This window comes from Nocardia neocaledoniensis (assembly GCF_003182135.1).
GTDB lineage: Bacteria > Actinomycetota > Actinomycetes > Mycobacteriales > Mycobacteriaceae > Nocardia > Nocardia neocaledoniensis.
Genome location: NZ_QGTL01000015.1, coordinates 1 through 56033, shown reverse-complemented (window position 1 = coordinate 56033; position 56033 = coordinate 1). Strand labels below are relative to the sequence as shown.

Annotated in this window: 56 protein-coding genes and 1 rRNA gene (1 of these 57 running past the window's edge); 23 read left to right on the top strand and 34 right to left on the bottom strand. The window is 71.0% G+C overall.

Annotated features, from left to right (window positions below; genetic code table 11):
* A protein-coding gene (locus tag DFR69_RS29540; RefSeq protein ID WP_110040950.1) for a nuclear transport factor 2 family protein crosses the window boundary here: on the top strand, positions 1-45 show its 3' end. 351 nt of this gene lie to the left of the window's left edge; 45 of the gene's 396 nt are visible here — the last part of the coding sequence; its start codon lies beyond the left edge, outside the window; the stop codon is at positions 43-45.
* Between the two features lie 10 nt (positions 46-55).
* Here the strand turns inward: DFR69_RS29540 and DFR69_RS29535 are convergent, their stop codons facing one another.
* A complete protein-coding gene (locus tag DFR69_RS29535) occupies positions 56-517 on the bottom strand; it encodes a VOC family protein (RefSeq protein WP_110040949.1) in 462 nt (153 codons plus the stop codon).
* Positions 514-1347: an alpha/beta fold hydrolase gene (locus tag DFR69_RS29530; RefSeq protein ID WP_110040948.1), complete on the bottom strand. Its 834-nt coding sequence runs from the start codon at positions 1345-1347 to the stop codon at positions 514-516. Before DFR69_RS29530 ends, DFR69_RS29535 begins: the two co-directional genes overlap by 4 nt.
* Positions 1348-1514: 167 nt before the next feature.
* On the opposite strand from DFR69_RS29530, the gene DFR69_RS29525 reads away from it, so the two are divergent.
* The 4 genes from DFR69_RS29525 (at position 1515) to DFR69_RS29510 (ending at position 5485) form a co-directional block, all read left to right on the top strand.
* Positions 1515-1925 (top strand): hypothetical protein, encoded by a 411-nt coding sequence (locus tag DFR69_RS29525; protein WP_110040947.1) that lies wholly within the window; start codon positions 1515-1517, stop codon positions 1923-1925.
* A 350-nt stretch (positions 1926-2275) separates the two neighbouring features.
* A complete protein-coding gene (locus DFR69_RS29520; RefSeq protein ID WP_110040946.1) occupies positions 2276-3760 on the top strand; it encodes an ATP-binding protein in 1485 nt (494 codons plus the stop codon).
* Positions 3757-4179, top strand: a complete 423-nt coding sequence (locus tag DFR69_RS29515) for a roadblock/LC7 domain-containing protein (RefSeq protein ID WP_110040945.1) — start codon at positions 3757-3759, stop codon at positions 4177-4179. Before DFR69_RS29520 ends, DFR69_RS29515 begins: the two co-directional genes overlap by 4 nt.
* 88 nt (positions 4180-4267) lie before the next feature.
* Positions 4268-5485: a cytochrome P450 gene (locus DFR69_RS29510; protein WP_110041058.1), complete on the top strand. Its 1218-nt coding sequence runs from the start codon at positions 4268-4270 to the stop codon at positions 5483-5485.
* Between the two features lie 46 nt (positions 5486-5531).
* Here the strand turns inward: DFR69_RS29510 and DFR69_RS29505 are convergent, their stop codons facing one another.
* Positions 5532-6767, bottom strand: a complete 1236-nt coding sequence (locus DFR69_RS29505) for a cytochrome P450 family protein (protein WP_110040944.1) — start codon at positions 6765-6767, stop codon at positions 5532-5534.
* 182 nt (positions 6768-6949) lie between these two features.
* Complete coding sequence (locus tag DFR69_RS29500) at positions 6950-7381, bottom strand: DUF779 domain-containing protein (RefSeq protein ID WP_110040943.1); 432 nt, start codon at positions 7379-7381, stop codon at positions 6950-6952.
* A 123-nt stretch (positions 7382-7504) separates the two neighbouring features.
* Between DFR69_RS29500 and DFR69_RS29495 the strand changes: the two genes are divergently transcribed.
* The 6 genes from DFR69_RS29495 to DFR69_RS29470 all read left to right on the top strand — a co-directional run bounded on the left by DFR69_RS29495 (position 7505) and on the right by DFR69_RS29470 (position 14816).
* Complete coding sequence (locus DFR69_RS29495) at positions 7505-8509, top strand: LLM class flavin-dependent oxidoreductase (RefSeq protein ID WP_110040942.1); 1005 nt, start codon at positions 7505-7507, stop codon at positions 8507-8509.
* Between the two features lie 393 nt (positions 8510-8902).
* The gene (locus DFR69_RS29490; protein WP_110040941.1) at positions 8903-9952 is read left to right on the top strand and encodes a 3-oxoacyl-ACP synthase III family protein; all 1050 of its coding nucleotides are present in this window, start codon (positions 8903-8905) and stop codon (positions 9950-9952) included.
* 9 nt (positions 9953-9961) lie between these two features.
* Complete coding sequence (locus DFR69_RS29485) at positions 9962-10867, top strand: beta-ketoacyl-[acyl-carrier-protein] synthase family protein (protein WP_110040940.1); 906 nt, start codon at positions 9962-9964, stop codon at positions 10865-10867.
* On the top strand, positions 10864-12525 hold the full coding sequence (locus DFR69_RS29480; protein ID WP_110040939.1) for a fatty acid CoA ligase family protein: 1662 nt from the start codon (positions 10864-10866) through the stop codon (positions 12523-12525). Before DFR69_RS29485 ends, DFR69_RS29480 begins: the two co-directional genes overlap by 4 nt.
* The gene (locus DFR69_RS29475; protein WP_110040938.1) at positions 12522-13565 is read left to right on the top strand and encodes an NAD-dependent epimerase/dehydratase family protein; all 1044 of its coding nucleotides are present in this window, start codon (positions 12522-12524) and stop codon (positions 13563-13565) included. The genes DFR69_RS29480 and DFR69_RS29475 overlap by 4 nt, the downstream gene beginning before the upstream one ends.
* A 27-nt stretch (positions 13566-13592) precedes the next feature.
* Entirely contained in the window at positions 13593-14816 is a 1224-nt protein-coding gene (locus tag DFR69_RS29470) for a peptide synthetase (protein ID WP_110040937.1), read from the top strand.
* On the opposite strand, the gene DFR69_RS29465 is transcribed toward DFR69_RS29470, so the two are convergent.
* Positions 14763-15503 carry an HAD family hydrolase gene (locus DFR69_RS29465; protein WP_110041057.1) on the bottom strand — a complete coding sequence of 247 codons (741 nt, stop codon included), beginning with the start codon at positions 15501-15503 and terminating at the stop codon, positions 14763-14765. The genes DFR69_RS29470 and DFR69_RS29465 overlap by 54 nt on opposite strands.
* 117 nt (positions 15504-15620) lie before the next feature.
* Between DFR69_RS29465 and DFR69_RS29460 the strand changes: the two genes are divergently transcribed.
* Positions 15621-16439, top strand: a complete 819-nt coding sequence (locus DFR69_RS29460; protein WP_110040936.1) for a metalloregulator ArsR/SmtB family transcription factor — start codon at positions 15621-15623, stop codon at positions 16437-16439.
* Positions 16436-17026, top strand: coding sequence for a dihydrofolate reductase family protein (locus DFR69_RS29455; protein ID WP_110040935.1), 591 nt, complete (start codon positions 16436-16438; stop codon positions 17024-17026). The genes DFR69_RS29460 and DFR69_RS29455 overlap by 4 nt, the downstream gene beginning before the upstream one ends.
* Here the strand turns inward: DFR69_RS29455 and DFR69_RS29450 are convergent.
* A complete protein-coding gene (locus DFR69_RS29450; protein ID WP_110040934.1) occupies positions 17008-17991 on the bottom strand; it encodes an alpha/beta fold hydrolase in 984 nt (327 codons plus the stop codon). The genes DFR69_RS29455 and DFR69_RS29450 overlap by 19 nt on opposite strands.
* A 55-nt stretch (positions 17992-18046) precedes the next feature.
* Here DFR69_RS29450 and DFR69_RS29445 point away from each other — a divergent pair, with 55 nt between their 5' ends.
* A complete protein-coding gene (locus DFR69_RS29445) occupies positions 18047-18895 on the top strand; it encodes an SDR family NAD(P)-dependent oxidoreductase (RefSeq protein ID WP_110040933.1) in 849 nt (282 codons plus the stop codon).
* A 111-nt stretch (positions 18896-19006) separates the two neighbouring features.
* Positions 19007-19987 carry an AurF N-oxygenase family protein gene (locus tag DFR69_RS29440; protein WP_110040932.1) on the top strand — a complete coding sequence of 327 codons (981 nt, stop codon included), beginning with the start codon at positions 19007-19009 and terminating at the stop codon, positions 19985-19987.
* A 6-nt stretch (positions 19988-19993) separates the two neighbouring features.
* Here DFR69_RS29440 and DFR69_RS29435 read toward each other — a convergent pair whose 3' ends face one another.
* Genes DFR69_RS29435 through DFR69_RS29425 form a run of 3 tightly spaced genes read right to left on the bottom strand, consistent with a single transcriptional unit; the run spans position 19994 to position 22955 of the window.
* Positions 19994-20737 carry an SDR family NAD(P)-dependent oxidoreductase gene (locus tag DFR69_RS29435; protein ID WP_110040931.1) on the bottom strand — a complete coding sequence of 248 codons (744 nt, stop codon included), beginning with the start codon at positions 20735-20737 and terminating at the stop codon, positions 19994-19996.
* Positions 20734-21735, bottom strand: a complete 1002-nt coding sequence (locus DFR69_RS29430; RefSeq protein WP_186817460.1) for a phosphotransferase family protein — start codon at positions 21733-21735, stop codon at positions 20734-20736. Before DFR69_RS29430 ends, DFR69_RS29435 begins: the two co-directional genes overlap by 4 nt.
* Positions 21736-21746: 11 nt before the next feature.
* Positions 21747-22955 (bottom strand): acyl-CoA dehydrogenase family protein, encoded by a 1209-nt coding sequence (locus DFR69_RS29425; protein ID WP_110040929.1) that lies wholly within the window; start codon positions 22953-22955, stop codon positions 21747-21749.
* A gap of 124 nt (positions 22956-23079) precedes the next feature.
* Here DFR69_RS29425 and DFR69_RS29420 point away from each other — a divergent pair, with 124 nt between their 5' ends.
* A complete protein-coding gene (locus tag DFR69_RS29420) occupies positions 23080-23931 on the top strand; it encodes a TetR-type transcription factor C-terminal domain-containing protein (protein ID WP_244198523.1) in 852 nt (283 codons plus the stop codon).
* A gap of 101 nt (positions 23932-24032) precedes the next feature.
* Entirely contained in the window at positions 24033-25298 is a 1266-nt protein-coding gene (locus DFR69_RS29415) for an oxidoreductase (protein ID WP_208644069.1), read from the top strand.
* 224 nt (positions 25299-25522) lie between these two features.
* Here the strand turns inward: DFR69_RS29415 and DFR69_RS29410 are convergent, their stop codons facing one another.
* Entirely contained in the window at positions 25523-26260 is a 738-nt protein-coding gene (locus DFR69_RS29410; RefSeq protein ID WP_244198522.1) for a PaaX domain-containing protein, C- domain protein, read from the bottom strand.
* Positions 26261-26364: 104 nt separating this feature from the next.
* Here DFR69_RS29410 and DFR69_RS29405 point away from each other — a divergent pair, with 104 nt between their 5' ends.
* Positions 26365-27204 (top strand): SDR family oxidoreductase, encoded by an 840-nt coding sequence (locus DFR69_RS29405; RefSeq protein WP_110040928.1) that lies wholly within the window; start codon positions 26365-26367, stop codon positions 27202-27204.
* A 59-nt stretch (positions 27205-27263) separates the two neighbouring features.
* On the opposite strand, the gene DFR69_RS29400 is transcribed toward DFR69_RS29405, so the two are convergent.
* Complete coding sequence (locus DFR69_RS29400) at positions 27264-27554, bottom strand: hypothetical protein (RefSeq protein ID WP_110040927.1); 291 nt, start codon at positions 27552-27554, stop codon at positions 27264-27266.
* A gap of 638 nt (positions 27555-28192) precedes the next feature.
* Between DFR69_RS29400 and DFR69_RS29395 the strand changes: the two genes are divergently transcribed.
* Positions 28193-28903, top strand: coding sequence for a GNAT family N-acetyltransferase (locus DFR69_RS29395; protein WP_110040926.1), 711 nt, complete (start codon positions 28193-28195; stop codon positions 28901-28903).
* Here the strand turns inward: DFR69_RS29395 and DFR69_RS29390 are convergent.
* Both DFR69_RS29390 and DFR69_RS29385 read right to left on the bottom strand, forming a co-directional pair.
* The gene (locus DFR69_RS29390) at positions 28896-29750 is read right to left on the bottom strand and encodes an alpha/beta fold hydrolase (protein ID WP_110040925.1); all 855 of its coding nucleotides are present in this window, start codon (positions 29748-29750) and stop codon (positions 28896-28898) included. The two genes, DFR69_RS29395 and DFR69_RS29390, sit on opposite strands and share 8 nt — an antisense overlap.
* A 55-nt stretch (positions 29751-29805) precedes the next feature.
* The gene (locus tag DFR69_RS29385) at positions 29806-31062 is read right to left on the bottom strand and encodes an aspartate kinase (protein ID WP_110040924.1); all 1257 of its coding nucleotides are present in this window, start codon (positions 31060-31062) and stop codon (positions 29806-29808) included.
* Between the two features lie 202 nt (positions 31063-31264).
* On the opposite strand from DFR69_RS29385, the gene DFR69_RS29380 reads away from it, so the two are divergent.
* Complete coding sequence (locus DFR69_RS29380) at positions 31265-32401, top strand: ACT domain-containing protein (protein ID WP_110040923.1); 1137 nt, start codon at positions 31265-31267, stop codon at positions 32399-32401.
* 186 nt (positions 32402-32587) lie between these two features.
* Entirely contained in the window at positions 32588-33079 is a 492-nt protein-coding gene (locus tag DFR69_RS29375) for a nuclear transport factor 2 family protein (RefSeq protein ID WP_110040922.1), read from the top strand.
* A gap of 56 nt (positions 33080-33135) precedes the next feature.
* On the opposite strand, the gene DFR69_RS29370 is transcribed toward DFR69_RS29375, so the two are convergent.
* Positions 33136-34098, bottom strand: coding sequence for an alpha/beta fold hydrolase (locus DFR69_RS29370; RefSeq protein WP_110040921.1), 963 nt, complete (start codon positions 34096-34098; stop codon positions 33136-33138).
* Positions 34099-34119: 21 nt separating this feature from the next.
* Here DFR69_RS29370 and DFR69_RS29365 point away from each other — a divergent pair, with 21 nt between their 5' ends.
* Positions 34120-34716, top strand: a complete 597-nt coding sequence (locus tag DFR69_RS29365; protein WP_110040920.1) for a TetR/AcrR family transcriptional regulator — start codon at positions 34120-34122, stop codon at positions 34714-34716.
* Positions 34717-34722: 6 nt separating this feature from the next.
* Here DFR69_RS29365 and DFR69_RS29360 read toward each other — a convergent pair whose 3' ends face one another.
* From DFR69_RS29360 to DFR69_RS29300, 13 genes are all read right to left on the bottom strand, one after another.
* A complete protein-coding gene (locus tag DFR69_RS29360; RefSeq protein ID WP_110041053.1) occupies positions 34723-34998 on the bottom strand; it encodes a YggT family protein in 276 nt (91 codons plus the stop codon).
* A gap of 207 nt (positions 34999-35205) precedes the next feature.
* Positions 35206-36624, bottom strand: coding sequence for a ribosome biogenesis GTPase Der (gene der, locus DFR69_RS29355; protein WP_110040919.1), 1419 nt, complete (start codon positions 36622-36624; stop codon positions 35206-35208).
* Entirely contained in the window at positions 36621-37325 is a 705-nt protein-coding gene (cmk, locus tag DFR69_RS29350) for a (d)CMP kinase (protein WP_110041052.1), read from the bottom strand. Before cmk ends, der begins: the two co-directional genes overlap by 4 nt.
* A 38-nt stretch (positions 37326-37363) precedes the next feature.
* Positions 37364-38680 carry a pseudouridine synthase gene (locus tag DFR69_RS29345; RefSeq protein WP_110040918.1) on the bottom strand — a complete coding sequence of 439 codons (1317 nt, stop codon included), beginning with the start codon at positions 38678-38680 and terminating at the stop codon, positions 37364-37366.
* A gap of 8 nt (positions 38681-38688) precedes the next feature.
* Entirely contained in the window at positions 38689-39345 is a 657-nt protein-coding gene (gene scpB, locus DFR69_RS29340; RefSeq protein WP_110040917.1) for an SMC-Scp complex subunit ScpB, read from the bottom strand.
* Positions 39342-40226, bottom strand: coding sequence for a segregation and condensation protein A (locus DFR69_RS29335; RefSeq protein WP_373867131.1), 885 nt, complete (start codon positions 40224-40226; stop codon positions 39342-39344). Before DFR69_RS29335 ends, scpB begins: the two co-directional genes overlap by 4 nt.
* Positions 40223-41056, bottom strand: coding sequence for a ParA family protein (locus DFR69_RS29330; RefSeq protein ID WP_110041051.1), 834 nt, complete (start codon positions 41054-41056; stop codon positions 40223-40225). The genes DFR69_RS29335 and DFR69_RS29330 overlap by 4 nt, the downstream gene beginning before the upstream one ends.
* Before the next feature lie 249 nt (positions 41057-41305).
* Complete coding sequence (gene xerD / locus DFR69_RS29325; protein ID WP_110040915.1) at positions 41306-42238, bottom strand: site-specific tyrosine recombinase XerD; 933 nt, start codon at positions 42236-42238, stop codon at positions 41306-41308.
* 35 nt (positions 42239-42273) lie between these two features.
* A complete protein-coding gene (locus DFR69_RS29320) occupies positions 42274-42930 on the bottom strand; it encodes an NUDIX domain-containing protein (RefSeq protein ID WP_110040914.1) in 657 nt (218 codons plus the stop codon).
* 17 nt (positions 42931-42947) lie between these two features.
* The gene (locus tag DFR69_RS29315; RefSeq protein ID WP_110040913.1) at positions 42948-44669 is read right to left on the bottom strand and encodes a CTP synthase; all 1722 of its coding nucleotides are present in this window, start codon (positions 44667-44669) and stop codon (positions 42948-42950) included.
* 78 nt (positions 44670-44747) lie between these two features.
* Positions 44748-45689 carry a copper transporter gene (locus tag DFR69_RS29310; protein WP_146229464.1) on the bottom strand — a complete coding sequence of 314 codons (942 nt, stop codon included), beginning with the start codon at positions 45687-45689 and terminating at the stop codon, positions 44748-44750.
* Positions 45686-46885 carry a putative cytokinetic ring protein SteA gene (gene steA / locus DFR69_RS29305; RefSeq protein ID WP_110040911.1) on the bottom strand — a complete coding sequence of 400 codons (1200 nt, stop codon included), beginning with the start codon at positions 46883-46885 and terminating at the stop codon, positions 45686-45688. Before steA ends, DFR69_RS29310 begins: the two co-directional genes overlap by 4 nt.
* Positions 46886-47035: 150 nt before the next feature.
* The gene (locus DFR69_RS29300) at positions 47036-47512 is read right to left on the bottom strand and encodes a hypothetical protein (RefSeq protein WP_146229463.1); all 477 of its coding nucleotides are present in this window, start codon (positions 47510-47512) and stop codon (positions 47036-47038) included.
* 198 nt (positions 47513-47710) lie between these two features.
* On the opposite strand from DFR69_RS29300, the gene DFR69_RS29295 reads away from it, so the two are divergent.
* On the top strand, positions 47711-48130 hold the full coding sequence (locus tag DFR69_RS29295) for an SRPBCC family protein (RefSeq protein ID WP_110040909.1): 420 nt from the start codon (positions 47711-47713) through the stop codon (positions 48128-48130).
* A 27-nt stretch (positions 48131-48157) separates the two neighbouring features.
* On the opposite strand, the gene recN is transcribed toward DFR69_RS29295, so the two are convergent.
* The 7 genes from recN to rrf all read right to left on the bottom strand — a co-directional run.
* Positions 48158-49927, bottom strand: coding sequence for a DNA repair protein RecN (recN, locus tag DFR69_RS29290; RefSeq protein ID WP_110041050.1), 1770 nt, complete (start codon positions 49925-49927; stop codon positions 48158-48160).
* Positions 49917-50861 (bottom strand): NAD kinase, encoded by a 945-nt coding sequence (locus tag DFR69_RS29285; RefSeq protein WP_110040908.1) that lies wholly within the window; start codon positions 50859-50861, stop codon positions 49917-49919. The genes recN and DFR69_RS29285 overlap by 11 nt, the downstream gene beginning before the upstream one ends.
* A complete protein-coding gene (locus DFR69_RS29280) occupies positions 50858-51679 on the bottom strand; it encodes a TlyA family RNA methyltransferase (protein ID WP_110040907.1) in 822 nt (273 codons plus the stop codon). Before DFR69_RS29280 ends, DFR69_RS29285 begins: the two co-directional genes overlap by 4 nt.
* A gap of 1 nt (position 51680) precedes the next feature.
* Positions 51681-51965 (bottom strand): hypothetical protein, encoded by a 285-nt coding sequence (locus DFR69_RS29275; RefSeq protein WP_110040906.1) that lies wholly within the window; start codon positions 51963-51965, stop codon positions 51681-51683.
* Positions 51966-51978: 13 nt separating this feature from the next.
* Positions 51979-52872 carry an HAD-IIA family hydrolase gene (locus DFR69_RS29270; protein ID WP_167456453.1) on the bottom strand — a complete coding sequence of 298 codons (894 nt, stop codon included), beginning with the start codon at positions 52870-52872 and terminating at the stop codon, positions 51979-51981.
* 290 nt (positions 52873-53162) lie between these two features.
* Positions 53163-54296, bottom strand: a complete 1134-nt coding sequence (locus DFR69_RS29265; RefSeq protein WP_373867115.1) for a hypothetical protein — start codon at positions 54294-54296, stop codon at positions 53163-53165.
* Between the two features lie 1641 nt (positions 54297-55937).
* Positions 55938-56033 (bottom strand): 5S ribosomal RNA (gene rrf / locus DFR69_RS29260); the annotation flags it as partial.

Below are 56033 nucleotides of genomic sequence, written 5' to 3'. Positions count from 1 at the left end.
GTCGCGATGCAGGCCGCGCTGGCCGTGCCCGCCGAAACCGCCTGAGCCGCACCGGCTAATCCAGGCAGAACTCGTTGCCCTCGGGGTCGGCCATGACGATGTGGCCGAACCCGAGCGGCGGCTCCGGCTCGAATCGCGCGAGCCGGGTGGCGCCGAGGGCGAGCAGCCGCGCGGACTCGGCTTCCAGCGCCGCCATCCGCTCCTCGCCCTGGAGTCCCGGCGCGACGCGCACGTCGAGGTGGACACGATTCTTGGCGGTCTTGCCCTCGGGCACCTGCTGGAAGAACACCCGTGGGCCCTCGCCCGCGGGATCCTCGATGGCCGAGCGGGTGTTGCGCTGCTCCTCGGGCACGCCGGCGCGGGCGAGGAACTCGTCCCAGGCCGCCAGCGGATCGGCGCCGGCGGGCAACTCGACCCCGGGCGGGGCCGGGTGCTCGTATCCCAGCACGTCGCGCCAGAAGGTCGACAGGGCGCGGGGGTCGGCGGCGTCGACGGTGATCTGCACAGTGCGGCTCATCGGATTCCTCCGTTCGCGTAGTCGATCGCGGAAACTATGGCGGCGGTGACCGTTTCGGGCGCCTCGACCATCACGAGGTGTCCCGCGTCGGCGACCTCGACGTCACGCACCGGGCGCAGGGTCGCGTTCAGCGCGGCGCCCGCCCGCGCGGAGAGCACCTTGTTGCGCAGTCCCCAGATGGTGGTGACGGGCGGGAAATCGGCGGGTGGGGTGAAGGAATCGAGCTCGGCGAGGCGGGGGATCTCCCGGGAGGTCGCGGCGGTGACCATCAGGCGCCGCGGCTCGGTCCACCGCTCGCGCAGGTGCGCGACGGTCTCCCGCGTGTGCGCGCCGCCCACGCCGAGTTGCTCGGCCACGATCAGGCCGGCCAGCGGGCCGGGTACGCGCACCTTGGCGAGGAGCCGGTCCAGCTGGACGTGCCGACCGAGCACCGCCGCCCAGCCCGTGTGGGTCGGGCTCAGCGTCGCCGGGGTGAGCGGGCTGCTGAGCACCAGTGACCGCACCAGTTCCGGATGACGACGGGCGAACAGCAGGGCCAGCGCGCTGCCGAAACAGTGCCCGACCAGGGTGAAGTCGCGCAGGCCCTTCGCCGCGACGAAGGCGTCGAGGACCGCGAGGTGCTTCGTCAGGGTGTAGCCGGTGTCGGGGGTATCGGACTCGCCGTAGCCGAGCAGGTCGATCGAGATCACCTGGTGCGCGTACCGCAGATCGTCGATCTGCGCCCGCCAGATGGTGCGATCGCCGCCGAGATTGTGCAGGAAGACGATCGGTGGTCCGAAGCCCTCCTCGTCATAGGCGATGGAGGTGCCGTCCACGTCGAGAAATGGCATCGCCGATGCCCCCTTCCAGGGCACGCACGCCGTCGTGCGCGTCTGCCTCGACGCTAGCCGAACAGGGCCCGGCTTTCCGGCCGATTCGCCTGATCATCGCTGTTTCGACACGGGCGGGCCGGGCATCCGAACGATGCAGACCCGCGCACCACGATCAGGGAGGTCGCATGACCAACCACGCAGCGGGCGATCCGTTCCGACGCCATCGCCTCGCTCTCGCCCTCGCCGCCGTCGCCCTCGGGCTCACCGCGTGCGGCACCAGTACCGAACCGGTGGACCCCGCCGCACCGACGCCCAGCGACAAGCCCGAGGTCAGCCCGGCGGCCGCGACGGATCTGTGCGACATGCTGCGCGCGGAGATCGGCAACTGGCAGCAACAGGGACCGACCGTCGCCCGGGTGTCCTACAACGGCACCGTGCACAACTGGGCACTGCGCCACGGCGCGGTCAACGTCGCGCTCACCCGCAACCGGGCCGTGCTCGACACCGTGACCGGCGAGCAGTGCCCCGACGTGCGCGATCAGGTGATCGCCGCACTCGACACCCCCGATCTCGCCACCGGCCTGCTCGGCTACTGAGGCGCGGATCGGGCGGAGGTGGTGCGGCGAACAAGTCTGCGGGGCCCATCCGCCGCACCACCGCCACGAACACTACCAATAATGTTGCCCCGCACCATAATTCGCGTGTAGTGCGAATATCGCCAGCTCCCGACACATTTCGAGACGGTAACGAAGCACTGGTACGGTGTCCGGGATCGCCGACAAGCGCAGGTAGGTGAGCACGGACAGGACCGGGCTCGCACACGTTCGCGTCGAATGGTGCAGCGGTACAACCACTTCGGCCGGACAACAGCGGCGAGACGGCTCGCCGGAAGGACCGGCGGGGTACCGGCCACCTGGATCTTCGGTCGGTGACGGCAAAGGAACCGATGACTCCGACACTCGCGGTCCTCCTGTTCGGTATCGCCACTCTGGTTCTGCTCGGCGCGGTGAGCGTCGCGGTGCTGGCGCTACGCAACGAACGCCGGGTCCGCGCCCGGCTCGACGTGGCCGAACGCGAACTCTTCGCCCACGAGGAGGCGATGACCCGGCTCGTCGAGCTCACCCTGCCGCGTATCTCCGACGCGGTGAGCCGCGACGTGGAACCGGTGGTGACCGCGGAAGTGCCCGCCCCGCTGCAGGGTTCGCCGTTCGCGCAGAAGCTCGCCAGGATCGCCGCCGCGCACGCCGAGGACCTGTACCGGTTGCGCCACGACACCGCCGCCGAGGTCGAGCGGGTCGCCGAGGAGCGCGCCGTGGCGCGGATCGAGGACGCCGAGAACGCGGCGCGCGCCCAGGTCGCCGCCGACGCCCGCGCGGCCACCAGCAGCGCGGTGCGCGCGTTCGGCACCACCGTCGTCAGCCTCGGCGCCGATGTCGGCCAGGTGGTCAGCAACGCGCTGCGGGAGAACCGCAACGACGAGGTCTACGCGGTGCTGAGCCGCATCGATCACACGGTGCAGCAGATGATCCGGCAGGCCCAGTCCTACGTGATCGTCTCCGGTGGCCTGCCGGGCAGGCGCTGGCCGCAGCAGACCGTCACCGAGGTGATCGGCGGCGCGACCAGCCGCGTACGCGACTACCTGCGCGTGCGGACGGGCAGCTGTGACCAGGTCATCGTCAGCCGGGCCGTGGAGCCCCTCGTGCACACCGTGGCCACCCTGCTCGACAACGCGCTGCGGTATTCGCCGCCCTCGTCGTTCGTCGACATCAGCTTCCAGGAGGGCCATCACGGCGTCACGTTGATCATCGACGACGCGGGCGTGCGGATGAGTCAGGAGCAGATGGAGGAAGCGCGCCAGGTGCTTTCGGGTGAGCGGGTCGTCGACATCAACTCCCTCGGCCCCTCGCCCCGCGTCGGCTTCCCCGGCGTCGCCGCGCTGGCCCGCCGCTACGGCTTCGCCGCCTACGTCGACGGCCCCAACATCTACGGCGGCACCCGCGCGATGGTCTTCATCCCGGCGGCGCTGCTGGTGAGTGCGGCCGAACTGCGCCGCCCCGAACTCGAGCAGCCCGAACCGGGCGCACCGGAACCCGCGGCGCCCGAGCCCGTGACGCCGGAGCCCGTGACGCCGGAGCCCGCCGCACCGGAACCCGCGCCGGAACCCGTCGCGGTGGCGCTGCCCGAACCGGAGACCACCGGACGGCACCGGCCACCGGCCGAGGCGCCCGTCACCGAGACCTCGATCGGCGACTACGCCAGGACCACCGGCGGGCTGCCCAAGCGGCGGCGCCGCGGCGTCACCCCGCTCGACGAACGCACCGATACCGCGGAGAACCCCGGCAGGCCGGAACTGGCCGCCGCCTGGCACAGCGGTTCCCGGCTCGGCCGCGCCGCGGCCGAGCAATCGACGGAAGGACAGGACATCCGATGAGCACCCCGATCGCCGACAGCACCAACCGCCTCGCCTGGCTACTCGACGGTCTCGAGCTCGACGGCGTCCGCTTCTCGGTCCTGCTCTCCGACGACGGGTTACGCATGGCCCACTCCCCCGGCATCACCCGCGACGAGGCCGAGCGTTTCGCCGCCGCGGCCTCCGGCCTGCGATCGCTGGGCAAGGCGCTCGGCGAGTTCTGTGGTCCGGCGGGAAACCCGGTGCGCCAGAACATGACCGAGTACGACAACGGCATGATCCTGATCACCTCGGCCGGCGCGGGCGCGCAGCTCGGCGTCGCCACCATCAGCGAGGTCGACCTCGCGCTGGTCGCACACCGGATGAACGAACTGGCCACCCGGGTCGGGCGGGAACTGGGCGTGGCGCCGCGGCACGAAGGCGCGCGCCATGACTCCTGATCACGCAGCCCCCGCCCTGGTTCCCTCGAGAGGAGAACACGCCGTGCCGCTGGAAGCCGCGCCGCACCCCGATCCCACCCGCTTCCCGATCACCCCGGATTCGCGCGACGGCCAGGACCGGGTCCCGCTGTACTCCGAGGAGTTCGCCGCCGATCCGCAGGGCGCCTACCGGGCGATGCGCGACCGCTGGGGTTCGCTGGTACCCGTCGACCTGGTGCCCGGTGTCCCCGCCACCCTGGTGATCGGGTACCGGACCGCGGTGCAGATCCTCAACGATCCCGACCACTTCCCCGCCGACCCGAGGATGTGGCAGCGCAGCATCCCGGTGGACTGCCCCGTCTATCCGATGATGCGCTACCGCCCCAACGCGATCCGGACCAGCGGCGCCGAGCACGTACGCTACCGCCAGGCCACGGTCGCCGGGCTGGCCGGCGTCGACCTGTACCGGCTGCACCGCACGGTGGAACAGATCGCCATGCCCGTGATCAACGGGTTCTGCACCGACGGTTCGGCGGACCTGTTGAGCCAGTACGCCTATCCGGTGATCTTCGCGACGATCAACGCGATGCTCGGTGTGCCCGACGATCTCGGCGGCGACATCGCCACCGGCATGGCGCAGATGTTCGAGGGCGGCGAGACCGCGGTGCGCGGCGCGCAGATGATGGAGAACGCGCTCTACGACGTGATCCGGCTCAAACAACGCGAGCCGGGCGACGACATCGCCACCCGCCTGGTGCAGCACCCCCAGCAGCTCAACGACGAGGAGCTGATGAACCAGCTGCTCACCATGTACGGCGCCGGGATCGAGCCGATGCTCAACCTGATCCTCAACACGATCCGGCTGATGCTCACCGACCATCGCTTCGCGGGCAGCCTGCTCGGCGGCAGCCTGTCCACCCGTGACGCGCTCGACGAGGTGCTCTACACCGACCCGCCGATGGCCAACTTCTGCACCACCTACCCGCGTCAGCCGATCCTGGTCGACGACGTGTGGCTGCCCGCCCACCAACCGGTGGTGATCAGTATGGCCGCGTGCAACAACGATCCCTCGATCGGCACCGGCGACTTCCTGGACAACCGCGCCCATCTGGCCTGGAGCACCGGCCCGCACGGCTGCCCGGCGAAGTCGCCCGCCTATCTGATCGCCCAGGAGGCGATCGACCAGCTGCTCGACGCGCTGCCCGAACTGGAACTGGCGGTGCCCGAGGGCGAATTGGTCTGGCGCCCAGGGCCGTTCCACCGCGCGCTGGCCGGGTTGCCGGTGCGGTTCCCGAAGACGCCGCCGCTGGCGACACCCGCGGGCTGACCGCGGTCCCCGCTCGGCCAACCCGGCCGAGCGGGGACCGTTCGCGCTATTCGCCGTGCAGGTGCACCGGCAGGCGGGCGTGCCCGTTGGAGATGAAGCTGGGCACGGTGCCCAGTTCGGTGACCGGCGCCGCGAAGCGCATGTCCGGGAACCGCTCGAACAGCGCGGGCAGCGAGACCAGCGCCTCGAGCCGGGCCAGCGGCGCGCCGAGGCAGTGGTGGGCGCCGTAGCCGAACGCCTGGTGCGACTTGTCGGCCCGCGTCGGATCGAACTCGTCGGCGGTCGCGCCGTGCCGGGCGGGATCGCGCCCGGTCCCGGCGTAGCTGGCCAGGATGGCCTCGCCCTGCGCGATGCGCACACCGTCGATCTCGATGTCGGACACCGCGAAACGCAGCGGCAGGTGCGCCACCGGGGACTCGTACCGGAGGGTCTCCTCCACCAGATCCGCCCAGGTGATCTCGCCGCCGCGCACCTTCGCCAGCACCTCGGGCCGGGTCAGCAGGGCGGTGATGGCCTGGTCGAGCAGGTTGACCGTGGTCTCGTGGCCCGCCGAGATGACCAGCAGCAGGGTGCCGATCAGCTCCTCCTCGGTGAGCTTGCCGTCCTCGTCCTCGTCGCGCTGGGAGACGAGCAGACTGGTCATGTCGTCACCGGGCTGCTCGCGGCGCAGCGCCACGAGTTCGCCGAGGATCCGGTACATCTCCATGTAGTTGGCCTGCGACTGCTCCGGGGTGAGCGTGGTGTCGAAGATGCCGTCGACACAGGTGCGCAGGCCGGGGCCGAGCGATTCCGGCACTCCCATCAGTTCCGAGATCACCTGGATCGGCAGCGGGTACGCGAAACCCTCACGCAGATCGACGGTTTCGCCCGCGGGCGTGGCCGCCAGCGCGTCCAGCAGCTCGGTGGTGATCCGCTCGACCTGGGCGCGCATGGCCTCGGTGCGGCGCGCGGTGAACGCGGGCGCGACCAGCCGGCGCAGGCGGCGGTGCTCGGAACCGTAGGCGGTGAACATGTTCGACACCGCGACCCACAGGTACAGCGGCCAGTCCGGCGGGATCTCCCCCGCGACGAACGCGGGCCAGTGCTGGGAGGCGTCCTTGGACACGCGCGAGTCGATGAGCAGCTTCTCCAGCAACGCGGCGTCGGTGATCGACCACGCCTCCACCCCACCGGGCAACTCCACCCTGGTGGCGGGGCCCTGCGCGCGGATGCGCCTGAGCTCACCCTGGATGTCTTCCCCCGTCGGATCGATTACCAACCGATTCGCTACCGATTCCACCATGAAACCTCTCGATCACCGGTGTTCCCACCGATCCCAGTGCAGGCGATCGCATCGAAACATCTTGCAATACCGAATCTTCCGATTCGGTTAGCGATGCTACCGGTCACCCTGCGCCGTCGCAGCGAGTCGGGCCGAACGCCGAGACCGACCAGTCCGGACCTCGGCGGATCACCTCGGCAGATCTAGGAGGCCTCCTCGACGAGGGCGTTCGCGTCCTCGGCGGATTGGATCCGCAGCGCGAACCGGAAGCCGCACGCGGTGTCGAGCGAGGCGGTGCTCCGGTCGGCGGCGGGGACTGTACGCACATCGATGCTGACGTCGAGGTCGTCGAGGCCGGCGTGGAAGCTCTCCGCCATCCAGAACTCGGCGTGCGCCGCGGTGCGCCCGGCCAGCACGTCATCGGATTCGGGCTCGAAGTCGCTGTGGCGCACGCAGATCGGGGTGTGGCCGTCGGAGTCTGGCGGCAGGTAGAGCACGACGGGGCCGTGCATCTCGGTCAGCAGCCGCAGCAGCCTGCCCGCGTCGTCGGTGGTGGCCACCGCTCGATGGCGGTGGGCCGGGTTGCGGATGTGCGGCGGGCGTTCGCGGTGTGCGGACCCGGCGTGGTTCGGCATGGTGCGCTCCTTGCAGATCGTCGACTGGTCGTGTTCGCCAGACACTATGGGTGGACAAGGTTGGTCCAAGGTTGGTCCAGGGTTGGTGCGGAATCCTGCGGCGTCCGCGGTGTTGGTACGGATATGACCCCGACACCGGCTTCGGTCCGCTTCTCGATCCTGGATCGCTCGCGCGTACGGCGTGGGCAGTCCGCTGCCGACGCGCTGCGCGAGACCGTCGATTTCGCGATTCTCGCGCAGCGGTGGGGATTTCACCGATTCTGGGTCGCCGAGCACCATAGCGTGCCCGGGGTCGCCGGGACGAGTCCCACTGTCCTGGCGGCCGCGGTGGCCGCGGCGACCACCCGGATCAGGGTGGGCACCGGCGGGGTGATGCTGCCCAATCACCGGCCGCTGGTCGTCGCCGAGCAGTTCGGCGTGCTCGGCGCGCTCTTCCCCGGCCGCATCGATATGGGCCTCGGCCGCTCGGTGGGTTTCACCGACGGTGTGCGGCGAGCGCTGGCGCACGGGCTCGCCGACGCCGAGGACTTCGACGCGAACCTCGCCGAGCTGCTCGACTATTTCGACGGCGGCCGCGCCGGCGTGCACGCCGAGTCCGCCGAGGGCGCGAAGATCCCGGCCTTTCTCCTGGCGACCGGCGCGGGCGCCGAGCGGGCGGCGCGATTCGGGCTGCCGCTGGTGATCGCGCCCGTCGGCGGCTTGGACACGATGACGCGGGCGATCGAGCGCTACCGGGCCGAGTTCCGGCCGTCCGCGCGGGCCGAGGCGCCCTATGTCGTGGTGTCGGCCTCGATCATGATCGCCGATTCGGCCGAACAGGCCCACCGGCTGCTGCTGCCCGAGGCCTGGGCGAGCGTCCACTCGCGCACGCGCGGCGAATTCCCGGCGCTGATCCCGCCCGGGGACGTCGAGGCGATGCGGATGACGGCGCGCGAACGCGAGCTGTTCACCGAGGCGCTCGGCGGCCAGATCCACGGCACCGAGGACGACGTGGCCGAAGCGGTGGAGGAGGTGATCACCCGGACCGGCGCCGACGAGATCCTGGTCCACACGAGCACTTTCGACCGCACGGCCCGCCGGGAATCGCACGAGCGGCTGGCGCGGCTGGCCGGCCTCACGCCCGGCTGATCATTCACCGCGACGAAATTCTCCTGGATCGTTTGTCTCGCAAAACAACCCGTGCCGAATTCGACAGAAATTCGCGCGATCCCGGTCCCGTGACGTCCCTCACGCCGAAGCCGCCATCCCGGGTACCCCGCGCGGGCGGCCGACTGCGATCCACCTGGTAGCTATGAGATTGCCGCATCGTCACACCACTCAGCAAACCGCCCGTCCACGCCGACATCCCGCGATTAGCTCTGCCGTCCGAATCATGGCACATCGTTGTGAAGACGCACAGAAGTCGCGGTGCGCGAGCGACTTTCACCACAACCGGCGCACTCCTACTCTCCGGTAACGTCCACCGGCATCACCGGTCGCCAGTGACGTCGCCGCGTCCGTCCGACGTTTTCAGGAGTTCACGTGTTGCATTCGCGTTTCGAGTCCCTCGGCGCATATCTTCCGTCGAATATCGTCTCCACCGCGGAATTGATTTCGCGATTGAAAGTTCCGCCCTCGTTCGATCTGGAGAAGATCACCGGGATCAAGGAGCGCCGGTTCCGCGACACCCGCCCCGGCAGCGTCGAGGATTCCTTCGCACTGGCCATGGCCGCGGCGCGGGACTGCCTGTCGCGGTCGCGGTACGGCGCCGCCGAACTGGACGTGATCATCTCCTGTTCGATCACCCGCAGCAATCAGGGCACCCGCATGTACCTGGAGCCCTCCTTCGCCTCGACGATCGCGGGCGCCCTCGGCGCCGAGCACGCGATCACCTTCGACGTGTCCAACGCCTGCGCGGGCATGCTCACCGGCACCTACCTCCTCGACCGGATGATCCGGGACGGTGTGGTCCGCAACGGCATGGTGGTCAGCGGTGAGGCGATCACGCCGATCGCCGAGACCGCCGTCGAGGAGATCTCGGAGAAGTACGACCTGCAGTTCGCGTCGCTGTCGGTGGGCGACTCGGGCTGCGCGGTCGTCCTGGATCAGGCCACCGACGACGCCGACAAGATCCACTACGTCGAATTGTTCACCGCCGCCGAGCATTCGCACCTGTGCCTCGGCATGCCGAGCGACAAATCCGCCGGCATCGCCCTGTACACCGACAACCGCAAGATGCACAACGAGGACCGGTTCCTGCTGTGGCCGGACGCCCAGCGCGACTTCCTCGAAGAGCGCGGGGCCGGCTTCGCCGAGGAGAACTTCGACTACATCATCCACCACCAGTTCGGCGCCGCGGCCGTGCCGTACATCAACGGCGTCGCCGCCCGCGAGTTCGGCACGCCGATGCCGCCGGACCTGAACGTGATCGAGAAGTACGGAAACACCTCGACCACGTCGCATTTCATCGTGCTGCACGATCAGCTCGCCGAGGACAACATCGCGGCGGGTTCGAAACTGCTGATGGTTCCCGCCGCCTCGGGCGTCGTCGCGGGATTCCTGTCCACCACCATCTCTTCGCTGAAGGTCTGAGGTTTCGTCATGGGCGTGTGTATCCGAGCAACCGGCACCGGCGCGGGCGCCGAGAGCAACAGCATCGTCGAGCTCAGCGGTCGTGCCGCGCGAGAAGCCGTGCGGCGGGCCGGTATTCGGCCCGACCAGGTGGGCGTGCTGATCAACACCGGCATCTTCCGCGACGCGAACACCATGGAGCCCGCGGTCGCGGCGCTGATCCAGAAGGCGGCGGGCATCGGGCTCGACTACACCCGGAACGATCGGCGCACCTTCTCCTTCGATCTCATGAACGGCGCGGTGGGTGTGCTCAACGCCGTCCAGGTCGCCGCCTCGGTGCTGCGCGCCGGTGGCACCGAGCACGTGCTGATCGTCGCGGGCGACACCCATCCCTCGCTCACCCGTTCGGCGGCGGATGCCGAATTCCCTTACGCCACGGCGGGTGCCGCGCTGCTGCTCGACCAGGTCGACGGGCAGGAAGGCTTCGGTCCGGTGCACATCACCCGCTCGTCGGGCAGCCCCGCGGAACTGGCCTACGTGGACGTCGCGACCATGGGCACGGTCGGCCGCGGCCTGATGACCGTCGAGCGTGACGACGATTTCGAGGACCGGATCCTGAGCGTCGCCACCGAGGTCGCCCGCACGGCGCTCGACGAAACTCCCGTCGCGGTGGCCGATCTGGCGTTGATCGCGTCGACACCGACACCGCATTTCCCGAAGCGGCTCGCCGACGCGCTCGGCATCGACCAGCACGCGGTGCGCGTCCCCGACCTGACCGACGGTGATCCGCACACCGCCGCGCTGCCGCTGGCCTACGATCGTGCGCTCGCCGAGGGCTCGCTCGCCGGACGCACCCATGTGCTGTTCGTCGCGGCGGGCGCCGGACCGTCGGCGGCCGCCGCGCTCTACCGCCTCCCCGCGGAGCCGCGCGCGTGAGTACCGCGACGTACTGGCAGCCCATCGACGCCTTCCGCCGCTTCGCCGCCGCCGAACCGGACCGCGCCGCGGTGATCTACCCCGACGGCACGACCGCCGCCGGGACGCCGGACTACCGGCGGATCACCTACCGCGAGCTGGATCGCTGGTCGGACACCATCGCCGAGCGGCTCACCGCGGCCGGCGTCGGCAGCGGGACCCGCACGATCGTGCTGGTGCTGCCGAGCCCGGAGCTGTACGCGATCCTGTTCGGGCTGTTGAAGATCGGCGCGGTGCCGGTGGTGATCGACCCGGGCATGGGCGTGCGTCGGATGGTGCACTGCCTGCGCGCCGTCGAGGCCGAGGCGTTCATCGGCATCCCGCAGGCCCACGCCGTGCGGGTGCTGTTCGCGCGCAGCTTCCGTCGGGTGCGCACCACTCTGACCGTCGGGCGGCGCTGGTTCTGGCGCGGCCCGACCCTGGGGGACTGGGGCCGCACGCCCGCGGGCCCGCTGCCGGAGCGGGTGCCCGCCGCCCCCGAGGACCTGCTGATCATTGGCTTCACCACCGGCAGCACCGGCCCGGCCAAGGCGGTCGAGCTGACCCACAGCAACCTCGCCGCGATGGTGGAGCAGGTGCACGCGGCCCGGGGGAACACACCGCCGGACACCTCACTGATCACCCTGCCGCTGGTGGGCGTGCTCGATCTGCTGCTCGGGTCGCGCTGTGTGCTCCCGCCGCTGATCCCGAGCAAGGTCGGGTCCACCGATCCCGCGCAGGTGGTCGACGCGATCCGGACGTTCGGGGTGCGGACCCTGTTCGCCTCGCCCGCCGTCCTCATTCCGCTGCTGGCGCACCTGCGGGCTCACCCGGTCGAGCTGAGTACGGTCGCCAGCGTCTTCTCCGGCGGCGCGCCGGTCCCCGACTGGTGCGTGGCGGGGCTGCGGGAGGTGCTCGGGCCCGAGGCCGAGATCTACGCGGGTTACGGCTCCACCGAAGCGCTGCCCATGTCGACCATCGAATCCCGCGAACTGCTCGACGGTCTGGTCGAGCGGGCCAGGCGGGGCGAGGGAACCTGCATCGGCCGCCCGGCCGACCGGGTGGAGGTGCGGCTGCTCGCCGTCACCGACGACCCGGTCCCCAGCTGGGACGGCGTCGAGAGCCCCCGCGGTCCCGGCGCCGTCGGTGAGATCGTGGTCGCCGGACCGAATGTCAGCACCCGCTACTACTGGCCCGCGTCGGCGAACGCGGCGGGCAAGATCGCCGACGGCGACCGGATCTGGCACCGCACCGGCGATCTCGGCTGGATCGACGAGCAGGGCCGGATCTGGTTCTGCGGGCGCAAGAGTCAGCGCGTGCGCACCGCGCGGGGGCCGATGTTCACCGTGCAGGTCGAGCAGGTGTTCAACGCGGTGGACGGGGTCGCGCGCAGCGCGCTGGTCGGCGTCGGATCGCCCGGCGCGCAGCGACCCGTGCTGTGTGTCGAACTGGAGCCTGGCGCCGACCGCACCGCGACGCTGACCCGGTTGCGCACCCGTGCGACCGAATTCGAGACCGTCGAGCCGATCACGGAGTTCCTGGTGCATCCTCGGTTCCCGGTGGACATCCGGCACAACGCCAAGATCGGGCGCGAGCAGCTCGCCCGCTGGGCGGCGAAACAGGGAGAGGCGAAGCGATGAGGGTGCTGGTCACCGGCGCGTCCGGCTTCCTCGGCGGCGCCATCACGCGCGCCCTGGTCGCCGAGGGGACCCACGAGGTGTCGATCCTGGTGCGGCCCACCAGCGTGCTCGCCGATCTCGGCGCCGCGCGCGAGCGGGTGCGGCTGGTGTACGGCGATCTCGCCGACCCGGCGTCGCTGCGCGATGCCGCCGAGGGCGTCGACGTGGTGATCCACAGTGCGGCGCGGGTCGACGAACGGGGCACCAGGGCCCGCTTCTGGCTCGAGAACGTGCGTGCCACCGAGGAATTGCTCACCGCCGCGCGGCGGGGCGGGGCGAGCCGCTTCGTGTTCGTCTCCAGCCCCAGCGCCCTGATGGACCGCGACGGCGGCGATCAGCTCGACGTCGACGAGTCGCTGCCGTATCCGCGCCGGTATCTCAACCACTACTCCGAGACCAAGGCCGCCGCCGAGCGCGCGGTCCTCGCGGCGAACACCCCGGAGTTCACCACGGTCGCGCTGCGCCCGCGCGCCATCTGGGGCGCGGGCGACCGCTCGGGCCCCATCGTGCGGCTGCTGGGCCGGACGGCGGCGGGCCGACTGCCCGACCTGTCGGCGGGGCGGACGGTGCTGGCCTCGCTGTGCCATGTCGACAACATCGTGCGCGCGTGTGAGCTGGCGCTGACCGCGACGACCGTCGGCGGGAAGCCGTACTTCATCGCCGACGCCGAGCGGACCGACGTCTGGGGTTTCCTCGGCGAGGTCGCCACCCGGCTCGGGTACCAGCCGCCCACCCGGCGGCCGAATCCGCGCGTGCTCGCCGCCGTGGTCGCCGCGATCGAGACGGTGTGGCGGATTCCGGCCGTGGCGACGCGCTGGTCACCGCCGCTGTCGCGCTACGCCGTCGCCCTGATGACCCGCAGCGCCACCTACGACACGGCCGCCGCGCGGCGCGATCTCGGCTACACGCCGGCGACCGACCGCGACACCGGGCTCGCCGAATTCCTGACCTGGCTCGAGGCGAGCGGGGGCGTCGAGTCGCTCACCGCGGGCCTGCGGTAGTCACCGACCGATCATCCGGAGGCAAACATGAACGGCGGCAGCGTCTTCCGTCGACCGATCTCGACCACCGAGCGCATGTACTTCCCCATGCGGGACCTCGCGCCGCCCTTTCTCATGCAGCTGGTGATTCCCGGCGAGGGGGAGATCGACCCGGAGCGGTTGCGCCGGGCGGTGGCCACCGCGGCGGCAGTCACCCCGGGCGCCCGGCTGGTGCGGCGCGGTACGGACTGGGTCGACAGCGGCATCGCGCCCGCGGTCCGGGTGGTGCCGGGACACGTCCTGTGGGCGCCGGAACTCGAGACCGATCCCGTGCTCACCAGCCCGATCGGTCCCACCGCGGAGGCCACCGTGGAGGTGCTGCTGCTCACGGCGGCACCGGTGACGCTGGTCTTCCGGGTCTTCCACGGTGTGATGGACGGCATGGGCATGGTGCTGTGGGCGACCAATGTCCTGCGCGCCCTGCGCGGGGAGGATCCGGTCCCCCAGCGGGACCCGATCGCCGACCAGGAACTGGTGGGGCGGCTCGGCGCCCCCGGCAAACCGACGCCGATGGTGCCCCGCTACCGCAGCGCGGTCGGCGCGGGCAGGCAGCGGCGGGGCGCGCCCCGGCATCTGTTGCGGCACCGGCAGATCGAGGCGGCCGGACCGGGCGCGCTCGCGCGGGTCTGCGCGCTGCTGGCCGCCGAGACTCCGGGCACCTCGCGGATCATGATGCCGGTCGACCTGCGCAGGCACGATCCCGCGCTGCGCTCGACCGCCAATCTCGCGCTGCCGCTGTTCCTCGATCTGTCCCCCGGCCAGGACTGGACCGAGGTCAAGGACCGCATCAAGGCCGGGCTCGGGGCCGACCTCGAACTGAATCAGCTGGCGAACACCCGGATCACGCTGGTCCCCGACGCGGTCAACCGGGGCATTCTGCACACGACCAACTGGCTGGGCGCGCGCTTCGGCCGGAACCTGGCCTCGGCCACCGTGTCCCACATGGGCCGCAGCGGCGCCGACGAACTCGCGGTGCCCGGCTTCCGGCCCACGGGGTTGTTCGTGTTGCCGCAGCACAGCGTCGCGATGCCGCTGCTGTTCGGGCTCACCGAGTTCGACGGGCACACCGAGCTCACGGTGTCGGCGCGCAACGGCGCCGGGATCCCGGCGCGATTGGAGGCCCTGCTGGACCGGATCACCGCGATGCTGGAATCCGAACTACGCGACGGGAATTCGGTGGCCGGGGAAGGTGCCGGGCAGCTCGGCCAGTGACCCGATGACGTGCACGCCGGGCCGGACGTCGGTCCCGGCCCGCAGATTCGCGCGATCGAGCCAGCAGGCGTGCAGACCGGCGTCGTGGGCACCGAGCGCGTCGACGGTGTACCGGTCGCCGACATAGGCGACCTCGCCCGGATCGAGTTCCAGCAGCGCGCATCCGGCGTGGAAGATGCTCGCCTCCGGCTTCCCCGCGCCGTGCTCCTCGCTGCACACCACCCGGTCCCCGAAATAGGACAGCAGACCGACGGCCTCGAGCTTGCGCCGCTGCGGCGGCACGGCCGCGTTCGAGACGATGCCGAGCCGGAACGCGGGCGCCAGGGTCGCCAGCAGCGGCGCGGCGTCGGGGAAGGCCGCCCAGGCCGCGCGACGGTGCGCGGTGTAGCCGTCGAACCAGGCGATGGCGTCGGCCTCGGGGATGTCGGCGGGGTCGGTGCGCCACACGTGGGACAGGAAGGCGCGCGCCCTGGCCAGCCGCTGGCCGGTGAAGCTCAGCTCGCCGCGAACGAACCGGGGGTATTCGGTCTCGGTGATCCCGCTCCACAGCTCGACCGCGGCGGCGGGGTCGGGGAACCGATCCAGCATCCCGTCCTGGCCCAACTGCGCGAGCAGGCCCGCCGCGTCGGAGGCCGAGTAGTCGAACAACGTGTCGTCGACATCGAACAGCACACCCCGGATCGGCACGGCACACTCCTTCACTTCTGCGCGTTTCGAGCATGGCACAGCACCGAAGTGCCTGGCCACGCGGATGCTCGAAATATTCCTTGACTGGAATATTCTCTGTCAGGAATACTTCAGCAGGTGGAAGCCACAGCAACAGCGCTCGGTGACGCCGCACGGTGGCGCATCGTCGAACTCCTCGCCGAACGCCCGCGTTCGGTCGGCGAACTCGCCGAGCTCACCGGTCTGCGTCAGCCGCAGACCACCAAACACCTACAGACCCTCGCCAAGGCCGAGCTGGTCACGGTGTTCCCCCTCGGGCAGCGCCGGGTCTATGCACTGGAAGCCGCGCCGCTGCGAGTGCTCCGCGACCGGCTGCACGAGCTGCTGGACACCGTCGCCGCGCATGCCGACGAACGCGACGTGGTTGAGCGGTACCGCGCGGCCATCGAGGCCGAAACCCTTGCCGCCGAACAGGATCGGTGGGCCGACGGGCGCACCTACACCTTCGAGCGCGTGCTCGCGGCGACGCCGGAGACGGTGTGGCGGTACTGGGTCGAGGCCGATCTGCTCGGCGCGTGGTGGGCGCCACCGTCGATGACCGTCACCGCCTGCGCCCTGGAGCCGGTCGCCGGCGGCCGAGCCGTCCTCGACTATCGCGACGCCGACGGCCACGTCTACTCCTCGGCCGGCCAGGTCGTGCTCGCCGACGAGCCCGCGCACCTCGTGTTCGACCTCTCGGTCCTCGACGCCACCGGCGCGATCTCGTTCACCGGCCACTACGACCTCACCCTCGACCGGCACGCGGCCGGCACCCAGCTGCGCGTGGACCTGACCATCACCGACACCGCCGTCGCCGCCGCCCCCTACGTCGCGGGCATCGCGACCGGCTGGGGGCAGGTGCTCGACACCCTCGTCCACACCATCGATCGCGATCAGCGGAAGGACCACAGCTCATGACCACCCGTCTCGTCACCGCCAACCTCGGCCTCACCCTCGACGGCCGCTACCACGGCCCCGGCGGCCCCACCGACGCCGGCGCGATCGTCCGCTACGCCACGACCGAGGTCGCCCGCGACCACCTGACCCGGGTCTGGGAGAACGCCACGACCGCGGTCCTCGGCCGCCGCAACGCCGAGGGGTTCCTCGCGTACTGGCCGACGGTCGCCGCCGACGACACCGCCGACCCGCGCGACCGCGCCTACGCGAAGTGGCTGGTCGAGACCGAGAAGGTGGTCCTGTCGACCACTCTCGCCGTCGCGCCGTGGGAGCACGCCCGCGTGGTGAACGCGCCCGCGGCCGAGGTGATCGCCGCGCTCCGGGCCGAGGGCGACGGCGAGATCCTCGTCAACAGCAGCCCCACCGTCATCAAGGATCTGCTGGCCGCCGACCTCGTCGACCGGCTGCATCTGCTGATCACCCCCGAGATCGCCGGCGGCGGTGCGCGGCTGTTCGACGACGGCCTGCCGGGGTCGTCGTGGCGGGTGGCCCGCCACGACGTCGGCGCGCTCGGTGAGGTCGCCGTGCGCTACGACCGGGTGCGCTGAGGCACCCCCAGATCGCGCAGCGCGTCGAGCAGGAACGCGTCGACGAGATCGGTCCGCTCGAGCTGCACCAGGTGCCCCGCCCGCGGAACCCGCACCACCGCACGCAGATCCGTGACGTTGGCGCGCAGGGTCGCGAGCGGGTCACGCCCGCTGAAGCCCTCCATGTCGGGGTCGTTCTCGCCGTACAGGAAGTAGGTCGGCACCTCGACCTTCGCCCCGGCCAACGCCTCGGTGAGCGCCCAGTTGCGGTCCAGATTGCGATACCAGTTCAGCCCGCCGGTGAAGCCGGTGCGTTCGAATTCCGTTGCCACGGTGTCGAATTCGGCCTCGGTGAGCCACGGCCACGGCAGGTCCGGCGCCTTCGGCAGCACGTCGAGGTAGCCGAGCCCCGGCGGGTTCTGCCAGGTGTCGAGGTAGTGGTAGTCGCCGGAGAGCGAATAGTAGACGCGGGCGAGGAATTCGCGCGGCCGGGCGGCCAGCTCGGCGTCGGCCACGCCGGGCTCCTGGAAGTAGGCCAGGTGCAGGAAGTGCCGCTGCGCCGCCTTGGTCCAGAATTCCGAGGGCGCGCGCGGCGGGCGTGGCGAGAACGGATTGTTCAGCACCGCGGCCGCCGCCACCCGCCCGGGCTCGCGCAGCGCCAGCTCCCACACCAGCTGGGCGCCGAAGTCGAGGCCGACGAAGACCGCGCGCTCGGCGCCGAGATCGTCGAGCAGTGCCAGCAGGTCACCGATGACCGCCTCGTTGGTGTAGGCCGCGACGTCGGCGGGCGCGTCGGTGCGGCCGTACCCGCGCAGATCGGGCGCCACGGCCCGGTATCCCGCCGCGGCGACGGCCGCGAGCTGGCGATGCCAGAGGAACGAGGTGTGCGGGAAGCCGTGGCAGAACACCACCGGAAAGCCCTGTCCCCGTTCGGTGACGTGCATCCGGACACCGCCGGTGTCGAGGAATCGTTGGGTCAGCTCCACTACCGTCTCCCATTTCTAGAACGTGTTCCTATTTTGACGGTAGTGTCTGGAGGTCATGAGCGGAACACCCCAGATTCTCGGCGGCCGGGTCGCGGTCGTCACCGGCGCCAGTCGTGGCATCGGCAAAGGCATCGCGCTGGAACTGGGCGCGGCCGGGGCGACGGTGTACGTGACCGGCCGCACCACCGCCGCGGGCCGGCTGCCCGGCACCGTGCACGACACCGCGGCCGAGGTCACCGCCCTCGGCGGGCACGGGGTGGCCGTGGTCTGCGATCACACCGACGACGCGGCCGTCGAGAAGCTGTTCACCCAGGTGCGCGAGGAGCGGGGCCGCCTGGACGCACTGGTGAACAACGTCTACAACTCCCCTGCCGCCGCGCGCTGGCTCGGCCGCAAGTTCTGGGACGTGCCAGCCAAGGCGTGGGACGAGACCTTCGACATCGGCGTGCGCTCACACTATGTCGCCAGCGTGTTCGCGGCGCCGCTGCTGATCGAGTCGGCGGGGCTGATCGTCAACGTCTCCTCGCCCGGCGCCGAGCGCTACATGCACAATGCCGTGTACGGCGTGGCCAAGACGGCTCTGGACCGGCTCACCGCCGACCTGGCCCGGGACCTCGACGGCACCGGCGCCACGGCGGTCTCGATCTGGCCCGGCATCGTGAACACCGAACTGCTGCAGATGATCCCGGCCGACGAGCACGGCCGTCGTGAGGTCACCCTGCCCGGCGAGGGCACCTTCGACCTCGACGCCGCCGAGTCGCCCCGCTTCCCCGGCCGCGCGGTCGTCGCCCTGGCGGCCGACCCCGCGCGCGGCGCCCGCGCCGGGAAGGCGTGGAAGGTCGCCGACCTGGCCGCGGAGTACGGATTCACCGACGTCGACGGGCGCGTTCCCCGCGCCGACTGAGCCGGTCGGACGCTGTCGTTTCTCCCCTGGAAATATGTGAGACAGTGCGTTACATTTAGATCAGGGACCCCGCCCACACACCGGCGATCCTTGTGACGATGGAGAGAAACAATGACGTTCTCGAAGACCGCGACCAGCAATCCCGCGTACGCCGACACCCTCGCGACCCTGTCGGAGGGGTCGGTGCACCGCCGGTTCGACCCCTTCCTCGACATCGACTGGGACTCTCCCGAGTTCGCCGTCGATCGTGACGATCCGCGCTGGGTGCTCTCGCCCGAACTCGATCCGCTCGGCGCCACGCGCTGGTATCAGGAGCTGCCGCTCGAACGGCAGATCGAGATCGGCCGATGGCGACAGGCCAACGCGGCCAAGGTCGGGCTGGCGTTCGAGTCCATCCTCATCCGCGGCATGATGCAGTACGCGATGGCGCTGCCCAACGGCTCGCCCGAATTCCGCTACTGCCTCCACGAGATGACCGAGGAGTGCAACCACATCCAGATGTTCCAGGAGCTGGTGAACCGCATCGGCGACGATGTCCCCGGCATGCGGCCCCTGTTCCGGATCGCCTCCCCGTTCATCGGCGTGGCGGGCGGCTACTTCTGGGTGATCCTGTTCATCGGCATCCTCGGCGGCGAGGAACCGATCGACCACTACCAGAAGGCGCTGATTCGCTCGGGCAGCGCCACCCAGCCGACGCTGCTGCGGATCATGGAGATCCACATCGCCGAGGAGGCGCGTCACATCAGCTTCGCCAACGAGTTCCTGCGCACCCACCTGGCGCGGATGAACCCGGTGAGCACGGCGGTCTGCGCGGTCGCGTTCCCGATCGCGATGCGCTGGCTCGCCGACGAGCTGGTGAAGCCGCCGAAGTCCTTCGCGCGCAAGTTCGACATCCCCGACGAGGTGTTCGCCGACGCGTTCTGGCGCAGCCCCACCAGCCGCAAGATCCTCAGCGGCTTCTTCGGCGACATGCGCGCGCTGGCCGACGAACTCGGGCTGATGAACTCCGTGACCAGGCCGCTGTGGAAGCTGCTGAAGATCGACGGCGGCAACGCTCGCTACCGCAGTGAACCCCTGCGCCGCATGGTCTGATCCCGCTCAGGCCCGGTAGCCGTCGGTTCCCGCGCGCGAGAGCACGATCGTCGGCACCACCGCGCGCGCCGACAGCCGCAGGACGGCGTCGACCAGCTCGACGACGTCGTCCACCGCGAGCATCCGCTCCGGGGGGATCCGGTCGTGGATCCACGCGCTCATGTCGGTGTCGACATAGCCGGGCGCGATGGTGGTGGCCGCGACGCCGTTGCCGGATTCCTCGGCGTTGAGCGTGGTGAGCAGGGAGATGAGGGCGGCTTTGGTCGCGCCGTAGACGGCCAGCCCCGACTCGGCGTACACACCGGTGATGGAGGACAGCGCGACGACCTTCGCCCCGCGCGCCGGGTCGGCGACGGCCGCGGCGCGCAGCATCGGCAGCGCGCCCTGGATCAGGTGCAGCGGCGCCCGCAGATTCACCTCGACGGTCTTGTCGAAACGCCGCGTGGTCACCTCCGCGATCGGTGACGCGGTGCCGACGCCCGCGTTCAGGATCAGCGCCGACATCGTGTCGAATCGGTCGGCGTGCGCGGCCAGGACACGGTCGAGGCCGTCGGCGTCGGCCATGTCGGCGGCGACGGTGCGCACATCGGGGGCGCCGCAGGCACGCAGCTCGGCGGCGGCCGCGTCCAGCCGGGCGGCGTCGCGGGCGGTGATGGTGAGCGCGTAGCCCTGCCGGGCGAGGCGCTGCGCGATGCCGAGGCCGATGCCGCGGGACGCCCCGGTGATCAGCGCGGTCTTGGTCGTGGTCATCGTTCCTCCAGTGCGCGCAGTCCCGCCGCCATGAATTCCGGTGTCGCCTCGGCGACGCGTTCGGCCGCCGCGCCCGAGTCCGAGCCCCGCAGCGCGCGATGGGTGATGCCCTCGCCGATCACGCCGAGTTTGAAGTTCGCCAGGGCCAGGTAGAAACCCCAGTCGTCGAGATCGCGGCCCGCCGCAAGCGCGTAGGTCTGCGCCAGCGTGTCCGCGGACGGCATCCGGTCGCTGGTCCAGGCGGCCGACGAGCCGAGGACCAGGTCGAACACCGGCGAGCGGTAGACGCACATCAGCGCGACATCGGTGAGCGGGTCACCGAGGGTCGACATCTCCCAGTCGACGACGGCCAGCACCCGGCGGGGATCGGCCGCGTCGAGAATCGTGTTGTCGATGCGGAAGTCGCCGTGCACGATCGCGGCCGCCGAACGGCGCGGAATCGACTCGACCAGCGCCGCGTGCAGGGTCGCGACATCGTGCAGCTCGCGCGTCTTGACCCGATCCCATTGCGACGCCCACAGATTCACCTGGCGTTCGACGAAGCCGACCGGCCTGCCGAACCGCTCGAGGCGCACGGCCGCCGGGTCGATCGCGTGCAACCGGGCCAGCACACCCACCAGTTCGGTGGCGCTCGCGGCGACCTCGTCGTCGGTGAGCGCGGCGAGATCGTCCTGATCCCGGACCACCCGGCCGTCGACGTAGTCGACGACGGTCATCGGCGCGCCCAGCGCCTCGCCGTCCGCGTCGAACGCGATCGGCCGCGCGACCGGCACCGCCGAATCGCGCAGCGCGGAGGTCACGGTGAATTCGCGCGCCATGTCGTGCGCGGACGGGGTGAGACCGGCCACCGGTGGCCTGCGCACGACCCACCGCGAGACCCCGTCGGTGGCGACGAAGGTCAGATTCGACCGGCCGCCGCTGATCAAGTCCACCCGCAGCGCGCCGCGCACATCGACGCCGTTCTCGCGCAGGAACCGGTCGAGGGCGGGAACATCCATGCCGGGCAGCGTCATTCGGCTTCCCTCCGTGCCCGCTTGGCCGCGCTCACCACGCGCTTGGCGATGGCCCACCGGTGCACCTCGGAGGGGCCGTCGTAGATGCGGAACGGCCGCACCTCGCGATAGAGGCGCGCCAGCGGCAGGTCGGCGGCGACGCCGAGGCCGCCGCACATCTGCATGCTGCGGTCCACGATCCGCACGATCGCCTCGGCGGCGAAGGTCTTCGCGATCGAGGTGGCGTTCGCCGCGTGCTCGCCGCGGTCGAGTTCCCAGCAGGCGCGGGTCAGCAGCGCCCTGGTGGCGGCGATGTCGATCTCGTTGTCGGCGATCATCTGCTGGATCATGCCGAGATCGGCGAGGCGCGCGCCGAATCCCTCGCGTTCGACCACCCGGGCCACCGCCATGTCGTGGCCGCGGCGGGCGGCGCCGAGCCAGCGCATGACGTGCGTCATCCGCGCGGGCCCGAGCCGCACCTGGGCGTAGTCGAAGCCGCGGTCGACCTCGCCGAGGACCGCGGAGTCCGGGACGAGCAGGTCGTCGAAGAAGACCTCGCAGTGGCCGCCGAGCATCGACTTGTCCATCGTATCGATGTGCCTGCCCACCCGCAGACCCGGCGTGTCGGCGGGGGCGAGGAACATCGTCGCGCCGCCGCGCTCCCCCGGTTCGCCGGAGGTGCGGGCCATGATGATGAAGAACGCGGCGCCGTCGGCACCGGTGATGAACCATTTGTGGCCGTTGATGCGCCAGCCGCCCTCGGCCCGCACCGCGCGCGTCCGCAGCGCCGTGGGGTCGGACCCGGCGCCGGGGGCGGGCTCGGTCATCGCGAAGGCCGAGCGCACGTCACCGCGCGCCAGCGGCGCCAGGAACTGTTCGCGCTGTGCGGGATCGGCGATGTGGGCGAGCATGTGCACGTTGCCCTCGTCGGGCGCGGCGATGTTCAGCGCGGTGGGGCCGAAGAGGGAGTATCCGGCTTCCTCGAAGACCGGGGCCCGATCCGACATGCCCAGTCCCAGACCACCGAACTCGACGGGGCCGTGCGGGGCGAAGACGCCCGCGGCCTTGGCCTGCTGCTGCAGGTCGCGGCGCAGCGCGTCGCCGCCTGCCGCGGCGATGTCGCCGTCGTGGGCGTCGTCGAGCGGGACGACGACACCGCGAATGAAGTCCCTCGTGCGCTCGACGAGCTCGCGCACCTCGTCGGAATGGGACAGATCTACCGCCACGGAACTTCACTCCTCACTGCCGAACGTTCGCTCGGTACTGAACAGGGGAACAGTCGCATGCATTGCCCTGAGCTGTCAACTGACCGCTACCCATAGCGGTAGATGTTCAGTTATTCTGAACATCGTGGACACTGCGGACGGCGCCGGACTCGGGGCGCGGATACGGCGAGCCAGGCTCGCGGCGGGACTGTCGTTGCGGGAGACCGCGCGGCGCGTCGGGGTCAGCGCGGCCACGCTCAGCGCGATCGAGAACGGCAGGACCGGCGTCTCGGTCACCCGGCTGCGCGAGCTGGCCGGCGCGCTCGGCACCACCACGGCCGCCCTGCTCGGTGAATCCACCGCCCGACCCCAGTCCACGCCCTGGCAGGTCGACGCCGGATCGGAGCGGGCCTGGCGGGAATTCCCGCCGCTCGCGATCGATCCCGTCCTCGCCGCGGCCATCGACTCCTTCGTCGCGACCGGCTATCACGGTGCGACCATGCGCGAGATCGCGCAGCGCGCGGGGATGAGCGTGCCCGGCGTCTACCACCACTACCGCGACAAGCAGGATCTGCTCGTCCGGGCGCTCGACCTGACCATGGACGAACTGCACTGGCGCGTCGGAGCGGCCCGCGCGTCGGCGGACGGCGGACGCGACCGCGTCGTCGCGGTGGTCGAGGCGCTGGCACTGTTCCACACCCACCGCCGCGAGCTGGCCTTCATCGGCGCCAGCGAGATGCGCAGCCTCACCCCGGGTAACCGGCGGCGCATCGCGGCCTCCCGCAACGAACTGCAATACCAGCTCGACGCCGACATCGATGCCGCGCTCACCGAGGCGGGCCTGCCGACCGCGCACGCCAAGGCCGCGGGCCGCGCCATCGCGACCATGTGCACCTCGCTGCCCCAGTGGTTCCGCCTCGACGGGCCCGCCACGCCGGAGCAGATCGCCACCGACTACGCCGGATTCGCGCTCGGACTGCTCGGTATCGGCCGGTGAGGACGGCCGCTTCGAGCCTGTCGGGCCGCCGATCCGGCTGCTAGGGTCGCGCTGACAGCGCCCGGTCGCGGCACCGCGATCGGCCCAGTGGAGGTGTCGCCGTGACTGCTCGGCTCGACGATCCGTTGACCCTGCCCTGCGGGGTCACCCTGCCCAACCGGCTCATGAAATCGGCGCTGAGCGAAACGCTCGGCCGCGCCGACGGCGCACCGTCGCGGCGGCTGGAGACCCTCTACACGCGCTGGCGCGACGGCGGCTTCGGGCTGGTGGTCACCGGCAACGTGACCGTCGACCACCGGCACCTCAGCGAGCCGGGCAATGTCGCGATCGCCGACGACCGGCATCTGCCCGAACTCACCCGCTGGGCGCAGACCTTCCGCCCGACCACGACCCCGCTGTTCATGCAGATCAATCATCCTGGCAGACAGGCGCATTCGCTGGCGGGCCGCTCCCGCCCGGTCGCACCGAGCGCGGTCAGGGCCGCGGTGCCCGGCGCGGTGCGGCCGCGCGCGCTCACCCACACCGAGATCCTGGCCCTCGTCGCCCGGTTCGGCGCGGCGGCGGGCATCGCCGAGGCCGCCGGCTTCGACGGTGTGCAACTGCACGCGGCGCACGGGTATCTGGTGAGCCAGTTCCTCTCGCCGCTGGCCAACCGGCGCGCGGACGACTGGGGCGGCGACGCGACCCGGCGGCGACGCTTCATCCTGGCGATCGTGCGGGCGATGCGTTCCGCCGTGCGCCCGGGCTTCGCCGTCGCGGTGAAACTGAACTCGGCGGACTTCCAGCGCGGCGGATTCTCCGAGGACGAGTCGCGCGAAGTGGTCCGGGCGCTGGTCGCGGAGGGGGTCGACCTCATCGAGGTCAGCGGCGGATCCTACGAGTCGCCGGCGATGATGGGCACGGTCGCCGCGTCCACGGCGGCCCGCGAGGCCTACTTCCTGGCCTACGCGCGGACCGTGCGCGCGGTCGCGGGGGCGGTGCCGATCGCGGTCACCGGCGGGTTCCGGACCAGGGCGGCCATGGCGGAGGCGGTGGCGGCCGGTGACTGCGCGGTGGTCGGGCTGGGACGGCCCGCCTGCCTGACCCCCGACGCGGGGACGGCGCTGCTGGTGCGCGGGCTGGAGCGCTTGCCGTCGTCGGGGGTGCGCTGGGGCGGGGCGCGTGGGTTGGTCGGCCGGTTCGGCGATCTGCGCAGCCTCGACAGTGTGATCGATCTGCAGTGGCACACCGATCAGCTGCATCGTCTCGGCGCGGGCAAGGAACCCGATCCGGCGCGGCGCTGGTGGCGGACCGTCGCCTCGGCGACGCTGCGGATGGGACCCGGTGCGCTGCAACCGAAACGGAGCGCGGGCCGATCGCGCCGATGATGGTGCGACCCGCCCCCACGTTCTCGGGGCGGGTCCTTCCCCATGCACCATGCGGCGCCGCCACGTCGCACGGCAGGGTCCATGCTAGACGCGCGAGCCGCGATCGTCCGGTAACCACACACCGGACAACTCGCGGCGGACACCGTGTCCTGTTCCGGCGGCGCCGGCCGGCCGGGGAACCGCACCGGTTCGAATGTCCTGGCGCACAGCCGAAACCGGAACGGCTACGACGGAGCGGATTCCCTGCTCAACGTGGCGAACCAGGCGAGATAGCCGGCCGTCACCGCGCGCAGGTCGGCCGACGGCCAGCCGGCGGGACGCAGGTCGACGGGCAGCACGGGATCGGTGGTGAGATGGTCGAGACCGGCGCACACGGCCGCGAATTTCGCTGTGGGGTCGGGCGTTTCGATGGCCTCCAGCAGCGCGTGGCCGCGCGCGGACCAGTCGGCCAGCGACCACAGGCGCGCGGCCAGGCGCGCCGGATCGTCGACGGGGCAGGTGCGCAGGCGGATCGCGACGTCGTCCAGCGCGGCGGGCCAGACCCGCTCGAGGTTGGCCGGACGCATCCAGACGCCTTCCCTGAGCTCGGACAGCCGCAGCCCCAGCAGGGTCGTGCGCAGTGTCGCGCGCTCGGCGGCGGGGCGCCCGCCCGCCGTGACGACGACCTGCTCCCACTCCCCGTCCCACGGCCGCTCCGGCGGCGCGGCGAGCTCCACCCGCCGTGCGCGCAGGCCGGGGGCGAGGGTGTACGCGCGGTTCTCGCGGCGCAGTTCGCCCGCGGCGACCATCCGCGAGACCGCCACCCGCACGGTCGACTCCGGATAACCGACGGCGGTGGTGGACGCGCAGATCTGCCGGGAGGTCATCGTCGGCGAGTCGGCGGCGATGAGGATACGGACCAGTGCCGAGCGGGCCGAGACCGGACGAATACCGGTATCGGGGCCGGTCACGAGGTGTTGCACGAGGTCGAGTCTACATATTTCACTATTGCCACGACTGTCTTGAATATGTAACGTTCCGTGGCATCAGCCGCCGCACGGCACCGCCGACGACAAGGAGCTCCCCCATGACCGCCGCCTTCCCCCTGGCCGGGCGCACGATGATCATGTCCGGCGGCAGCCGCGGCATCGGCCTCGCGATCGCCGTCGCCGCGGCACGCCAGGGCGCCAACATCGCCCTGCTGGCCAAGACCGATGTCCCCGATCCCCGTCTGCCAGGCACCATCCACACCGCGGCCGCCGAGATCGAGGCCGCCGGCGGGCAGGCGCTGGCCGTCGTCGGCGACGTCAGGGACGAGGCGTCGGTGCGGGAGGCCGTCGCCCGCACGGTCGAGCGCTTCGGCGGCATCGACTACTGCGTCAACAACGCCTCGGCGATCGCCCTGGCCGCCACCGAGGAGCTGCCGGTCAAGCGCTTCGACCTGATGCAGCAGATCCAGATCCGGGGCACCTACCTGCTCTCCAGCACCTGCCTGCCGCATCTGCGGCGCAGCCCGAACGCGCACATCCTGAGCCTGTCCCCGCCGCTGAACCTGGCGCCGCGCTGGCTCGGCTCGCACCCGGCCTACATGGTGGCCAAGTACGGGATGTCGCTGCTCACGCTGGGCTGGGCCGCCGAGTACGCCGAGCACGGCGTCGCCGCGAACTGCCTGTGGCCCGAGACGCTCATCGCGACCGCGGCGGTGCAGAATCTGCTCGGCGGTGACGAGGCGATCGCCAAGGCGCGGACCCCGGAGATCGTGGCGGACGCCGCGATCGCGATCCTGGGCAGCGACGCGCGCACGACGACCGGCAACACCTTCCTCGACGTCGACGTGCTGCGCGAGCACGGCGTCACCGACCTGTCCGGCTACGGCGGCGCGGGCGAACTCGAGTACGACATCTTCGTCGACCCGCCGCAGGCCTGACCCGCGAGACGCCAGAGCCGTCGTGCGCGTGCGCACGACGGCTCCTGGGAGTGGGTTGATCAGTGGCGATGCAGGGATCGGACGGTGAGCGCGCTCCAGCACAGGAGCCAGCCCGCGGCCCCCAGATACATCACGTAGGCCAGGCCGACGAGCACGGGTCCGTAGTCGCCGACCCAATCCCCCAGGCGTACCAGGGCGGCGAGGCCGAGGCCGACCAGGAGCAGGCCGATGATCAGGCCCGGCATCGCCAGGGGCGCCATGCTGGCATCGGCGTCCGATGTCGCGGCGTCGCGGCGCTCGCGACCGGTAACTGACAGTTTGCTCTTCGGTTCGAAGTAGATGCTGCTCATAACCATGAGGTCCCTTCCGGGCAGCCGTCCCGACGCGGCCGGTAGGTGATCCGCAATGGATCGTGCGTGGCCCTTCGCGCCGGAGCGGACGGGCGGGTCGTTCGCGACGGCGGGGTCCGCGTCGACCCTGCCGTTTGATCACGAACGGTTAACGTTCAGCAATTACGAGCGTGCCACCTATCAGAAACGATTGACAGACGTTGTGATCTGCGTCACATAGAACACCAGTTCGACACGATACGATAACGCCCGTTACATTTCCGGCGAACAGGCCTCGGAACTGGCGAAACATCCGACCAATCGGACGTTTGCCCAGCATGCGCACAACCGTGTGATTTATACAACCGTTACGGCTCTGACGTGCGCAAACGTGTCCCCAGACACTGCGACCCCGCCGCGACCGAGATCGTCGTTCTTCACGGCACCGTAACCATCCGCCCCCGCGAAGCGGTAGGCGAAATTTTCGGCTCCGACATCTCGCCGGTTCGTGCTGGCGAACGCGTGGCATCCGCTATCGTCCATCCAGTCATTTTTCGATGCTGCTGGATCGTTCGTGTCGCTTCGCCGCAATCACGTGCCGCGTGAGATCCACGCCTCGTGCATTCGGCGACCCTCTCAGACGAAGGACGCCGGTCACCATGCCCGCACCCGTTATCCTCCACGGCCGCATCGCACGGCTGGAACCCCTCGCACCGCACCATGTTCCCGGCCTGGCCGCGGCGGCCGCCGCGCTCGGCCCGGCCGGATTCACCATCGTCCCGCACGGTGAACAGGAGGCGCGCACCTATGTCTTCCAGGCCGAGGCCGCGCAGCTGGCGGGCACCACGCTGGCGTTCGCGATCGTCACCGTCGACGACGATTGCGTGGTCGGGGCGACCAGATTCACCCGGCTCGACTACTGGCAGGGCCCGCTGACCTGGCCCTTGGCGGCCGAGCCGACCACGGCGCTGCCCGGCGGGTCGATCCCGGACGCCGTCGAGATCGGCAACACCTGGCTCACGCCCGCCGCGCGCGGCGGCGTGGTGAACCTCGAGGCCAAGCTGCTCATGCTCACCCATGCCTTCGACGGGTGGGCCGTGCGCCGGGTGACCCTGCGCGCCGACGCCCGCAACCTGCGTTCGCGGGCCGCGATCGAGCGCCTCGGCGCGGTGAGCGACGGTGTGCGCCGGGCGCATTCGCGCGGACTCGACGGCGCGGTCCGCGACACCGCGTTCTATTCGATCCTGACCGACGAGTGGCCGGGGGTTCGGCTGCGCATCACCGAGCAGCTCGCCGCGCGGGTGCGGCGCGCGCCGCTGATCCCGGCCACCGCCGAGGCCCTGCGGCCGCTGGCGGCGCCGATCAGCTGACCGGAACCGACTCGATCCGCTGGGTGACCAGATCGGCGAGCGCCAGCGGGCGCTCGTCGGGCAGCCAGTGCGAGGCGTCGTCGACCACCGCCAGGCGGTAGTCACCGATGACGAAGCGCTCGGTCAGCTCGGCACCGCGGCGGGTCAGCGCGGTGTCACCGGTGCTCCACACGTGCGTCACCGGCACCCGCACCGGCACCGTCGACAGGGTCCGATTACCGGGCACCACCAGCGCGCGGTACCAGTTCAGCGCCGTGGGCAGCGCACCCGTGTCGACGATCTCGCTGTGCACGCGCGCCAGCACCTCCGGCGTCATCCCGGTCCCGGTCAGCGCCCGGTCCAGCACGTCCGGCCGCGCGGTCAGCAGCCGTTCCGGCAGCACCGGGATCTGGAACAGTCCCATATAGAACGAGCGGAACAGCTGATCGCTGGTGACCATGGAGCGCAGGAACGCGCCCGGATGCGGCACCGACACCGTCACCAGCGTCCGGACCAGATCGGGCCGGGCCGCCGCGAGCGACCACGCCACCATCGCGCCCCAGTCGTGGCCGACCAGATGCACCGGGCCCCGGTCGATCTCGCGGATCAGCTCGACCACGTCGGCGACGAGTTCCGGCATCCGGTAGGCGGCCCGGCCGCGCGGCCTGGCCCCGGGTGAGTAGCCACGCTGGGTCGGCGCGACGGTGCGGTAGCCGCGGTCCGCGAGCAGCGCGCTGAACTCGGTGAACGACGTCGCGGTCTGCGGAAAGCCGTGCAGCGCGACGACGACCGGGCCGTCCACCGGGCCGGTGTCCAGCACGTCGAACCGGAAACCGGCCCGGGTGTACGAGTTCAGCCGTGCGCTCACAGGAACCTCCGTCTCGATTGACTAAACGGTAAGTTACCGTTCGATCAGTCGGGGGTCAACGTCCCGTTCCGCCGTGCACCACCGCGACCTCGGCGCCGCCCAGATCGAAGGCGCGGTGCAGCACGCGCACCGCGTCGTCGAGCTCGGTGTCGCGCACCAGCACCGAGATGCGGATCTCCGAGGTGGCGATGAGGTCGAGGTTGATGCCCGCCTCCGCCAGCGCCTCGCAGAACGTCGCGGTGACGCCGGGATGGTTCTTCATGCCGGCGCCGATCAGCGACACCTTGCCGACGCGGTCGTCGTAGCGCACATCGGTGAATCCGATGTCGGCCCGGCGTTCCCGCAGCAGGGCCAGCGCCCTGGCGCCGTCGGCGGCGGGCAGGGTGAAGGTGATGTCGGTGCGGCCGGTGCCGGTGTTCTGCACGACCATGTCGATGCCGATCTCGGCGTCGGCGACCGCCCGGAAGACCTGTGCCGCGTAGCCGGGTTCGTCGGGCAGCCCGACGACGGTGATCTTGGCCTCGCCGCGGTCGTGCGCGACGCCGGTCAGCACCGCCTGGTCGGCGGGGATGTCGGCCATGGAACCGAACACCGTGGTGCCGATGGTGTCGGTGTAGGACGAACGCACGTGCACCGGAACGTGATAGCGCCGCGCGTACTCCACACAGCGCAGCATCAGGACCTTCGATCCGCAGGCCGCCATCTCGAGCATCTCCTCGTAGGAGACCTGGTCGAGCTTCTGCGCGTCGGAGACGATGCGCGGGTCGGCGGTGAACACCCCGTCGACATCGGTGTAGATCTCGCAGACGTCGGCGCGCAGTGCCGCGGCCAGCGCGACGGCGGTCGTGTCGGAGCCGCCGCGCCCCAGGGTGGTGACGTCGCGACTGTCCTGGCTGACGCCCTGGAACCCGGCGACCAGCACGATCTCCCCATCGTCGAGGGCGCGCCGGACCCGGTCCGGATCCACCTGGATGATCTTGGCGTTGCCGTGCGCACCGGTGGTGATCACCCCGGCCTGCGAACCGGTCAGCGACCTGGCCTCGGCGCCGAGCGAGTGGATCGCCATGGCCACCAGGGCATTCGAGATGCGCTCCCCGGAGGTGAGCAGCATGTCCATCTCCCGGGGCGGTGGCGCGGGCGCCACCTGTCCCGCCAGGTCGAGCAGTTCATCGGTGGTGTCGCCCATGGCCGAGCAGACCACCACCACATCGTGACCCTGCTTCTTCGTCTCCACGATCCGCTCGGCGACCCGCCGGATCCGCTCCGCGCTCGCCACCGATGATCCGCCGAATTTCTGCACAACCAGGGCCATACCGTGTCCTCTCCCCTGCTCGTCCACGCGTGTTCCGCGCGCGACCCTTCCGAGTATCCAGGGATTTCTGGCACGACTGTGCAGATTCGTGGTGAAAACGACTGCCGCCGAATCGTTTCGGCCGCGATACTGGGCAGCACGGGGGTGGCGCGAGCGGCGTTCGTTCCCGGCTCGGCATCTCTCGGCGGTTAGGCGAATCCCCATGACCCATCAGCTCTTCCGTTCCCCTCGACCCACGCTCGGTGTCGCCGTTCTCGGCGCGGGCCCGCTGGCCGAGGAGGTCGTGCGCATTCTCCGGGCGACCGGCGGCGACCTGCGCGAACGCGCCGGAGCGGAGCTCACGCTCGACGGGGAGCCGGAGCTGGTGGTCGACGCGACCGAGGACGCGGGCACGGTCACCGCGGTGCTCGACGCGCTGCGGCACGGGCGGTCGGTGATCACCGCGAACACCGCGCTGATCGCCGAGCACGGTCCCCGGCTGGCCGCCGCGGCCGAACAGCACGGCGCCGACCTGTGTTTCGAAGCGGCGGTGGCCGGCGGGGTCCCGGTGGTGCGGCCGCTCACCCAGTCGCTCGCGGGCGACCGGGTGCACCAGGTGCTCGGCGTGTTCCCCGGCGAGCCCGGCCGTGGCATCGCCGAGCAGGCGGCGATCCTGGCGACGCTGGCCTTCCACACCAGGGTCGAGGTGGGCGAGGTCTACGTCGAGAATCCCGGGCCCGCGCCCAGCTACGACCTCGCTGTCGCCGCGGCGCTCGGCCTGAGCCTGCGCACCCTCGTCGTGTGCTCACGGGTCGTCGAGCATCCCGGAGCCGGTGGCAAGGAACAGATCTCGGTGCGGGTGCATCCGGCGCTGCTGCCCGCCGCCGACCCGCTGGCCGGGGTGGCGGCGCCCTTCGGCGCGGTGGCTGTCGACGCGGCGGCCGCGGGCAGGCTGATGTTCTACGGCGCCACCACCCCCGCCGCCACCGCCTCGGCCCTGCTCGGTGACCTGATCACGGCGGCGCGCAATCGGGTGCACGGCGGCCGGGCCCCGCGCGCCTCCTACTACGCCGAACTCCCCCTCGCCCCGCTCGGCGACACCCCCACCCGCTACTACCTCAATCTCTCGGTCACCGATCACGCGGGCGCGTTGGCCCGGGTCGCCACCGTTTTCGCCGCCCATGGCGTCAGCATCGCCCGGGTACGTCAGGAGCACGACGGCCCCGACGCCCGGCTGATCATCCTCACCCACCGTGCCCCGGACTCGGCCTTCGCCGACACCGCGGACGCCCTCGCCGAAACACCCTGTGTCCGCGCGGTTCTCACCCGGTGGCGCATCGAAGGCACCGATGACCAGTAGGTGGCGTCCGCGCGCGAGCGCGACCGGCTACGAACGGCGGGCTTCCCGTCCACCCGCCGCGAACCGCTCGACCGCCACGCGCACGGCTGGACGCGGGCAGAATCCCGCGTGCGCAGGCCGAGCCCGGTCCCGATGAGCGGGAGAATACTCGAGCGGGTCGGCCGGCCCAGCCGTACCGTGAGGCGCATGACGGCAACCACCACCGACGACACGGCCCGCCACCTCGCCCGGCTGGCGGCGATCGAGTCGATCATCGCGCTCAAGCACCGCTACTTCCGCGCGTGCGACGCCAAGGACCCCGTGGGCTTCCGCGACTGCTTCGTCGCGGCCGGCTCGGCGCTGGACTACGGCGAGCTGGGCGCGATGGACGCCGACGGCATGGCCGCCGTGTTCGCTTCCATCGCTCTGCAGAAGGTCGACGGCAAGCACGCGATCCTCGACATGCACCACGGCGTCCACCCCGACATCACCGTCGGCGAGGACGGCACGGCGACCGGCAGCTGGACCCTGCGCTTCCGCCAGGTCAACCTGATCGAACGCACCGAAACCGTCGCCACCGGCGAATACGCCGACGAATACCGCCTCGAGAACGGCGAATGGAAGATCGCGACCTGCACCTTCACCCGGCTCTGGGCGATCACCCGCCCCTTGGACGACGCCACGCGGATCGCGGAGTAGGAGCACCGGTTCGGCTGCTCACCGGCGGCAGACGCTCGGCGCGAACGGGCGGTCGTTCACTCGCCGCGACGGGTGACGGTGGCGTCGTAGCGACGGGTGAAGTCCAGAACGCGCGCGGTGACTCGGTCCGGGATCTGGTGGAAGATGCCGTGCCCCGCGCCGGCGAACACCTCGATCTCGGGCGTGGAGACATTCGCGCGCAGGCGCCGGCCGGCGAGCGCGGCGTCCACGACCAACGACTCCGACCCGAACAGCCACAGCGTCGGCATCGTGAGCGTCGCCAGGCGCTCGTCGGTGAACATCTTCGGGAACCCGATCGCGGGCACATAGCCGAGCGAGGCCTTGACACCGGCGAACTCGGCGTCGGACAGCGTGACGCCGGGGTTGAGCCAGGCGTTCATCCTGCGCAGGTTCTTGTCGGTCGGCCGCGCGCCGACCTTGATCATCGTCCACAGCACGCTCCACCTGACCTTGGTCAACGTGCCGCCCGGCTCGATCACGGTCAGGCTCGCCAGCCTGTGTTGCTGCTCAGCTCCGATCACCATCGCCTGCCAGCCGCCCTGGGAGTACCCGACCAGGTGCACCCGCTCGAGGCCGAGGCCATCCAGGAGATCGCCGAACCACGTACCGAAGCCCTTCTCGTCGATCGGCGCGGTCTGCACACTGAGCCCGGGCACGCCGATCATCTCCGGCATGTAGACCACGCGATCACGGGCGAGGTCCTCGATCACATGGTTCCAGGCCAGGCTGTTCGCGCCGAGCGAGTGCAACAGCACGAGCGGAACCCCCTCCCCCTGACCGGCTTCGCGAACCCGGGTCGTCCCGAACGAGGTGCCGATGTCGGACGTCGTCGACGGCACCGGCATCTCTCGCTCGAGTGCGCGGTAGGCCCGCAGATACTCCTCGCGCGCCTTGTCGTTCTTGAACTTGCCGATCTTGGCCATATCCACCCCGTTCCTCGTTGATGATATGACCGTACCACGAAAATGATATGCGCGTACCATCAAGATCCGCCGCACAGCGAGACACAGGAGGCATGGGTGCCACGATTGGCCGATCACGAAGAACGCCGGCGCGCGATCACCGGTGCGGCGCGCCGGGTGATCGCCCGGGGTGGGCTGGACGCGGCCACGTTCCAGTCGGTGGCCGCCGAGGCAGGGGTTTCGGTGCGATCGGTGCAGTATTACTTCGGCACCAAGCGCGAATTCCTGCTGGCCACGCACCGCGCCACGGTCGAGGATTCGGGCGCGCGGCTGCACGCGGCGCTCGCGACACTGGGGCCGGGCGCGGGCCCGCGCGAGATCGTGCGGACGATACTGCTCGGGCTCCTGCCGCTCGACGAGGCGAGCAGGCGGAACGCGGTGATCCTCGGTATCTTCCACGCGGCCACGCTCACCGGTCCCGATCTGGAATCCGCCGACACCGTCGAGACGCCGAACTACATCATCGACGCGGTGGCGGCCCAGCTGCGCGCACTACGCGGCAGCGGCGCCGACGATCGGGTGGTCGTCGCCGATGCCGAGGTGATCCTGTTCGCGGTCGCGGGGCTGGCCCAGGGCATGCTCACCAATGACGACTTCGCTTCTCGCGCAGCACAACTCGTCGATCACCTGCTCGACCGCGTGCTGAGCGCCTGACCACGGCTACAGGCTGAACGCCACCGAGCGCAGGATCAGCGCCACGATGAACACCACGGTGAAGGCCAGATCCAGGGCGGTTCCGCCGAGCCGCACCGGGGGCAGGATCCGGCGGACGGGCGCCAGTACCGGCTCCGTCGCGGCATACACCACCGACCGTGCCTTGCCCGCCCAGGGCGGCAGCTTGCCGAGCAGATCCGCCCAGTCCAGCACCATCCGGACGAGCAGCAACACGATGAACACCGTCAGCAGATAGCCGACCACGGTTCCGATGAGACTCATGACGCACTCCTTGCCGGGCCGCACAGGACCTCGTGCCTTGTCAACGCGCCGGAGCGCGCCGAGGTGTCCCGCTCCGGTGGTTCTCAGGCGATTATCAGCCCTCGCTCGCCGGGTGCGCGGCAGACGCGGCCGCCCAGGCGATTCCCTGCTACCCGACGCAGTGAGCCCCGGGCTGGAATGCCCGGGGCTCACCGTCGGATCGTCGATCTACTTCTTGCGGTCCTTCTTCTCGCGCACGCGCACCGAGATGCGCACGGGCGAGCCGTCGAAGCCGAATTCCTCGCGCAGGCGGCGCTCCAGGAAGCGGCGGTAGCCCGCCTCGAGGAAACCGGTGGTGAACAGCACGAAGGTCGGCGGGCGGGTGCCCGCCTGGGTGGCGAACAGGACGCGGGGCTGGCGGCCGCCGCGCATCGGCGGCGGGGTGGCCGCGATGACTTCCTTGAGCCAGGTGTTCAGGCGGCCGGTGGAGATGCGCTTGTCCCAGGACTCGAGCGCGGTCTCCATCTGCGGCACCAGCTTCTGCACGGCGCGGCCGGTGTGGGCGGAGATGTTGACCCGCTGCGCCCACGGCACCCGCACCAGATCGCGGTCGATCTCGCGCTCGAGCATGTAGCGGCGGTCCTCGTCGACCAGGTCCCACTTGTTGAACGCCAGCACCAGCGCGCGACCGGAGTCGGCGACCAGGCTGATCACGCGCAGGTCCTGCTCGGTGATCGGCACCGAGGCGTCGATCAGCATGATCGCGACCTCGGAGGCCTCCAGCGCCGACTTGGTGCGCAGCGAGGCGTAGAACTCGGTGCCCGAGGCGTTGGACACCTTGCGCCGCAGCCCGGCGGTGTCGACGAACTTCCAGATCTTGCCGCCGAGTTCGACGAGCGAGTCGACCGGGTCGACCGTGGTGCCCGCGACATCGTGGACCACCGAGCGCTCGTCACCGGAAAGCTTGTTGAGCAGGCTCGACTTGCCGACATTCGGCTTGCCGACCAGCGCGACGCGGCGCGGCCCTGCCACCCCGGTGCCCTCGCGCGGGGTCTCGGGCAGCGCGGCGAGCACATCATCGAGCAGATCGCCGGTGCCCCGGCCGTGCGCGGCCGACACCATCCGCGGCTCGCCCAGGCCGAGCGACCACAGGCTGGCCGCCTCGAGTTCGGCCTTCTGGTCGTCGACCTTGTTGGCCACCAGGATCACCGGGATCTTGGAGCGGCGCAGCTTGCGCACCGCGGCCTCGTCGGTGGCGGTGGCGCCGACGGTCGCGTCGACGACGAGCAGGATCGCGTCGGCGGTCTCCATCGCCACCTCGGCCTGCCGGGCGACGTGCTGCTGCAGGCCCTTGGCGTCGGGCTCCCAGCCGCCGGTGTCCTGCACCAGGAATCGGCGCCCGGTCCAGCTCGCCTCGTAGGAGATGCGGTCGCGGGTGACGCCGGGAATGTCCTCGACGACGGCCTCGCGGCGCCCGAGGATGCGGTTCACCAGGGTCGACTTGCCCACGTTCGGGCGGCCGACCACGGCGACGGTCGGCATCGCGAGATGCTCGCCGTCCTCGTGCTCACCTTCGAGATCGGCGATCTCCCAGTCGGTTTCGTCGTTCCAGGTGCCGTCTCCGACCAGTACCTCTTCGTCGATCATCGCGACCCTCCTGTCGTGGCCGAAAGCTGCTGGGCCACCACGCGGTAGAGCTCGTCGATGGTCTGATCCATCGTCAGTTCGCTGGTGTCGACGAGCACCGCGTCGGCTGCGGGGCGCAGCGGCGACACCGTGCGGGTGGAATCGAGGGTGTCGCGGCGCTGCACGTCGGCCAGCACGGCCGCGTAGTCGTCGCCGCGTCCCTCGCGGATGTTCTGGGCGTTGCGCCGCTGGGCGCGCGCCTCCGCGGAGGCGGTCAGGTAGATCTTGGCGTCGGCGCCGGTGAGCACCACGGTGCCGATGTCGCGGCCCTCGACCACGATCCGGCCCGCCATGGCGGCGATCTCGCGCTGCGAGGCCACGAGCTGCTCGCGCACCTCGGCCACGGCGGACACGGCGGAGACGGCCTTGGTGACGGCGTCGCCGCGGATCTCGGCCGAGACGTCCTCGCCGTCGAGCTCGATCACCTCGTGGGCCGGGTCGGTGCCGATCGACAACGGCAGCGCCGCGACGGTCTCGGCGATCGCCACCGGATCGGTCAGGTCGACCCCGGCGCGCAGCACGCGCAGCGTGGCGACCCGGTACATGGCGCCGGTGTCGAGGTAGCGGGCCCCGAGACGGGTGGCCAGCCGGCGCGACACACTGGACTTGCCGGTGCCGGAGGGACCGTCCATCGCGACGACCAGGGTGCCGTCGCCGGTCATGCGGTCGCTCCTGATCTCCACCGGGGAATCCACTCCGTTCACAACTGCACCGCCTCGTAGAGTTTGCCGATCTCGTCCCGGCCGAGCACTCGCAGCGTGCCCGGCCGCTGGTCGCCCAGCGCCACCGGACCCAGATGGGTACGCACCAGCCGGATCACCGGGTGGCCGACCTCGTCGAGCAGCCTACGCACGATGTGCTTGCGGCCCTCGTGCAACACGAGCTTGACCAGCGAACGACCCTCGTGGGCCTCGAGCAGCGCGAAGCGGTCGACCTTGGCCGGACCGTCCTCGAGCTCGACGCCGTCGCGCAGGCGCTTGCTGATCAGGCGATAGTTCACCTCACCCTGCACGGTGGCCAGGTAGGTCTTGGGCACCTCGAAGGAGGGGTGCATCAGGCGATGCGCCATCTCACCGTCGTTGGTCAGCAGCAGCAGGCCCTCGGTGTCGGCGTCGAGACGGCCGACGTGGAACAGGCGCTGACCGGCGGCGATCCGCTCGGCGACGATATCGCCGACGCAGGGGCGGCCCAGATCGTCGGACATGGTCGACTGCCAGCCGCGCGGCTTGTTCAGCACCAGGTGCACCAGCTCGTCGCGCACCACGACCCGGGTGCCGTCGACGCGCACGACCGCGTTCTCCGGGTCGACGCGCAGACCCTGCTCACGCACGATCTTGCCGTCGACCTCGACGCGACCGGCCGCGATCATGTCCTCGGCGGCGCGGCGCGAGGCCACGCCCGCCTTGGCGAGCACCTTCTGCAGGCGTTCGCCCTCGCCCCACGGCAGCTTCTTCGGGCCCTCGGCGGTGTCGGCATGCTGGTGCCGCGCAGGCTTGGCGTTGTTCAGGATGGTCGGCGCGACCACCTTGCGCTGCGGCTTGGCCGCCTTCTTGCGCGCGGCGGGCGCCTGCGCGGTGGTGGGACGGGCGTTGCCGCCCGCGCGCGGCGCGGCGCCACGGGGCTGCGCGCCGGGACGACCGCCGCGCTCGGCGTCGTCGCGCTGGTAGCCGCCTGCGCCACGGCGACCGCCGTCACGCTGGAAACCCCCGGCGGACGCGCCGCGGCGACCGCCGGATTCGCCGTCACGCTGGTAGCCGCCTGCCGAGCCGCCACGGCGGCCGCCGTACTCGGTGTCGCGCTGGTAGCCGCCCGCGGACGTGCCCCGGCGAGCGCCGGTGTCGCGGGAGTAGCCGCCCGCGCCGGTTCCGCGGCGGCCGGGGGCCTCGCCGCGGGCGCCGCCCTGCCCGGTGCGCGCGGTGCCGCCGCGGGTTCCCGCGGTCCGGTTCGCGCCGCTACGGGGCTGGTCGGTGCGTCTTCTTCGATCCGGTGTGCCATCTCGGCGAGCGGAATTATTCATCTGTCCTGTCAATCGTCGGTGCCGAGGTCCATGTCGGACTCGGCGGGTTTCTGCAGCCTGGTGAACCGGGGGTCGGTCTCCAGGCTCTCGCTGATCTCATCGATCAGGTCGACGCCGGGAAGCAGCGGCGCCAGCGGTGGCAGGTCGCCGAGGGAGGCGAGCCCGATCCGTTCGAGGAACAACTCGGTGGTGCGGTACAGCGTGCCGTTGGTCTCCGGGTCCTGACCCGCTTCCGCGATCAGGCCCCTGGCGAGCAGTGTGCGCATCACTCCGTCGACGTTCACCCCGCGCACCGCGCTGACCCTGGTGCGGGTCACCGGCTGGCGGTAGGCGATCACCGCCAAGGTTTCCAAGGCGGCCCGGGTGAGCTTCGTCCGGGCCCCGTCGAGCAGTACACGCTCGACATAGGGCGCGTACTCCTGTCGAGTATAGAAGCGCCAGCCGTCCCCGACGAAACGCAGGTCGATGCCGCTGCCCCGCGCGGTGAGCTCGGCCGACATCGCCCGCAGCGTCGCCTCGACCCGTTCGGCGGTGTCGTCCACGGCCGCGGCCAGCTGTTCTACCGGCGCGGGAGCGTCGACGACGAGCAGCATGGCCTCGAGCGCCGAGCGCAGTTCGCCGTCGTCGAGCGGCTCGGAAGTGAACTCCGCCACTGCCTCGGTCATCCGTAATCCTCCTCGAAGGTCAAGGCCGCCGCCTCGGCGTCCGGGTCCAGCTCGCCGAGCCAGCTCACGGCCAGCGGGCCGAGCGGATCGGGCTGGTCGAACGCGATGGTCTTGCCGCGGTACAACTCGAGCAACGCGAGGAAGCGGGCCACGATTTCCACCGGGGCGGTGCAGTCCTCGACCAGCTCGGCGAAGGTGGTCCAGCCGCCGGGCCCGCGCTCCTTCAACCGCGCCAGCACCAGCTCGGCCTGCTCGGCGACCGAGATGGTGTGCATGTGCAGATGCCCGAGGCCGACCTGGGCGATCGGGCGTGGCCGGAACGCGGCGGCGGCGATCTCGGCGAACGCGGCGATGTCGACGCCGAGCGTCACCTCGGGCAGCAGGCCCTCGAACTGTTCCTCGAGCGCCACCGACCGCGGGTACCGGCGCAGCGCGGCCGATTCCAGTTCCCCGAACAGCTCCGCGACCTGTTTGAACGCCCGGTACTGCAGCAGCCGGGCGAACAGCAGGTCGCGGGCGTCGAGCAGTTCCAGGTCGTCGGCGTCGGTCATCTCGCCCGAGGGCAGCAACCGGGCCGCCTTGAGATCGAGCAGGGTGGCCGCGACGACGAGGAACTCGGTGGTCTGATCGAGGATCTTGTCGGCGCGCAGCTTGGTGTTCTCGACGAGGTCGGCGGTCAACGCCTTCGTGTAGGCGATGAACTCGTCGGTGACCTGATGCAGCGCGACCTCGGTGACGTCGAGTTTGCGCGAACTGATCAGCGTCAGCAGCAGATCGAACGGCCCTTCGAAATTCTTCAGCCGCAGATGGAAACCGGTGTTCTCGGCGGGAGGAGCCGCTTCTTCGGAGACTTCGGGCACCGCGGGTCGAGCGTCGATCACCGGCCCGACCGGTGGATGACCTCGCGTGCCATCGCCCGATACGACTCGGCGCCGCCGGATTTCGGCGCCCACGTGGTGATGGGTTCGCCGGCGACGCTGGCGTCGGGGAACCGCACGGTGCGCGAGATGGCGGTGTCGTAGACGAGGTCGCCGAACACCTCGACCACCCGCGACATCACCTGGCGCGAATGCAGCAGCCGCGCGTCGAACATGGTGACCACGATGCCGTACAGGCTCAGTCGCGGGTTGAGGCGGTCGCGCACCTTCTCGACGGTGTCGTTGAGCAGGGCCAGGCCGCGCAGCGAGAAGTACTCGCATTCCATCGGGATGATCACGCCGTCGGAGCAGGCCAGCGCGTTGACGGTGAGCAGCCCGAGCGAGGGCTGGCAGTCGATGAGGATGTAGTCGTAGCGGTCGCGGACCCCGGCCAGCGCCCGTCCCAGCGACTGCTCCCGGCCCACCTCGTTGACCAGCTGGATCTCGGCCGCGGACAGGTCGATGTTGCTGGGCAGCAGGTCCATTCCCTCGACCTTGGTGGTCTGCAGGACGTCGTCGACGGTGGCCTTCCCACCGATCAGCAGGTTGTGCACCGTGAGGTCGAGATCGTGGTGGGCCACGCCGAGGCCGGCCGAGAGCGCACCCTGCGGGTCGAGGTCGACGAGCAGCACGCGGCGGCCGTATTCGGCCAGGGCGGCACCGAGATTGATGGTCGAGGTGGTCTTGCCGACCCCGCCCTTCTGGTTGCACATGGCCACCACCAGCGCGTCACCGTGACGCTGCACCTGCGGTGGCTCGGGTACCAGTCGCAGCGGGCGCCCGGTCGGGCCCATCTCGACGGCCTCGGCGACCTGATCCGGTCCACCGTCCCACGGTGTTTCCGCTGTCGTCACGATCCGCTGCTCCTTATACGTTTTCCTGCCGGTATCCCCTGTCGAGGGTAGCGAGCCCGATTCGGCCGGGACTCGCTTTCGTACGGTCCAGCTCTGGGTAGACGCTACCGCTCGGACCGGTGAGGTACAGCATGGCAACGCCGGGCGTGTTCGCACGATACCCGCCGGACATGACTGTCCGGTGGCGGTTCACCTGGCCCTCGGGTGCGCGGTCGCCCAGACTTCGCGCAGTGTGCTCACCGTGACCAGCGTGTAGATCTGGGTGGTCGTCACCGAGGCGTGGCCGAGCAGTTCCTGCACGACGCGCACGTCCGCGCCGCCGTCGAGCAGGTGGGTCGCGAAGGAATGCCGCAGGGTGTGCGGCGAGACGGCGGCCCCGATTCCGGCCCGCTCGGCGGCGGTCTGCAGCACCTGCCAGGCGCTCTGCCGCGAGAGCCTGCCGCCGCGCGCGTTGAGGAACAGCGCGCCGCCGGAACCCTTCCCGCTCGCCGCCAGGCTCGGCCTGCCCCGCACCAGATAGGCGTCCACGGCCGCCAGCGCCGGACGGCCGATGGGGACCAGCCGCTGCTTGCCGCCCTTGCCGCGCAGCACGACGCAGCGCTGCCCGGCGTCGATGTCGTCGACGTCGAGGCCGACCATCTCGGAGATGCGGGCGCCGGTGGAGTACAGCAGTTCCAGCAGGGCGCGATCGCGCAGGCCGCGCGGACCGCCGTCGGCCGCGTCGCCCTCCCCGCCCGCGGCCTCCAGCAGGCGTAACACCTGGTCGTAGGGCAGCGCCTTGGGCAGACGGCGCCCCGGCGCCGGCGGTTTCACCGCGTGCGCGACGTCGGTGTCGGTGAGGCCCTCCGCGGCGGCGAACTTGTGCAGGCCGCGGACCGCGATCAGCGCCCTGGCCACCGAGCCCGCCGCGAGCGGGGGGTGATCGGCGCCGCCGGAGCGCAGCGCCATGGTGAACTCGGCGACATCGCCCTGGGTGACCGCGCGCAGGCTGTCGATGCCGCGGCCGTCCAGAAAGGACCGGTAGCGGCCGAGATCACGGCGATAGGCGCCGAGGGTGTTGCGCGCGGCGCCGCGCTCGACCGCCAGATGGTCGAGGTAGGCGTCGATCTCGCGCGCGAGCACGCCCGAGCCCGTCTAGTCTCCGCCGCGTGCCGCGCTCACGCGTCACCCGTCGCCGAGCGCGCCTGCTCGGCCTTGCGCCGCAGGAACGCGGTCGGCTGCCCCGGCCACGGCGCGTCGGCCGGGCGCATCGGCACCGCGTTCGCCGAGGCCGCCGCGTAGGCGAGCACCCCGGCGACCGCCGTCGCGTTCACGATCTCCCCGGCCAGCGCGGCCCGGACCGCCTCGGCGACCGGCATCCGCACCAGCTCCAGATCGGCTTCCTCGTGTTCGGGGTCCGGCCGGTCGGTCTCGGTGAGCCCGGTGGCGAAATACACCCGCAGCGCCTCGTCGGTGAACCCCGGCGACAACGCCACATCCACCAGCACCGACCACTCGGCGGCGGCCAGGCCCGTCTCCTCGGCCAGCTCGCGCTTGGCCGCGGTGAGCGGGTCCTCGCCGTCGATGTCGAGCAGCCCGGCGGGCAGCTCGAGCAGCCGGGTGCCGAGCGGATGCCGGTACTGCCGGATCAGGACGACGTTGCCGTCGTCGTCGAGGGCGAGCACCGCGACGGCGGCGTGATGCTCGATGACCTCACGCTCGGCGACCCGGCCGTCCGGCATCGCGACCTGATCCTGGCGCAGGGCCAGGATCGCGCCGCTGTAGAGCACCCGGCTCGACACCGTCTCGAACTCGTGACTACCGGGCTTGCTCACTTCTCGATCGCTCCCGCTCAGAGGTCCGCGGCCTGCTCCGCGAGTTCTTCCTCGGGGAAGTCTACGGGAAGGCGTTCGGCCAGTTTGTATTTCAACGCCGCGTTGATCAGCGCGGCGAACAGCGGATGCGGCCGGGTCGGGCGGCTCTTGAGCTCCGGATGCGCCTGGGTGGCGACGAAGAACGGATGCACCGAGGCCGGGTACTCGACGAACTCCACCAGGTGCCCGTCGGGCGAGGTGCCCGAGAACACGAGCCCGCTCTTCGCGATCGCGTCGCGGTAGGCGTTGTTCACCTCGAACCGGTGCCGGTGCCGCTCGGAGACGTTCTCGGTGCCGTAGGCCTGCGCGACGACCGAGCCCTTCTGCAGCGTGGCCGGGTAGGCGCCCAGGCGCATGGTGCCACCGAGATCGGCGGCGCCGGCGACGACGTCTTCCTGGTCGGCCATGGTGGAGATGACCGGGTTCTTCGTCTCGGGCTCGAACTCCGCCGAGTTGGCGTCCTCGATGCCCACCGAGCGCGCCGCCTCGATGACCACGCACTGCAGGCCCAGGCACAGGCCGAGCAGCGGGATGCCGCGGCGCCGGGCGTAGCCGATGGCGCCGAGCTTGCCCTCGATGCCGCGGATGCCGAAGCCACCGGGGATCAGCACCGCGTCGACGTCGCGCAGCGCCGCCTGGGCGCCCGCCTCGGTCTCGCACTCGTCCGAGGGCACCCAGCGGATGTTCACCTTGGACCGGTGCGCGAAGCCACCGGCGCGCAGCGCCTCGGTGACCGACAGGTAGGCGTCGGGCAGATCGACGTACTTGCCGACCAGCGCCACCTCGACGGTCTCGCGCGGCGAGTGCACGCGGTCGAGCAGGTCGCCCCACACGGTCCAGTCGACGTCACGGAAGGGCAGACCCAGCTTGCGCACCACGTAGGCGTCGAGGCCCTCGCTGTGCAGCACCTTCGGGATGTCGTAGATCGACGGCGCGTCGGGGGTGGAGATGCACGCCTCCACGTCGACGTCGCACATCAGCGCGATCTTGTTCTTGAGGCCCTGCGGCACCTCGCGGTCGCAGCGCAGGATCAGCGCGTCGGGCTGGATGCCGATGTTGCGCAGCGCGGCCACCGAGTGCTGCGTCGGCTTGGTCTTGAGCTCACCCGAGGGCGCCAGGTACGGCACCAGCGACACGTGCAGGAAGAACACGTTGTCCCGGCCCACGTCGTGGCGGATCTGGCGCGCCGCCTCGAGGAACGGCTGCGACTCGATGTCGCCGACGGTGCCACCGATCTCGGTGATCACCACGTCCGGCACATGCCCCTGCAGATCGGGACCCTGCATCGCCATGATGCGGTTCTTGATCTCGTCGGTGATGTGCGGGATGACCTGCACCGTGTCGCCCAGGTACTCGCCGCGCCGCTCCTTGGCGATCACGGTCGAATAGATCTGTCCCGTGGTCACATTCGCGTCCATGGACAGGTCGCGATCGAGGAAGCGCTCGTAGTGGCCGACATCGAGGTCGGTCTCCGCGCCGTCCTCGGTGACGAACACCTCGCCGTGCTGGAACGGGTTCATGGTGCCCGGATCGACGTTCAGATACGGATCGAGCTTCTGCATCGTCACCCGCATGCCGCGCGCGGTCAGCAACTGACCGAGGCTGGAGGCGGTGAGACCCTTACCCAAAGAGGAGGCGACGCCACCGCTCACGAAGATGTGCTTGGTGGCATTTCGAGCCTGATTCCGTGTTTGACCCACGGAACTCCACAATAACAGGGACCCGGGCCCCCGAGCTATTTGCGGGTCGTTAACGCGGACGCGTGTCGGGCGGCGAACTCAGCGGGGCATGGCCACCATGGTGAGCGAGGTCGCCGTCGGCCCCGTCCCGTACCGGCCCGCGCCGCCGGAGAGCTGCTCGGTGAAGGCGAGAGCGGTTGTCACCCGGCCGATCTCACGGTCGACGTTGTCGACCGTGGTCACCGTGGTCGCCAGCGGCGCCTGCGCGCGCACGTGGGCGATCGCGCCGTTGCCCTCGGCGGCGCCCGCCCGACCGGCCAGCACGGCACCGGTGGCCCGCGCGCGCACGGCACCGGCGAAGCGGGCGATAGTCGCGCCCTGGCCGGTGTCGGATGCGACACCGTTGCCGGTGACCACGACCGCCAGCTGCGCGGGCCGCACCGGGCCCTCGCCGTAGGCCAGGAAACCGCCGCCGCGCAGGGTCTCGAGGACCAGCGCGAGTTCGGGCTCGGTGCTGCGCGGCTGATTGCTCGCCGGGTCGAGCAGCAGCGTGAGCCCCAGCAGGTCCCCCGCCATCGAGCCCTGGTCGACCGCGCCGGTCCGCAGCTGCGCGCCCGCGGGGACGATGTTGGTCAGCGCCGAGCGCATCCGGTCGCCCTCGCCCGCGTCGACGAAGGAGTCGGTGAGCGCGATCCGGCCGGTCACCGCGGCACCCGCGGTCTCGAGCGCCCGGCTCACCCCGTCGATGTCGCCGGGGTCGGCGTCGGGGGTGCTGAACACGACGACGCTGCGGTCGGCCAGCGTGCCGCCCAGGATCCGGCCCGCCGACCCGGCGAGGAAGCGGTCGGCGGCGTCGAGCTGTCCGGTGAGCTGTTCGTTGCGCGCGGTGAGCGCGTCGACCTGGCCGCTCAGATCGCTCTTGTCCGAGCGCAGCCCGGAGAGCATGTCCGAGGCGAGGGTCTGGGAACCGAGCACCACCCCGACGGCCAGGGCGAGGAAGATCGCCGCGATCGAGATGGCGTGCTGACGCAGCGAGATCACAGCAGACCACGCACCCACAGCACGAAGCGGTTCCAGTACTCGATCGCCCAGTCCAGCATCTCGGATCCGTTGTGCGAGGCCAGGATCACCACCACGATGGCGACCAGGGCCGCCAGCACCACCAGCGCCAGCGCGGCGCCGGAGGACCGGTGCCGGTACAGCGTGGACACCGCCTTCGCGTCGACCAGCTTCGCGCCGACCTTCAGCCTGGTCAGGAACGTCGCCGGGTTGCTGTCACGCCGGCCGCGGTCGAAGAAGTCCTCCAGGGAGGCGGGCGCGCCGGCGAGCACGATCAGCGACGCGCCGTGATGATCGGCGAGCATGAGCGCCAGGTCGGCGGGCGAGCCCGAGGACGGGAACGTCGTGGCGCCGATACCGAGATCCTGGATACGTTCCAGGCCCTTGGCGTGCCCGTCGGTGTCGGCGGGCAGGATCATCTCGGCGCCGGAACGCAGTGTCTCCGTGCTGATCTCGTCGGGATCGCCGACGATCAGGTCCGGCGTGTACTTGAGCTTGCGCAGCGTGTCGGCGCCGCGGCCGACCCCGATCAGGATCGGCGCGTACTCCTTGATGAAGGGCTTGAGGCGCCGTAGCTCCTCGAGATGGCCCGGCCCGTCGGCGATCACCACGACATGCCGGTTGCGCAGGTCCAGCTCGATGTCGGGCACGCCGATGCCGTCGATCAGCAGACCGCTCTCGGTGCGGACGAATTCGGTGGTGTTGCCCGCGAACGCGTCGAGATGATCGGCCAGACCGTTGCGCGCCTCGATCATCCGGTCGGCGATGGCCGATTCGTCGAACTCGATGCCCTCGACGAGGACCTCGGGTTCCTTCTTGGTGAGCTTGTCCGCGTAGACGATGCCCTCGTCGATCCGGATCTTGGCGCCGTCCTTGATCTTGCCGAAGGCATCGGAGGAGACCGTGTCCATGAGCACGATCCCGTTGGCCACCAGCACTTCCGGGCCGAGGTTGGGGTAGCGGCCGGAGATGGAGGGCGAGGTGTTGATCACCGCGACCACGCCCGCCTCCACCAGCCGGTCGGCGGTGTGCCGGTCCAGGTCGGTCTCGTCGAGCACGACCACGTCGCCTGGACTCACGCGCCGCAGCAGTCGCCGGGTGTCGCGGTCGACCCTGGCGATCCCGGTGACACCGGGCAGCGTTTCGGTGTTTCTCGACAACAGCGCCGGCATCCTCATGTGGCCGATGATGAGCGCAAACCCTCAACCTTTGGTGGAGGCGCGCCGAATCACCGGTCACATTCGTCGCCTTGAGCTACCGCTCAGCACCCGCCGATGCCTGGGCACCGGCCACCCGAGCATTCCGCCTTTTCGGTGGTCACGGCCGGATCAGGGCACGGCGACGGTGCCGTATCCCGGCATGACCGTGACGCTCGGGCCGATGTTGCCGCCCACGGCGACCGAATAGACACCGGCGACGATCTGCCCCGGCCCGGTGTTCGCCACGACCGGACCCACCGGGCACTGGGCCGGATCGGTGCACGGGAAGATGTAGGGCACATCGGCGATCCCGGTCGCGCCGGTGTTCACGTTGAGCCACTGCACCCGTGCGCGCAACCAGGGCGAACCGTCCCCCTTGTAGGGCACGACATTTGTGACCCCGAACGACACCTGCCCCGGTTCGACTCCGGTCGTCGCGGTGACGGTGACGTAGTCGGTGCCGGGCCCGTTCATGCTCCAGCCCCACAGGGCCGCGGCGCCGGCGAAATTCGTGGTCACCGGTGCCGCGGCGGCGGTTCCCGCCGTCCCGAGCACCGCGGTCGCGGCCACCGCCGTCGCGGCGCCGATCATCCCGATCACTCGCATCGTCTCGCACTCCTTCGGTCGTGTCCGCCGGCCACGGCCGGCGACAGTCCACAAGTTCGGCTCACAAACGATCTCCGCCAGTATGTCGGACAGGCCCGCGGGTCGGTTACATCCCCCTGGTCCGAGCGGTCGGATCGAAACGCCTCCGGCGACTACCCGTATGCTGCGGGTCACAGATATCTCGGACAGGAGACACCCATGCCCCGCAGCACCGTCGAGACGGTCTTCGACGCCCCTCGCGACATCGTCTACCGCCTCTTCACCGAGCGTGAGGCCGTCAGCCCGCACCTGCCCATCCAGGTCAAGCTGATCAAGCAGGGCGACCCGGCCACCGGCGTCGGCGCGCAGCACCTGCTCGGCTTCGGCAAGGCCGGTGTCACCGAGGAGATCACCGCGCTGGTCCCCGGTGAGCGGATGGAGTACAAGATCGTCAAGGGCGCGCCGGTCAAGCGCCACGTCGGCATCGTCACCTTCGCCGACACCAGCTCGGGCGGCACCCGCGTGGTCTACACGATGGAGTCCGAGCCCTCGCTGCCCGTGCCCGCCCCGATCCTCGAGTTCGGCCTGCGTCAGCTGACCAACCAGCTCATCGGCGGCGTCCGCAAGGCGCTGCGCTAGCTTTCCGCCACTCCGGCCCGGCCGCGGCTAGGCCGGAGTGCGCTCCGCGCGCGCGGTCTCCAGCAGTTCCTCCGCGTGCGCGCGGCCGGTCTCGGTGTCGTCGAGGCCGGCCAGCATCCGGGCCAGTTCCACGACCCGCTCCTCGTCGGTCAGCGTGCGAACTCCGCTGTCCACCTTGCCTTTTCCGTCGTCGGACTTGTTCACCACCAGGTGCGTGTCGGCGAAGGCCGCCACCTGGGGCAGGTGGGTCACCACGATCACCTGATGGGTACGGGCCAACCGGGCGAGGCGCTTGCCGATCTCGACGGCCGCCCGGCCGCCGACGCCGGCGTCGACCTCGTCGAACACCATGGTCGCGCCGTGATCCGAACCGGCGAGCACCACCTCCAGTGCCAGCATGACGCGCGAGAGCTCACCGCCGGAGGCGCTCTTGCTCAACGGCAGCGACTGTGCACCCGAGTGCGCCGAGAGCCGGAATTCCACCTCGTCGACACCGTTGGACCCGGCGTGCAGCCGCACCCCGTCGAGGTCGAGCGGCGCGGAGTCCTGGGCGCCGGCGGGCATCGGGCGCACCTGCACCTCCAGCTTGGCCTTCCCCATCGCCAGGCCCCCGAGCTCGGTGCTCACCGCGGCGGCCAGCTTGCCCGCGGCCTTGGCCCGCGCGGCGCTGAGTTTGCGCGCCGCCTCGCGCACCTTGCCCGCGGCCGTCTCGACCTCACCGGCGAGCTTGGCCAGCGCGTCCTCGGAGACGTCGAGGGAGTCCAGGCGCGCGCGTGACTCGTCCGCCCAGGCGATGACGCCGTCGATGTCGGGGGCGTACTTGCGGGTCAGCGACTTCAGCTCCGCCTGCCGGGTGAGCATCGAGTCCAGCGCGCCGGGATCGGACGGCAGTTCCGAGAGGTAGCCGCTGAGTTCGGTGGTGACGTCGACGACCACCGCGATCGCCTCCCCCAGCCGCGGTGAGAGCGCGCTCAGCGCCGGATCGTCGGCCGCATCGAGCCGGGCGCGCGCCCCGCCCAGCAGATCGAGGACCCCGCCGCCGTCGGCGGGCGCGTCGGCGGGGCCCGACAGCGCCTCGTGCGCGGCCGCCGCGGCCTCGCGCAGCGAGTCCAGATCACTGAGCCTGCGGATCTCGGCGACGAGGCGGGTGTCCTCGCCCGGTTCCGGTGCGATGCCGTCGATCTCGGCCAGCGAATGCTTGAGCCGGTCGGCCTCGAGTGCCAGTTCCCTGCTGCGCTCGGTCCGCTCGAGCAGTTCGGCGCGGGCATCGAGCCAGGACCGCCGGTGCACCTGGTACTTGCGCAGCAGCCCGGCGACGCCGTCGCCCGCGAACTGGTCGAGCGCGGCCAGCTGCTGTTCCGGGCGTTGCAGGCGCAGCTGGTCGTTCTGGCCGTGCACCGTCAGCAGCCGCGAGGTGAACTCGCCGAGCACCGCCGCCGGCACGCCGCGCCCGCCGAGGTGCGCGCGGGAACGCCCGTCGCTGTTGACGGTGCGGACCGCGATCACGCTGCCGTCCTCGTCGGCCTCGGCGGCGGCCGACTCCAGCACCTCCTCGACGGCGGCCTTGGCCGCGTCGTTGACGTCGTCGATGACGAAGCGGCCCTCGACCACGGCTTTGGCCGCGCCGAGCCGCACCCGGCCCGCGTCGGCCCGCGCCCCGCTGAGCAGGTGCAGGCTGGTCACGACCATCGTCTTGCCCGCACCGGTCTCGCCGGTGAGGACGGTGAGTCCGGCGTGGAACTGGGCGGTGGCCGTCGAGATGACGCCCAGCCCGTCAATCCTGATCTCAGTCAGCATCGCGGCTGTTCTCCGTTCGCTGTCTCCCCCGCCAGCCGGTGACCGGCAGACGGAACTTGCGCACCATCCGGTCGGCGAACGGCGCGGAATCGAGCCGCACCCACCGGACCGGTCGTTCGCCACGCACCACTTCGGCGCGACCGCCCCGCGGCAGCGCCAGTGTGCGGCGGCCGTCGAGGAACACGATCGCGTCGTGGCCGGTCGCGACCGTCTCCACGGCGATCAGCGATTCGGGGCTGGTCACCAGCGGCCGCGCGAACAGCGCGTGCGCGTTGCTCGGGATCACCAGCATCGCCTCGAGCTCCGGCCACACCACGGGCCCGCCCGCGGAGAACGCGTAGGCCGTGGAGCCGGTCGGGGTGGCGATGAGGATGCCGTCGCAGCCGAACGCCGAGACCGGGCGCCCGTCGACCTCGAGCACCACTTCCAGCACACCCATCCGCTGGGCGTTCTCGATGCTGGCCTCGTTGAGCGCCCACCCGCGTTCCACGACGGTGTCGTCGACGCGCACCGTGACGTCGATGGTGAGCCGGTCCTCCACCCGGTAGTCGCGGTCGACCACCTGGGCCAGCGCCTCGTCGAGGTGTTCGGCCTCGGCTTCGGTGAGAAAACCGATGCGCCCCAGGTTGATTCCGAGCACCGGCACACCGGTGGGCCTGCCGAGTTCGGCGGCGCGCAGGAAGGTGCCGTCCCCGCCGAGGGCCAAGACCATCTCACAGCCCAGCGCCGCGGAGGGGCTGTGCGGCACCACCCGCACCGGATAACCGGCCGGCTCGTTCTCGAAGCGCGTGCTGTCGGCCTCGTCGGCGAGGACCCGCAGGCAGATCCCCGCTTCGGCGAAGATCTTCGCGACCCGGTGCGCGGTCTCGATGATCTCCGCGCGACCGGGGTGGGCGACGAGCAGGATCTCCCTGCCGCCCTCGTGCGTGTTCACTGCGGACCCTCCTCGACCGCGCGGGCGACCAGTCCCGCCACCTGCTCGGCGTCGTACTCGAACGGGCCGACCTTGCGCAGCCACAGGAAGTATTCGACATTGCCCGACGGGCCGGGCAGTGGACTGGCCACCACACCCTGGGTCCGCAGGCCGAGCGCGCCCGCCGCGGCGGCCACCTCGCCGACCACTTCGGCCCGCAACGCCGGATCACGCACCACGCCGCCGGAACCGACCCGTTCCTTGCCGACCTCGAACTGTGGCTTCACCATGGGCAGCAGATCGGCGCCGTCGGCGGCGCAGGCCGCGATCGCGGGCAGCACCAGGCCGAGCGAGATGAACGACAGATCGCCGACGACGACCTCGACTGTGCCGCCGATGGTTTCGGGCGTGATGTTACGGACGTTGGTGCGGTCGTACACCTGCACGCGGTCGTCGTTCTGCAACCGCCAGATCAGCTGGCCGTACCCGACATCGACCGCGGCCACCTCCCGCGCGCCGCGCGAGAGCAACACATCGGTGAACCCGCCGGTCGAGGCGCCCGCGTCGAGGCAGCGCTTGCCCGCGACGTCGAGCCCCGCCGGCTCGAACGCCTCGAGCGCACCGAGCAGCTTGTGCGCGCCGCGCGACGCCCACGACACCTCGTCGGGTTCCTCCCGCACGATCAGCGGCGTTCCCGCCTCCACCGCCGTCGCCGGTTTCACCGCGACGGTGCCTGCGATCAGGACGCGGCCCGCGCTGATCAGTTCGACCGCGTGTTCTCGCGATCGCGCCAATCCGCGGCGAACCAGTTCGGCGTCCACCCGCGCTCTCCTGGCCACCTCAGATCTTGTCCACGGTCGCCAGCGCGTCGACCAGCACGTCGTGCGCCTGTTCGAGGATGCGGGCCCGGCGGGTGATCTCGGCGCCCGCCTCGGTGTTCTCCGCGGGACCGGTCACCGGTGCCGTCGCACCGAGTTCGGCCAGCAGCGCGTCGACCTCGGCGGTGATCCGCTGCGGATCGGCCGGAGTCTGCCCGCCCTGACCGGGCAGGTGGCTGCCGGGCAGCGGGATCCCTGGGCGGGGTGGCTGTGACGCGCCGGTCGGCGGTGAACTCGGTGTACTCATCGTGCCGTCAACGCTATCGGATTTCGGAATCGGCCGCGCGCACCCGTACCGCCCGGCCGGGGTGCTGTCGCAACAGCTCCGCGACCTCCGACGGCGCGACGGCGCCCGGCACGATCTCGTCGTTGAGGGCCTCGAGTCCGGCGGCGACGAAGGTGGGCACCCGTTCGGGCGGTGCGGCACACACTTCCTCCAGCGTGCTGACCCCGGTGAGCACCAGCAGCGAGTCGAGTCCGAGCCCGTTGGCGCCCTCGATGTCGGTGTCGAGGCGGTCGCCCACGACCAGCGCGGCGCGGGTGCCCGCGCGTTCGAGCGCGTTCTCCATCAGCGGCGCGTACGGTTTGCCCGCCACGAGCGGTTCCCGATCCGAGGCGGTGCGCAGCGCCGCGACCATGGACCCGTTGCCCGGCGCCAGGCCGCGTTCGTTCGGCAGCGTGCGGTCGGTGTTGGCGGCCACCCACAGCGCGCCCGCGCGCAGGGCGTAGGCGGCCTCGGCGAGATCCGGCCACGCGGTGGTCGGCGAATGGCCCTGCACGACGGCCACGGGCGGTATGTCGCCGAATCGGCGGATCGGCACCAGACCGCGGGCGGCGATCTCGGCGGCCAGATCGTCGGTGCCGACGACGAGCACGTGGTCGCCCGGAGCCAGCTGCTCGGCGACCATTCTGGCGGCGGCTTGCGCGCTGGTCACCACATCGTCGCTGCTCGCCGGGTAGCCCAGCTCCGCGAGGTGGCCGGCGACCACGCCGGGTCCGCGTGCCGCGTTGTTGGTCACATAGACCAGCCGCTGCGCCGAATCACCGTTCGGCGCCAGCGCTTTCGGCCCGCCCTCGATCACCTCGGGCCCGCGGTACAGCGTGCCGTCCAGGTCGAGCAGCAAAGCGTCGTATTGATCGCGTAGCTGGTTCACACACCCTCACTCCGTCGTCGCTGCCGGGCCGAACACGTTTCGACCCTAGGCGAACCCACCGACAACTCCCGGCTCCCGCCGGGGCGTCCAATTGTGCTCGCACCCTTCATGATCGAGCATGGGTTCGCGATCTGTGCACGGTGTGGCCGGTTTCGCTGCCCGCCCCCGCGCGCCTCGACGTGCGCGCGTCGCCGGTTCCGTGGTCGAGGTCACTGACGGCGCCCGCGCCGAACGACCGCGGGCCGGGAGCCGTGTCGGCTCCCGGCCCGCGGGTTCGATCCTCGATGACGCTACTGCGCGTCGCCGGTCAGTTCGGCGGCGCGGTCCTCGGCGTCGGTCTCGCCGTCGACGTCGGCGGCCGCGGCGTTGAGGAACCACTGCAGGCCCTCGTCCGTGCGGCCCGCCGCGACCAGCGCGTCGGCGTAGGCGTAGAACAGGCGCGCGGCGGCCGAGCCGGTGCGCGCCGGATCCAGATCCGGGGTCTGCAGGGTGACGACGGCCTGATCGAACTGGCCGAGGTCCATCCGGGCGCCCGCCACCACGATCCGCAGCTCGCTGGCCTCGTCACCGCTGAGCCGCTGCGCTTCCTCGCTGCGGCCGAGCTCGATGGCCCGCTCCGGCCTGCCGAGGCCACGCTCGCAGTCCGCCATCACGGCCAGCAGCCCGGAGCCACCCGACATGCGACGCGCGGTCCGCAGCTCCGAGAGGGCCTCGGCCCACTCCTCGGCGTGATAGGCCACCACACCGGCGGTCTCGCGGACCACGGCGATGCGACCGGCTCGCTGCCGGGCGGCCCTGGCGTGCGCCAGCGCCAGCCGCGGATCGTCCTCGAGCAGCTCGACAGCCATCACCATGTGCCGGGCGACGGTCTCGGCGTTGTTCTTGTCCAGGCTCAGCAGATCCCGGCGCACAGCCGGATCGAGATCGGAGGCCTGCACGTCCTCGGGCAGATCGGGCTCGTCCGGGCGCGCTCCGCGCCGGTCGGTGGGACGGCCACCCACGGCACGAGCGCCTTCGCCGCCACGGCGACGATCCTCGCGTTCGTCACGGGCACCGTAGCCCGCGTCGTCCGCGTCGCCACGGCGGCGGTCGTCAGTGGAACCGGCACGGTCACTCGCGTCAGCGCCCGCGCTACGGTCTTCGTCACGCGAATTCGTGGAGAACCGCGCGGCGTCCTCGTCCCCGCGAGGCTCGTCGTCGGCGCGGTCGCCCGCGTCCGCGTCCGACCCGGCCCGGCGATCGTCGTCGGCGGCGGACCGCTCGGCCGCGAGATCGTCCGATGCCCGGTCCTCGCCCGCGGCGACGGTGTACGGCCGCTCGCCGACGAGATCTTCGTCGGTCGCCGCGGCGCGGTCGTCGGCGTCGCCGGCTACCTCGTCCGCGGACTCGGCACGCTCGCTCGAGGACGTGTCTCCGGACCGCACAGTGGACGCTGCCGAGGTGGTCTCCTCGACGCCCGCCGAAGTGAGCTCGGTGTCCTCGGCGTCGCTCGCGGAGGAGACGACACCGAGCACGTCGCCTTCGCGCTCGCGGCGCTTCTCACGATAGGTACCGTCCAGCGGCTTGCCGTCTTCACCGACATAGCCGCGCGCGGCACCGGAATCACTCTTGCGCTTGAAGCCGCCGCGACCGCGATCGTCTTCGCGCCGCTGGTAGCCACCACGATCGCCGCTGTCGCCACGACGGAACCCGCCACGATCCGAACCACCGCGCGAACGGTCGTCCCCCTCGCCGCGCCGGAAGCCACCGCGATCGCCGCCACGGGAGCGGTCGTCGCCTTCGTTCCGGCGGTAGCCGGAGCCGCCACGGGGGCGGTCGTCGTTGTCGCGCCGGAACCCACCACGATCGCCACGGTCGTAGCCGCCACGCGCACGGTCATCGCCTTCATTGCGACGGAACCCGCCACGCTCGGAGCTACCGCGCGAACGGTCATCACCTTCATTACGCCGGAACCCGCCACGCTCGGAACCACTACGCGAGCGGTCATCGCCTTCGTTACGGCGGAACCCACCGCGCTCCGAACCACCGCGCGAACGGTCGTCGTCGCGACGGAAGCCGCCGCGGTCGCCGGAGCCACCACGGCCCGCGTCGTCGCGCCGCTGGTAACCACCGCGGTCGCCGCTGTCGCTCCGGCGGAAGCCGCCGCGATCGTCGCCTTCGTTCCTGCGGAAGCCGGAGCCGCCACGGGGGCGGTCGTCGTTGTCGCGCCGGAACCCACCACGATCACCACGGTCGTAGCCGCCCCGCGAACGATCGTCGCCTTCATTGCGACGGAACCCGCCACGATCCGAACCACCACGGGGGCGGTCGTCCTCGTTGCGACGGTAGCCACCGCGGTCCCCACCGCGATCGAAACCACCTGCAGGACGATCGGATTCATCGCGACGGCGGTAACCGCCGCGGTCGCCGGAGCTGCCGCGGGCCGCGTCGTCGCGCTTCTGGTAACCCCCACGGTCACCGCTGTCGCCGCGCCGGAAGCCACCACGATCGTCGTCGCGCCGCTGGTAGCCGCCGCGCCCGGCATCGTCGCGGCGCTGAGAGCCGCCACGGTCCGAACCACCACGCGAACGGTCGTCGCCCTCACCGCGACGGAACCCGCCACGGCCGACGTCGTCGCGCCTCTGGTAGCCCCCGCGGTCGCCGCTGTCGCTACGCCGGAAGCCGCCGCGGTCGCCACCACGGTCCCGATCGTCACGGTTGTAACCGCCGCGCTGGCCCTCGGAGCGGTCGGAACCGCCACGGCCACCGCGACTGTCGTCGTCGCGGCGGAATCCGCCGCCCTTGTTCTCGCCATATCCGCCGCGGGGGCGGTCGGTCGGTTCGCCGCGCCGGCCGAAACCGCGGGCGTCTCCGTCCCGGCGGAAAGGCTTCCGTCCGTCGTTGTGTTCCGACACGGCGATCCCTTTCTGGATTCCCCGTCCTGGGGAGTGTTGTCGTGGCCCCGCCTACAAGAATTCAACCACGGGCGGAGGACGGGGCATCGTCCGCCCGGCGTGGTGGAGCCGCGTTCGGCCCCACAAACGACGATAGGGGACCCAAATCTGGGTCCCCTATCGCGAAGGTATGTCCGGCGGTGTCCTACTCTCCCACACCCTGTCGAGTGCAGTACCATCGGCGCAGGTGGCCTTAGCTTCCGGGTTCGGAATGGGACCGGGCGTTTC

Excerpts from the sequence above, each read along its gene's own strand:
- DFR69_RS29535 (WP_110040949.1), bottom strand. The coding sequence starts at position 517 with ATGAGCCGCACTGTGCAGATCACCGTCGACGCCGCCGACCCCCGCGCC.
- DFR69_RS29530 (WP_110040948.1), bottom strand. The coding sequence starts at position 1,347 with ATGCCATTTCTCGACGTGGACGGCACCTCCATCGCCTATGACGAGGAG.
- DFR69_RS29525 (WP_110040947.1), top strand. The coding sequence starts at position 1,515 with ATGACCAACCACGCAGCGGGCGATCCGTTCCGACGCCATCGCCTCGCT.
- DFR69_RS29520 (WP_110040946.1), top strand. The coding sequence starts at position 2,276 with ATGACTCCGACACTCGCGGTCCTCCTGTTCGGTATCGCCACTCTGGTT.
- DFR69_RS29515 (WP_110040945.1), top strand. The coding sequence starts at position 3,757 with ATGAGCACCCCGATCGCCGACAGCACCAACCGCCTCGCCTGGCTACTC.
- DFR69_RS29505 (WP_110040944.1), bottom strand. The coding sequence starts at position 6,767 with ATGGTGGAATCGGTAGCGAATCGGTTGGTAATCGATCCGACGGGGGAA.
- DFR69_RS29500 (WP_110040943.1), bottom strand. The coding sequence starts at position 7,381 with ATGCCGAACCACGCCGGGTCCGCACACCGCGAACGCCCGCCGCACATC.
- DFR69_RS29495 (WP_110040942.1), top strand. The coding sequence starts at position 7,505 with ATGACCCCGACACCGGCTTCGGTCCGCTTCTCGATCCTGGATCGCTCG.
- DFR69_RS29485 (WP_110040940.1), top strand. The coding sequence starts at position 9,962 with ATGGGCGTGTGTATCCGAGCAACCGGCACCGGCGCGGGCGCCGAGAGC.
- DFR69_RS29475 (WP_110040938.1), top strand. The coding sequence starts at position 12,522 with ATGAGGGTGCTGGTCACCGGCGCGTCCGGCTTCCTCGGCGGCGCCATC.
- DFR69_RS29470 (WP_110040937.1), top strand. The coding sequence starts at position 13,593 with ATGAACGGCGGCAGCGTCTTCCGTCGACCGATCTCGACCACCGAGCGC.
- DFR69_RS29455 (WP_110040935.1), top strand. The coding sequence starts at position 16,436 with ATGACCACCCGTCTCGTCACCGCCAACCTCGGCCTCACCCTCGACGGC.
- DFR69_RS29445 (WP_110040933.1), top strand. The coding sequence starts at position 18,047 with ATGAGCGGAACACCCCAGATTCTCGGCGGCCGGGTCGCGGTCGTCACC.
- DFR69_RS29440 (WP_110040932.1), top strand. The coding sequence starts at position 19,007 with ATGACGTTCTCGAAGACCGCGACCAGCAATCCCGCGTACGCCGACACC.
- DFR69_RS29435 (WP_110040931.1), bottom strand. The coding sequence starts at position 20,737 with ATGACCACGACCAAGACCGCGCTGATCACCGGGGCGTCCCGCGGCATC.
- DFR69_RS29430 (WP_186817460.1), bottom strand. The coding sequence starts at position 21,735 with ATGGATGTTCCCGCCCTCGACCGGTTCCTGCGCGAGAACGGCGTCGAT.
- DFR69_RS29405 (WP_110040928.1), top strand. The coding sequence starts at position 26,365 with ATGACCGCCGCCTTCCCCCTGGCCGGGCGCACGATGATCATGTCCGGC.
- DFR69_RS29400 (WP_110040927.1), bottom strand. The coding sequence starts at position 27,554 with ATGAGCAGCATCTACTTCGAACCGAAGAGCAAACTGTCAGTTACCGGT.
- DFR69_RS29395 (WP_110040926.1), top strand. The coding sequence starts at position 28,193 with ATGCCCGCACCCGTTATCCTCCACGGCCGCATCGCACGGCTGGAACCC.
- DFR69_RS29385 (WP_110040924.1), bottom strand. The coding sequence starts at position 31,062 with ATGGCCCTGGTTGTGCAGAAATTCGGCGGATCATCGGTGGCGAGCGCG.
- DFR69_RS29380 (WP_110040923.1), top strand. The coding sequence starts at position 31,265 with ATGACCCATCAGCTCTTCCGTTCCCCTCGACCCACGCTCGGTGTCGCC.
- DFR69_RS29375 (WP_110040922.1), top strand. The coding sequence starts at position 32,588 with ATGACGGCAACCACCACCGACGACACGGCCCGCCACCTCGCCCGGCTG.
- DFR69_RS29360 (WP_110041053.1), bottom strand. The coding sequence starts at position 34,998 with ATGAGTCTCATCGGAACCGTGGTCGGCTATCTGCTGACGGTGTTCATC.
- der (WP_110040919.1), bottom strand. The coding sequence starts at position 36,624 with ATGATCGACGAAGAGGTACTGGTCGGAGACGGCACCTGGAACGACGAA.
- cmk (WP_110041052.1), bottom strand. The coding sequence starts at position 37,325 with ATGACCGGCGACGGCACCCTGGTCGTCGCGATGGACGGTCCCTCCGGC.
- DFR69_RS29345 (WP_110040918.1), bottom strand. The coding sequence starts at position 38,680 with ATGAATAATTCCGCTCGCCGAGATGGCACACCGGATCGAAGAAGACGC.
- scpB (WP_110040917.1), bottom strand. The coding sequence starts at position 39,345 with ATGACCGAGGCAGTGGCGGAGTTCACTTCCGAGCCGCTCGACGACGGC.
- DFR69_RS29330 (WP_110041051.1), bottom strand. The coding sequence starts at position 41,056 with ATGGGCCCGACCGGGCGCCCGCTGCGACTGGTACCCGAGCCACCGCAG.
- steA (WP_110040911.1), bottom strand. The coding sequence starts at position 46,885 with ATGAGGATGCCGGCGCTGTTGTCGAGAAACACCGAAACGCTGCCCGGT.
- DFR69_RS29300 (WP_146229463.1), bottom strand. The coding sequence starts at position 47,512 with ATGCGAGTGATCGGGATGATCGGCGCCGCGACGGCGGTGGCCGCGACC.
- DFR69_RS29295 (WP_110040909.1), top strand. The coding sequence starts at position 47,711 with ATGCCCCGCAGCACCGTCGAGACGGTCTTCGACGCCCCTCGCGACATC.
- recN (WP_110041050.1), bottom strand. The coding sequence starts at position 49,927 with ATGCTGACTGAGATCAGGATTGACGGGCTGGGCGTCATCTCGACGGCC.
- DFR69_RS29275 (WP_110040906.1), bottom strand. The coding sequence starts at position 51,965 with ATGAGTACACCGAGTTCACCGCCGACCGGCGCGTCACAGCCACCCCGC.